The 54,756-nt window shown below is 68.4% G+C and carries 62 protein-coding genes (2 of these 62 cut by a window edge); 26 read left to right on the top strand and 36 right to left on the bottom strand.

What is annotated here, in order from left to right; all coding sequences use genetic code 11:
* Positions 1-276, top strand: partial view of an adenylosuccinate lyase gene (purB, locus tag C5E06_RS15805; protein ID WP_104243901.1) — the final stretch only. The gene continues 1,107 nt to the left of window position 1, outside the view; only the last 276 of its 1,383 coding nucleotides appear in the window; its start codon lies beyond the left edge, outside the window; the stop codon is at positions 274-276.
* A 32-nt stretch (positions 277-308) separates the two neighbouring features.
* On the opposite strand, the gene C5E06_RS19410 is transcribed toward purB, so the two are convergent.
* The 9 genes from C5E06_RS19410 to C5E06_RS15850 all read right to left on the bottom strand — a co-directional run bounded on the left by C5E06_RS19410 (position 309) and on the right by C5E06_RS15850 (position 7,679).
* Positions 309-782, bottom strand: a complete 474-nt coding sequence (locus C5E06_RS19410) for a hypothetical protein (protein WP_181063006.1) — start codon at positions 780-782, stop codon at positions 309-311.
* Between the two features lie 7 nt (positions 783-789).
* Positions 790-1,443: a hypothetical protein gene (locus C5E06_RS15815; RefSeq protein WP_146080612.1), complete on the bottom strand. Its 654-nt coding sequence runs from the start codon at positions 1,441-1,443 to the stop codon at positions 790-792.
* Positions 1,444-1,574: 131 nt separating this feature from the next.
* Positions 1,575-2,234: a response regulator transcription factor gene (locus C5E06_RS15820; protein WP_104243905.1), complete on the bottom strand. Its 660-nt coding sequence runs from the start codon at positions 2,232-2,234 to the stop codon at positions 1,575-1,577.
* On the bottom strand, positions 2,231-3,499 hold the full coding sequence (locus C5E06_RS15825) for a histidine kinase (RefSeq protein WP_104307537.1): 1,269 nt from the start codon (positions 3,497-3,499) through the stop codon (positions 2,231-2,233). Before C5E06_RS15825 ends, C5E06_RS15820 begins: the two co-directional genes overlap by 4 nt.
* Positions 3,500-3,567: 68 nt before the next feature.
* Positions 3,568-4,797 carry a serine hydrolase gene (locus C5E06_RS15830; RefSeq protein ID WP_104307538.1) on the bottom strand — a complete coding sequence of 410 codons (1,230 nt, stop codon included), beginning with the start codon at positions 4,795-4,797 and terminating at the stop codon, positions 3,568-3,570.
* A gap of 107 nt (positions 4,798-4,904) precedes the next feature.
* The gene (locus C5E06_RS15835; protein ID WP_104307539.1) at positions 4,905-5,153 is read right to left on the bottom strand and encodes a hypothetical protein; all 249 of its coding nucleotides are present in this window, start codon (positions 5,151-5,153) and stop codon (positions 4,905-4,907) included.
* Between the two features lie 84 nt (positions 5,154-5,237).
* On the bottom strand, positions 5,238-5,765 hold the full coding sequence (locus C5E06_RS15840; RefSeq protein ID WP_104307540.1) for a GNAT family N-acetyltransferase: 528 nt from the start codon (positions 5,763-5,765) through the stop codon (positions 5,238-5,240).
* 206 nt (positions 5,766-5,971) lie between these two features.
* Positions 5,972-6,286, bottom strand: coding sequence for a hypothetical protein (locus C5E06_RS15845; protein ID WP_146081405.1), 315 nt, complete (start codon positions 6,284-6,286; stop codon positions 5,972-5,974).
* 262 nt (positions 6,287-6,548) lie between these two features.
* A complete protein-coding gene (locus C5E06_RS15850; RefSeq protein ID WP_219820231.1) occupies positions 6,549-7,679 on the bottom strand; it encodes an MFS transporter in 1,131 nt (376 codons plus the stop codon).
* Between the two features lie 240 nt (positions 7,680-7,919).
* On the opposite strand from C5E06_RS15850, the gene C5E06_RS15855 reads away from it, so the two are divergent.
* Positions 7,920-8,858: a LysR family transcriptional regulator gene (locus C5E06_RS15855; RefSeq protein ID WP_104307543.1), complete on the top strand. Its 939-nt coding sequence runs from the start codon at positions 7,920-7,922 to the stop codon at positions 8,856-8,858.
* Here C5E06_RS15855 and C5E06_RS15860 read toward each other — a convergent pair.
* Complete coding sequence (locus C5E06_RS15860) at positions 8,842-9,441, bottom strand: TetR/AcrR family transcriptional regulator (RefSeq protein WP_219819665.1); 600 nt, start codon at positions 9,439-9,441, stop codon at positions 8,842-8,844. The two genes, C5E06_RS15855 and C5E06_RS15860, sit on opposite strands and share 17 nt — an antisense overlap.
* 110 nt (positions 9,442-9,551) lie before the next feature.
* Between C5E06_RS15860 and C5E06_RS15865 the strand changes: the two genes are divergently transcribed.
* The 5 genes from C5E06_RS15865 to C5E06_RS15885 all read left to right on the top strand — a co-directional run bounded on the left by C5E06_RS15865 (position 9,552) and on the right by C5E06_RS15885 (position 14,604).
* Positions 9,552-10,733 (top strand): MFS transporter, encoded by a 1,182-nt coding sequence (locus tag C5E06_RS15865; protein ID WP_104307544.1) that lies wholly within the window; start codon positions 9,552-9,554, stop codon positions 10,731-10,733.
* A 148-nt stretch (positions 10,734-10,881) separates the two neighbouring features.
* A complete protein-coding gene (locus C5E06_RS15870) occupies positions 10,882-11,784 on the top strand; it encodes an ATP-binding cassette domain-containing protein (RefSeq protein WP_104243925.1) in 903 nt (300 codons plus the stop codon).
* Between the two features lie 30 nt (positions 11,785-11,814).
* Positions 11,815-12,636, top strand: coding sequence for a hypothetical protein (locus C5E06_RS15875; RefSeq protein WP_104307545.1), 822 nt, complete (start codon positions 11,815-11,817; stop codon positions 12,634-12,636).
* Positions 12,637-12,697: 61 nt separating this feature from the next.
* On the top strand, positions 12,698-13,915 hold the full coding sequence (locus tag C5E06_RS15880) for a histidine kinase (RefSeq protein WP_104307546.1): 1,218 nt from the start codon (positions 12,698-12,700) through the stop codon (positions 13,913-13,915).
* Complete coding sequence (locus C5E06_RS15885; RefSeq protein WP_104307547.1) at positions 13,912-14,604, top strand: response regulator transcription factor; 693 nt, start codon at positions 13,912-13,914, stop codon at positions 14,602-14,604. Before C5E06_RS15880 ends, C5E06_RS15885 begins: the two co-directional genes overlap by 4 nt.
* 57 nt (positions 14,605-14,661) lie before the next feature.
* Here the strand turns inward: C5E06_RS15885 and C5E06_RS15890 are convergent, their stop codons facing one another.
* Complete coding sequence (locus C5E06_RS15890; protein WP_146081406.1) at positions 14,662-15,804, bottom strand: hypothetical protein; 1,143 nt, start codon at positions 15,802-15,804, stop codon at positions 14,662-14,664.
* Positions 15,805-16,130: 326 nt separating this feature from the next.
* On the opposite strand from C5E06_RS15890, the gene C5E06_RS19415 reads away from it, so the two are divergent.
* Entirely contained in the window at positions 16,131-16,280 is a 150-nt protein-coding gene (locus tag C5E06_RS19415; RefSeq protein ID WP_181063007.1) for a hypothetical protein, read from the top strand.
* A gap of 246 nt (positions 16,281-16,526) precedes the next feature.
* Here the strand turns inward: C5E06_RS19415 and C5E06_RS15895 are convergent, their stop codons facing one another.
* The 4 genes from C5E06_RS15895 to C5E06_RS15910 all read right to left on the bottom strand — a co-directional run bounded on the left by C5E06_RS15895 (position 16,527) and on the right by C5E06_RS15910 (position 20,502).
* Positions 16,527-17,294 carry an ABC transporter ATP-binding protein gene (locus C5E06_RS15895; RefSeq protein ID WP_104307549.1) on the bottom strand — a complete coding sequence of 256 codons (768 nt, stop codon included), beginning with the start codon at positions 17,292-17,294 and terminating at the stop codon, positions 16,527-16,529.
* Positions 17,291-18,298 carry a FecCD family ABC transporter permease gene (locus tag C5E06_RS15900; protein ID WP_374953244.1) on the bottom strand — a complete coding sequence of 336 codons (1,008 nt, stop codon included), beginning with the start codon at positions 18,296-18,298 and terminating at the stop codon, positions 17,291-17,293. The genes C5E06_RS15895 and C5E06_RS15900 overlap by 4 nt, the downstream gene beginning before the upstream one ends.
* Before the next feature lie 74 nt (positions 18,299-18,372).
* Positions 18,373-19,416, bottom strand: coding sequence for an ABC transporter substrate-binding protein (locus tag C5E06_RS15905; RefSeq protein WP_104300274.1), 1,044 nt, complete (start codon positions 19,414-19,416; stop codon positions 18,373-18,375).
* 174 nt (positions 19,417-19,590) lie between these two features.
* The gene (locus C5E06_RS15910) at positions 19,591-20,502 is read right to left on the bottom strand and encodes an SDR family NAD(P)-dependent oxidoreductase (RefSeq protein ID WP_104307550.1); all 912 of its coding nucleotides are present in this window, start codon (positions 20,500-20,502) and stop codon (positions 19,591-19,593) included.
* Between the two features lie 152 nt (positions 20,503-20,654).
* Between C5E06_RS15910 and C5E06_RS15915 the strand changes: the two genes are divergently transcribed.
* On the top strand, positions 20,655-21,086 hold the full coding sequence (locus C5E06_RS15915) for a MarR family winged helix-turn-helix transcriptional regulator (protein WP_104243943.1): 432 nt from the start codon (positions 20,655-20,657) through the stop codon (positions 21,084-21,086).
* Between the two features lie 144 nt (positions 21,087-21,230).
* Here the strand turns inward: C5E06_RS15915 and C5E06_RS15920 are convergent, their stop codons facing one another.
* Positions 21,231-22,019, bottom strand: coding sequence for a hypothetical protein (locus tag C5E06_RS15920; protein WP_146081098.1), 789 nt, complete (start codon positions 22,017-22,019; stop codon positions 21,231-21,233).
* Between the two features lie 193 nt (positions 22,020-22,212).
* Here C5E06_RS15920 and C5E06_RS15925 point away from each other — a divergent pair, with 193 nt between their 5' ends.
* Positions 22,213-22,860 (top strand): GntR family transcriptional regulator, encoded by a 648-nt coding sequence (locus C5E06_RS15925; protein WP_104243946.1) that lies wholly within the window; start codon positions 22,213-22,215, stop codon positions 22,858-22,860.
* A gap of 43 nt (positions 22,861-22,903) precedes the next feature.
* The gene (locus C5E06_RS15930) at positions 22,904-23,926 is read left to right on the top strand and encodes a nitronate monooxygenase (protein ID WP_219820234.1); all 1,023 of its coding nucleotides are present in this window, start codon (positions 22,904-22,906) and stop codon (positions 23,924-23,926) included.
* A 58-nt stretch (positions 23,927-23,984) separates the two neighbouring features.
* Here C5E06_RS15930 and C5E06_RS15935 read toward each other — a convergent pair whose 3' ends face one another.
* Positions 23,985-24,884, bottom strand: a complete 900-nt coding sequence (locus C5E06_RS15935) for an alpha/beta fold hydrolase (RefSeq protein ID WP_104307553.1) — start codon at positions 24,882-24,884, stop codon at positions 23,985-23,987.
* A 73-nt stretch (positions 24,885-24,957) separates the two neighbouring features.
* Here C5E06_RS15935 and C5E06_RS15940 point away from each other — a divergent pair, with 73 nt between their 5' ends.
* Positions 24,958-25,710 (top strand): SUMF1/EgtB/PvdO family nonheme iron enzyme, encoded by a 753-nt coding sequence (locus C5E06_RS15940; protein ID WP_104243952.1) that lies wholly within the window; start codon positions 24,958-24,960, stop codon positions 25,708-25,710.
* A 55-nt stretch (positions 25,711-25,765) separates the two neighbouring features.
* Here C5E06_RS15940 and C5E06_RS15945 read toward each other — a convergent pair whose 3' ends face one another.
* Positions 25,766-26,260, bottom strand: a complete 495-nt coding sequence (locus C5E06_RS15945; RefSeq protein ID WP_104243954.1) for a small multidrug efflux protein — start codon at positions 26,258-26,260, stop codon at positions 25,766-25,768.
* Positions 26,261-26,444: 184 nt separating this feature from the next.
* Between C5E06_RS15945 and C5E06_RS15950 the strand changes: the two genes are divergently transcribed.
* Positions 26,445-27,677: a sensor histidine kinase gene (locus C5E06_RS15950; protein WP_181063008.1), complete on the top strand. Its 1,233-nt coding sequence runs from the start codon at positions 26,445-26,447 to the stop codon at positions 27,675-27,677.
* A complete protein-coding gene (locus C5E06_RS15955) occupies positions 27,674-28,276 on the top strand; it encodes a response regulator transcription factor (RefSeq protein ID WP_104307555.1) in 603 nt (200 codons plus the stop codon). Before C5E06_RS15950 ends, C5E06_RS15955 begins: the two co-directional genes overlap by 4 nt.
* Before the next feature lie 384 nt (positions 28,277-28,660).
* On the opposite strand, the gene C5E06_RS15960 is transcribed toward C5E06_RS15955, so the two are convergent.
* Entirely contained in the window at positions 28,661-29,557 is an 897-nt protein-coding gene (locus C5E06_RS15960) for a LysR substrate-binding domain-containing protein (RefSeq protein WP_104307556.1), read from the bottom strand.
* A 126-nt stretch (positions 29,558-29,683) separates the two neighbouring features.
* Here C5E06_RS15960 and C5E06_RS15965 point away from each other — a divergent pair, with 126 nt between their 5' ends.
* Entirely contained in the window at positions 29,684-30,640 is a 957-nt protein-coding gene (locus C5E06_RS15965) for a DMT family transporter (RefSeq protein ID WP_104307638.1), read from the top strand.
* On the opposite strand, the gene C5E06_RS15970 is transcribed toward C5E06_RS15965, so the two are convergent.
* Together C5E06_RS15970 and C5E06_RS15975 are read right to left on the bottom strand one after the other, a co-directional pair.
* Entirely contained in the window at positions 30,581-31,393 is an 813-nt protein-coding gene (locus C5E06_RS15970) for a tyrosine-protein phosphatase (protein WP_104307557.1), read from the bottom strand. The two genes, C5E06_RS15965 and C5E06_RS15970, sit on opposite strands and share 60 nt — an antisense overlap.
* A complete protein-coding gene (locus C5E06_RS15975) occupies positions 31,390-32,595 on the bottom strand; it encodes an MFS transporter (RefSeq protein ID WP_104307558.1) in 1,206 nt (401 codons plus the stop codon). Before C5E06_RS15975 ends, C5E06_RS15970 begins: the two co-directional genes overlap by 4 nt.
* An 82-nt stretch (positions 32,596-32,677) precedes the next feature.
* Here C5E06_RS15975 and C5E06_RS15980 point away from each other — a divergent pair, with 82 nt between their 5' ends.
* The gene (locus C5E06_RS15980) at positions 32,678-33,145 is read left to right on the top strand and encodes a helix-turn-helix domain-containing protein (RefSeq protein WP_104243966.1); all 468 of its coding nucleotides are present in this window, start codon (positions 32,678-32,680) and stop codon (positions 33,143-33,145) included.
* A gap of 92 nt (positions 33,146-33,237) precedes the next feature.
* On the opposite strand, the gene C5E06_RS15985 is transcribed toward C5E06_RS15980, so the two are convergent.
* On the bottom strand, positions 33,238-34,227 hold the full coding sequence (locus C5E06_RS15985) for a helix-turn-helix domain-containing protein (protein WP_146081407.1): 990 nt from the start codon (positions 34,225-34,227) through the stop codon (positions 33,238-33,240).
* Between the two features lie 626 nt (positions 34,228-34,853).
* On the opposite strand from C5E06_RS15985, the gene C5E06_RS15990 reads away from it, so the two are divergent.
* From C5E06_RS15990 to C5E06_RS16015, 6 genes are all read left to right on the top strand, one after another.
* Positions 34,854-35,306 (top strand): Asp23/Gls24 family envelope stress response protein, encoded by a 453-nt coding sequence (locus C5E06_RS15990; protein WP_104307560.1) that lies wholly within the window; start codon positions 34,854-34,856, stop codon positions 35,304-35,306.
* On the top strand, positions 35,303-35,503 hold the full coding sequence (locus C5E06_RS15995) for a DUF2273 domain-containing protein (RefSeq protein ID WP_104243617.1): 201 nt from the start codon (positions 35,303-35,305) through the stop codon (positions 35,501-35,503). The genes C5E06_RS15990 and C5E06_RS15995 overlap by 4 nt, the downstream gene beginning before the upstream one ends.
* Positions 35,500-35,880: a hypothetical protein gene (locus tag C5E06_RS16000; RefSeq protein ID WP_104307561.1), complete on the top strand. Its 381-nt coding sequence runs from the start codon at positions 35,500-35,502 to the stop codon at positions 35,878-35,880. Before C5E06_RS15995 ends, C5E06_RS16000 begins: the two co-directional genes overlap by 4 nt.
* On the top strand, positions 35,877-36,458 hold the full coding sequence (locus C5E06_RS16005) for a DUF6286 domain-containing protein (RefSeq protein ID WP_104307562.1): 582 nt from the start codon (positions 35,877-35,879) through the stop codon (positions 36,456-36,458). The genes C5E06_RS16000 and C5E06_RS16005 overlap by 4 nt, the downstream gene beginning before the upstream one ends.
* Positions 36,455-37,060, top strand: a complete 606-nt coding sequence (locus C5E06_RS16010) for a hypothetical protein (protein ID WP_104307563.1) — start codon at positions 36,455-36,457, stop codon at positions 37,058-37,060. The genes C5E06_RS16005 and C5E06_RS16010 overlap by 4 nt, the downstream gene beginning before the upstream one ends.
* A 164-nt stretch (positions 37,061-37,224) precedes the next feature.
* Positions 37,225-37,866, top strand: a complete 642-nt coding sequence (locus C5E06_RS16015; RefSeq protein ID WP_104243977.1) for a hypothetical protein — start codon at positions 37,225-37,227, stop codon at positions 37,864-37,866.
* A gap of 20 nt (positions 37,867-37,886) precedes the next feature.
* On the opposite strand, the gene C5E06_RS16020 is transcribed toward C5E06_RS16015, so the two are convergent.
* The gene (locus C5E06_RS16020) at positions 37,887-38,249 is read right to left on the bottom strand and encodes a DUF1048 domain-containing protein (protein ID WP_104243979.1); all 363 of its coding nucleotides are present in this window, start codon (positions 38,247-38,249) and stop codon (positions 37,887-37,889) included.
* 1 nt (position 38,250) lies between these two features.
* Positions 38,251-38,622, bottom strand: a complete 372-nt coding sequence (locus C5E06_RS16025; RefSeq protein ID WP_104307564.1) for a PadR family transcriptional regulator — start codon at positions 38,620-38,622, stop codon at positions 38,251-38,253.
* A 231-nt stretch (positions 38,623-38,853) separates the two neighbouring features.
* On the opposite strand from C5E06_RS16025, the gene C5E06_RS16030 reads away from it, so the two are divergent.
* Together C5E06_RS16030 and C5E06_RS16035 are read left to right on the top strand one after the other, a co-directional pair.
* Positions 38,854-39,390 carry a PadR family transcriptional regulator gene (locus tag C5E06_RS16030; RefSeq protein WP_228496668.1) on the top strand — a complete coding sequence of 179 codons (537 nt, stop codon included), beginning with the start codon at positions 38,854-38,856 and terminating at the stop codon, positions 39,388-39,390.
* A gap of 155 nt (positions 39,391-39,545) precedes the next feature.
* On the top strand, positions 39,546-41,237 hold the full coding sequence (locus C5E06_RS16035) for an AarF/ABC1/UbiB kinase family protein (protein ID WP_258063993.1): 1,692 nt from the start codon (positions 39,546-39,548) through the stop codon (positions 41,235-41,237).
* Here C5E06_RS16035 and C5E06_RS16040 read toward each other — a convergent pair.
* From C5E06_RS16040 to rpsF, 11 genes are all read right to left on the bottom strand, one after another.
* On the bottom strand, positions 41,234-41,836 hold the full coding sequence (locus C5E06_RS16040) for a YdeI/OmpD-associated family protein (protein ID WP_104307565.1): 603 nt from the start codon (positions 41,834-41,836) through the stop codon (positions 41,234-41,236). The two genes, C5E06_RS16035 and C5E06_RS16040, sit on opposite strands and share 4 nt — an antisense overlap.
* Before the next feature lie 66 nt (positions 41,837-41,902).
* Positions 41,903-43,744: a Na+/H+ antiporter NhaA gene (gene nhaA / locus C5E06_RS16045; protein WP_258064844.1), complete on the bottom strand. Its 1,842-nt coding sequence runs from the start codon at positions 43,742-43,744 to the stop codon at positions 41,903-41,905.
* Between the two features lie 131 nt (positions 43,745-43,875).
* Positions 43,876-44,634: a S9 family peptidase gene (locus C5E06_RS16050; protein ID WP_146081408.1), complete on the bottom strand. Its 759-nt coding sequence runs from the start codon at positions 44,632-44,634 to the stop codon at positions 43,876-43,878.
* 10 nt (positions 44,635-44,644) lie between these two features.
* Positions 44,645-45,124, bottom strand: a complete 480-nt coding sequence (locus C5E06_RS16055; RefSeq protein WP_104307568.1) for a cupin domain-containing protein — start codon at positions 45,122-45,124, stop codon at positions 44,645-44,647.
* A 71-nt stretch (positions 45,125-45,195) separates the two neighbouring features.
* Positions 45,196-45,420, bottom strand: coding sequence for a hypothetical protein (locus C5E06_RS16060; RefSeq protein ID WP_104300330.1), 225 nt, complete (start codon positions 45,418-45,420; stop codon positions 45,196-45,198).
* A 251-nt stretch (positions 45,421-45,671) separates the two neighbouring features.
* On the bottom strand, positions 45,672-47,057 hold the full coding sequence (dnaB, locus tag C5E06_RS16070; RefSeq protein ID WP_104243995.1) for a replicative DNA helicase: 1,386 nt from the start codon (positions 47,055-47,057) through the stop codon (positions 45,672-45,674).
* 353 nt (positions 47,058-47,410) lie between these two features.
* A complete protein-coding gene (gene mptB, locus C5E06_RS16075) occupies positions 47,411-48,979 on the bottom strand; it encodes a polyprenol phosphomannose-dependent alpha 1,6 mannosyltransferase MptB (RefSeq protein ID WP_104307569.1) in 1,569 nt (522 codons plus the stop codon).
* Between the two features lie 220 nt (positions 48,980-49,199).
* Positions 49,200-49,652, bottom strand: a complete 453-nt coding sequence (gene rplI, locus C5E06_RS16080) for a 50S ribosomal protein L9 (protein ID WP_104243999.1) — start codon at positions 49,650-49,652, stop codon at positions 49,200-49,202.
* A 12-nt stretch (positions 49,653-49,664) separates the two neighbouring features.
* Positions 49,665-49,925, bottom strand: a complete 261-nt coding sequence (rpsR, locus tag C5E06_RS16085) for a 30S ribosomal protein S18 (RefSeq protein ID WP_068482210.1) — start codon at positions 49,923-49,925, stop codon at positions 49,665-49,667.
* A 38-nt stretch (positions 49,926-49,963) separates the two neighbouring features.
* The gene (locus C5E06_RS16090) at positions 49,964-50,560 is read right to left on the bottom strand and encodes a single-stranded DNA-binding protein (RefSeq protein ID WP_104244001.1); all 597 of its coding nucleotides are present in this window, start codon (positions 50,558-50,560) and stop codon (positions 49,964-49,966) included.
* A 2-nt stretch (positions 50,561-50,562) separates the two neighbouring features.
* Positions 50,563-50,952, bottom strand: a complete 390-nt coding sequence (gene rpsF, locus C5E06_RS16095; RefSeq protein ID WP_104244003.1) for a 30S ribosomal protein S6 — start codon at positions 50,950-50,952, stop codon at positions 50,563-50,565.
* 227 nt (positions 50,953-51,179) lie between these two features.
* On the opposite strand from rpsF, the gene C5E06_RS16100 reads away from it, so the two are divergent.
* Positions 51,180-52,619 carry a DUF308 domain-containing protein gene (locus C5E06_RS16100; protein WP_104341962.1) on the top strand — a complete coding sequence of 480 codons (1,440 nt, stop codon included), beginning with the start codon at positions 51,180-51,182 and terminating at the stop codon, positions 52,617-52,619.
* A gap of 289 nt (positions 52,620-52,908) precedes the next feature.
* On the opposite strand, the gene C5E06_RS16105 is transcribed toward C5E06_RS16100, so the two are convergent.
* Positions 52,909-54,339, bottom strand: coding sequence for a CCA tRNA nucleotidyltransferase (locus tag C5E06_RS16105; RefSeq protein WP_104307570.1), 1,431 nt, complete (start codon positions 54,337-54,339; stop codon positions 52,909-52,911).
* A 92-nt stretch (positions 54,340-54,431) separates the two neighbouring features.
* On the opposite strand from C5E06_RS16105, the gene C5E06_RS16110 reads away from it, so the two are divergent.
* Positions 54,432-54,756 carry the beginning of a DUF6049 family protein gene (locus C5E06_RS16110; RefSeq protein WP_104307571.1) on the top strand. The gene runs 2,090 nt beyond the window's last position, so 325 of the gene's 2,415 nt are visible here — the first part of the coding sequence; its start codon is at positions 54,432-54,434; its stop codon lies off the right edge, out of view.

A 54,756-nucleotide genomic window follows, 5' to 3' on the forward strand; every position in this document is an offset into this window, starting at 1 on the left:
GAGCTGCTGGCGAACGAGCTCGACGGCAACTGGGAGGTGCTCGGCGAAGCGATCCAGACCGTCATCCGAGCCGAGATCGTCGCTGGTCGTTCATCCATCGCCGACCCCTACGCTGTGCTGAAGGACCTGACGCGCGGCCGCCGCATCGGCAAGGCCGATCTCGTGGAGTTCGTGACGGGCCTCGACATCGGCCAGGAGGCGAAGGACTCGCTCCTCGCCCTCACTCCCGGCAGCTACACGGGCGCCTCGTCGCGCCTCGTCGACCACCTGGGCTGAGCGCGCGGGCGGAACGCCCGCTGGTTCTCCAGCTACTTGCTGGTTGGGGCCTCGTTCGACGTCGTCTCGTCGAGCGGGGCCTCTTCTGCATCTGCCGGGAGCGTGGCTGCGGGCTCCTCGGTCGCCGCGGCCTGCTCCGGTTCGCCGATGCGCTCCGAGGGCTCCGCTTCGGCTGCAGCCTCGTCGCCGACGGGTGCCTTCTCGTCTGCGGCCGCCGCCTGCGTGGCCGCGCGGCTCTGCTCGCCTTCGTCGCTGCGGGAGACGCCCTGCTCTGCGTTCTCGAAGCGGTCGAGGTAGATCTCGTTCTCGGGATTCGGCGAGTAGGAGAGCACGAGCATCGCCAGCACGAGGATCGAGACGATGAAGGCGACACCGGCGAAGATGATGCCGAGCAGGAAGTCCTGTGTCGTGAGCAGCAGGATGAGGAGCACGAAGCCCGCCATCACGGCGGAGATGCCGAGCAGCTCGAAGGGCTTCATGAGCGCGCGGCGCTTGGGTTGTGTCACTGGGGAATCAGGCTTTCTTGGTGAGTTCTGGCTCGGCGGCCGGTGCATCCGCGAGGATGCCGCGGAGGGTGATCCCCTCGATGACCAGCAGCACGCCGAGCACTGCGAGGTAGGCGCCGACGTAGCCGACGGTCTGCACGGATGCGGTGAGGGTGCCCTCGACCTGCTCGATTCCGCCGTAGTCGACGCGGAGGTCTGGCGGGATGATCGCGACGAGGAGTCCGAGGAGCACGGTGACGGCGCCGGTGATGAGCACCTCGCGCGAGAAGAACTTGGTGGCGCGGCCCACGCGGGCGCTGATGAGTTCGAGCGCTCCCGTGACGAGGGCCCAGGTGGCGACGGTCGCGATGAACGCGGCGGCGGTCGCGTGCTCGGTCTCTGCGGTGCCCATGAAGAGCGCGAAGCCTCCGGCGAGCGCCGAGACGACGGCTCGCGCGAACGTGAGCGCGCGCGCCGGGTGGTCCTTGAAGCCGACGGCTTCGAAGCCGATGAGCACGCCGGATGCGAGCGCGAACGCACCGAACGTGATGAACCCGAACGCCGCAGAGTGGTCTTGAGAGAAGGTGATGACGGCGGCGATGATGAGCGCGGGCACGGCGCGGGCGATCATCGACATCCACAGGCGTTCCGGGACTGCTGTAGGCCCCACTTGCATCGTCATCGTTCGCTCCTCACGATCTGCCGCCAGTCTACCCAGTCGGTACCGCACGGCTCCCCGGCGCGGGACGACGTCACCGTGTTGCAACCTGGCAGTCGCCAGGGCGCGTCATCCGCGCTCCGCTGCGACTGGGCTCAGCGGACATCGAGAAGGCCCGCGCGGATGCCCCAGAGCACGACCTGCAGGCGGTCCCTCGACGCGGTCTTCTGGAGGAGCCCCGCGAGGTGGTACTTCACCGTGGTGGGTTCGACGAACAGCTCACCGGCGATCTCCGCGTTGGACAGGCCGCGCGCGAGGAGCCCGAGGACGTCGAGCTCCCGCTCCGTCAACTCGACCCCCGTCGTCGGGGCTGGCTGCGACACGGGCCGGCGCCGCTCGGCGAATTCGTGGAGGATGCGCCTGGTGAGGCGCTGGTCGAGCGTCCCGTGCCCTGCGGCGACCGACCGGACCGCGGCGAGCAGCGTCGCCTCATCCGCGCCCTTGAGGAGGAACCCGGCCGCCCCGGCCTCGAGCGCCGCGAACACGTCCGCATCGACGTCGAAGGTGGTGAGGATGAGCACCGCAGCGTCGAGCGACGGTTCTGCAGCGATCATCCGCGTCGCAGCGATGCCGTCGGTTCCCGGCATGCGGATGTCCATGCAGACCACATCGGGGCTCAGCTCGCGAGCGAGCCGGACCGCCTCTGCACCGTCGGCGGCTTCGGCGACGACGTCGAAGTCGGGCTCCGCGCCGAGGATCACCGACAGCCCGGCGCGCACGACCGCCTGGTCGTCGGCGATGAGGATCCGGATCATGAGATCTCCCTGTCACGGTTCGGGCTTTGGCCCGTGCCACGGATCGTGAGCGCATTCCGCCAGCCGCCGTCGCTCGTCGGTCCTGTGCTCAGAGTCGCACCCACGAGCTCGGCTCGTTCGGCCATGCCGGAGAGCCCGTACCCCGGCTGCGCGGGCGCAGGTGGCACGACCGCATCCGCTCCGGGCCTGGTTGGCGCGTTCGCGACGATGATCTCCACGCCGTCGTCACCGAACCGCACGCTGACGTCGCTGCGTGCACCCCGGGCGTGACGTGCCGCGTTCGCCAATGACTCCTGCACCATGCGGTACGCGGTGGCCTCCGTCAGCGGGCCGAGCGGTCGAGGCGCACCGGCTACACGGAAGTCGACGGCCTGACCACGCTCCCGCGCGGCATCCACGAGCGTCGCGATCCCCTCCAGGTTCGGGGTGGGGCTCGGGCGCTCAGGGCCGCCCGTGCGTTCGTCGTCGTCGTCGCTGCGCAGCAGTCCAACGGTGCGCCGGAGATCGACGAGCGTCGTGCGTGCGTCGTCCTGGATGCCCTGCATCATGGCCCTCGCCCGGTCAGGGTCGGAGCGGGTCAGGGTGGTTGCCGCCTGCGCGCTGACGATGATGCCCGACAGGTGGTGGCCGGCGATGTCGTGGAGTTCGCGTGCGAGGGCAGTGCGCTCCGCCCTGAGTTCGCCGCGGGCCCGTTCCGCCTGACGCTGCTCGGCCATGCGCGCCTGCTCTCGGAGCGCATCCGTCAAGCGTTCCCGACCGAGCACGTAGTCCGCGATGCCCGCGGGAAGGACGTAGAGGAGCAGGATGCGCAGGAGAAGCGTGGCGGTCAGGACGAGCGGCGCCTCGCGTGACCCGAGCAGCATTGCAACGCCACCGACCGTGGTCGTCGCGGCCGCCCCGACGCCGAGTGCGATGAGCGCCGCCCTGTGGGGCAGCTGCCGCACGACCCGGTACGACGCGACGCCCACGGCGAGCGCGCCGATGCCGAGCTCCCCGGCCGTCGTGCCGAGGATCGCGAGATCGATGCCGACGATCGCCGCGAACACGGGCAGCGGGCGGAAGCGGCTCGGCCACAGCAGCAGCGCCTGGACAGCGATGAGGCTCGCCAGCACCAGCGGTGACCCGGTTCCGGGGACAGACGCGAAGAGGGCGCGATCCCAGGTGCCGATCGCAAGGAATCCGACGGCACCCGCCAGCACGAGGAGACTGGGCGTCGCCGACCAGAGGGCGACCATCACGGCCGAGTTCCGCGGCGATGGGCGCATGACTCGATTCAACCACGCCGGGTGGTGGCCCCTGACGAGGCCATCACCCGGCGCGAACTCGTCGTCTGCTACTGCCCGCACAGCGTCTCGTCGAGGGCGTCGATGACCATGCGGTACTGCGCGAGAAGCCGCTCGTTGTCGTCGGGCGAGACAACCGCCCAGGGGAGCGCGGTGACGGCGATCGTCACGGCGGTGCCGTCCGGGCCGATGGCGTTGCGGGTCTGCGTTCCGGGGATGTCTCCCCCGTGCCCCCAGGCGACTCCGCCGCAGGACAGCGGGTAGCGCTGCAGGCCGAGGCCGTACGCGGCACCAGGGGTCAGCTCATCCCCGGCGGGGACGGTCGTCTGCATCTCCGCGAGCGCCGCCTCGCTCAGGAGTCGGCCGTCGAGGAGGGCGCGCATGAAGGTGTTGAGCTCGGACGGCGTGGACACGAGCGCGCCGGCGGCCCAGCCGAACGCGGGGTCCAGCTCGGAGATGTCCCGGAGGTCGCCGGCCGTCTCAGCGTGGTACCCGCGGGGGTGCTCGCCGCGCAGCTGCCGTTCGCCTGGCGCGGGCAGGTAGGTGTGCTCGAGGCCGAGCGGCGCGACGATGCGCTCGTCGATCTGGGTGGCGAGTGCCCGTTTCGTGACGGCCTCGATCATGAGTCCGAGCACGAGGTAGTTGGTGTTGCTGTATCCCCACCGCTCCCCTGGGGCGAACGCCGCGGGCCGCTCGAACGCGATATCGAGCATGGCCCGGGGAGAGATGTACGTCTCCTGCGCGCCGAACGCGTCCGCCGCGATCTTGTCCGCGTACTCGGGCAGGCCAGCGGTGTGCTGGAGGAGCTGGCGCACGGAGATCTTCGTGCCGTCGACCCCGTCCCCCGTGATGAGACCGGGCAGGTACGTGTCGATCGGCTCGTCGAGGGCAACCTGCCCCTCATCGGCGAGCTGGAGGACGATCGTCGAGACGAACATCTTCGTGTTGCTGCCGATGCGCACCTCCCCGTCCAGGGGCGGCGCCTCCCCAGTGGCGATGTCCCCTTGTCCGAGAGCGAGGTTCGAGGTCCTGCCCTCGCTGTCGGTGACGGATGCGAGCACGCCGGGGTATCCCGCGTCGACGAGCGCCTGCATGGTCGCCTCGTGCGGATCCGGACTGGCGTCGGCGTTGGCTGCGTTCGACCATGCCCCGACGCCGATCGCGCCGGCGGCGAGCACGCTGGCAGCGGCGATGACTGCGGTCGCCTTCCTGGGCTTGCCGCTTCGAACGTTCGTTGCTGGATCGGTGGGGTGTGCGTCTGCGGTTCGTTGCGTTTCCATGCATCCAGCGTGACGAAACACGCCGCTTGGCACCCCATCCTTGCGAACAGTCGCGCCTGCCCACGCGGCCAGTCAGCGGCCTTCGGGGCTCCGGGTCCGCGCGATCGTCAGGTCGAGGACAGATCAGGTGCCGGGACCGGAGCTGCATGACCGCTTGCGGCCAGAATCTCGTCGACGAAGCCCTGGGCGGTGGTCGCCAGGATCTGGAAGTGGTCGCGCTCCGCGGTGGTGCTCTCCGGGCGCTCGACCTTGTCGAGGGCGGCGTCGGCGTACTCCTGGAGTGCGTTGATGAGGACGGAGTGGCGATCTTCGTCGGTCAGGTCGAGAGTCACGAGATGCGGGGTCTGCTCAGTCATCACGGCAGTGTCTCACTCTCTCCCGACACCAATATGTGCCCGTCGACACCCCCGCGACGCTCGGTCGCGGGGAACATCCGCGGCTCATCGAGTGGAGAAGGCCTCGAGGGGGCGAGCCCATCGCTGCCCGACGACGTCCCGTTCGAATCGCGGGTCGAGCTCCTGGGAGAGCAGGGAGAAACCGGCGCTCTGGAGGAAGCCAGCGGCGGCGGTGAACTCCCGGGCGCTCCAGACCTCGACACGTGAGGCGTTTCGTCTCCGGGCGAAGTCGATGCCGGTGTCGACGAGTGCCCGGCCGATGCCGCGGCGCCGCGCGTCGGGTGTGACGATCAGCAGCCGCAAGAGGGCGGCCTCGCCGTCCTCCCCGGGCATGCAGAAGACGCATCCCACGCGTCTTCCGTCGAGCTCGGCGATCCATGCCCCTTCACGCTCGCGTTCCTCGACGGCGGCATAGCCCTCGATGGCGTGCGCGACAAGACGCTCGTAGGTGCGGCCATCCTCGAAGGAGTCCGAGAAGGCCTTGTGGGCGAGCAGTACCCAGGCGAGGTCCCCGGGCTGGTCGAGCTGGCGGATCGAGTGCGGCGGAGCGGACGGTGCTTCAGGAGAGGTCATGACAGCTTCCTTCGAGCGCGAAGAAGTGGACGGACTCCGGTCAGTGCGTACATTTCCACGTTACCGGCGACGATGCCAGGAACGAAGTGTTCAGCGGCGCAGGCCGGGGCCGCCGTCGAGCTGAGCGGCGTCTGAAGCGGGTCCGAACATGGGACAAGGCTTCTGAGCACAACTGCCAGCGCACCACCCTCATGACGCGCTCGGGGTCACTCGACCTCTGCCAGCTTCGAGACCGATCGAACCGTCGCGGCCAGGATCGTCTGCCGCGCACGCCCCTGCGGAAGACGAGGCGCGCACTGCCAGATCGTCAACCAGGCGTGGGTGGTGGCTTCCTGTGCTCGATCTTCCCGATTGAGGAGTCTGAGCGCCAGCGCGAACATCGTCGGGCTCAGGGCGTCGTAGAGACGAGACAGCGCTGCACGGTCTCCGGATCCCACGAGCACGAGATCTGCATCCAGCCTCTCGTCTCCTGACTCCGATCCCCCGTCGGCACGTGGCCGCTCTGCCACGACCGTGCTCATCGCGCGCCGCCTCGCACCGGGCCACAGCTCGACGTGCACCGACTTGAGTTCGACATGGCGACCCTCTCTCTGTGAGGGGGTCGGAGTTGGCCGCTCTCCCTCGAGCCCTGCAGATATTTATCTAGTTAACCTAGCTAAATGAGAAGCGGGGTGCCCGCGAGTTTGCTGAGACCGCCCCGTGCCGCCGGATGTACGACGCCTCGGCAACAGCGATGCGCTCTGCAGTGGTGTCCCGGCGTGATCGCAGGCCGGAAGCCAACCCTCAAGACACGCGTCGCGCGTCGCTCTCGGGGGTCCGGATGATCGCCACCAGGAAGGCGGTCGCCCCAATGCCTGCGCTGACCAAGAAGACCGGGCTCGGCCCCATACTGTCGAGCATCCTGCCACCGGCGAACGCGCCGAGAGCGATGCTCGCGTTGAACACGCTGACCCAGAGGGCGGCAACGGATTCGCGTTGCTCGGGCGCCGCCCGGGCGATCCAGGCCTGGGTGCTCACGGAGATGCCACCGTAGAAGAATCCCCATGCGGCCATTAGCACCGCGGCAGCAACCGTCGCGGTCGCTAGCGAGGGGAACAGTGCGAGCACGCAGACGAGCCCCAGACTCAGGCCCACGATCACGCCCCTCGGCATCTTGGCCGCAGGCGCACCGGCCGCGAAGTTCCCGACAACCCCGAGGGCCCCGTAGAACACGAGCAGGGTTCCGATGGCAGGTGCCCCGAGCCCGGCGACCACCTCGAGTGCCGGACGGACGTAGGTGTACGCCGAGAAGTGCCCCGTCACCAACAGGGCCGTGATCGCGAGCCCCGCTCGGACCCCCGGGTTCCTGAAGGCCAGGACCAGCACGTTGAGCGGAACCGCCTCCTCCGACGGCATCGCCGGCAGGGTGGTGGCCATCGTGAGCGCGATGAGTGCCGCGGCGATAGCAAGGCCCCAGAACACCGCGTTCCATCCGAGGACAGCGCCGACATAGGTGCCAATGGGGACTCCGAGGACGGAAGCGAGCGCGATCCCGCTGAAGATGACCGTGGTCGCGAGCCCCACGGCACGGGCTCCGACGAGTCTGGGAGCGAGGCTCGCCGCAAGGGCCCAGACGCCTCCCATGCTCAGCCCGAGGAGCACTCGGGCGGCCGCGAGGACGAGGAAAGTCCCGGAGATGGCGGTGAGCGCGTTGGCCGCGGCGACGAGCACCATCAGCGCGATCAGCGTCGCACGACGGTCGACCCGCCCGGTCACGATGGGGATGAACGGGGCTGTGACCGCTGCGACCAGGCCGGTGATCGTGAGAGAGAGACCGATCGTCCCCTCGCGTTCAGCGAGCGACGCGCTCATGGGAGTGAGAAGACCGACGGGCATCATCTCCGCCGCGACGACGATGAACGTGGCCGCAGCCATGAGGGCAACCGCGCCCCAGCGGTTCCTGGTGCCGTGCCCCGGGCGAGAGAAGGTCGAAATTGCCACCGAGGACGAGGACTGGGGCGCTGCTCCTGGGGGCACTGGCGAAGTCATGCATTCAGCGAACCCTCCGCGCGACTCCGGATCAACGGCAGATCCCTGATACTTGCATTAGCCTGACTTATCGATAAAGGGTTCCTGCGTGGTTCCCAGCCACCGCGGAGGGGAGAGCCGTCACACATGCCTGAGGTGCCGATCAGAGAGATCGAGTGCTTCCTCGTCCTCGCAGAGGAGCTGCACTTCGGACGAACCGGCGAGCGCCTCTTCGTGTCTCAAAGTCGCGTAAGCCAGCTCATCAGCACGCTGGAGCAGCGCATCGGTGCGAGCCTGGTCTCTCGGAGCAGCCGTCGAGTGCAACTCACGGAGTTCGGGACAGAGTTCCGCGACGCGCTCTCACCAGCGCACCGCGCGCTCGTCGAGGTGGTCGAGCACGCCCAGATGCGGGCGCGCGACGCGCCGACACCGATCCGGGTCGGATTCCAGGGCGCGATCTACGACTCGATCGCGAAGGCCATAGCGCAGTTCGAGCGAGCGCACCCGCAGACCCCCGTGCACATCAAGGAGCTACCACTCGGTGACCCGTTCAGCGACGTGCTGGCGGGCCGCGTCGACGCAGCAGTCGTGCTCCTGCCCGTTGACGACCCTGAGCTGGTGGTCGGGCCGATCTTCTCGCGACACGGTCAGATGCTGGCGGTCTCCGTCGACCACCCGGTGTCGAAGATGCGCGAGCTCAACGCCGAGCAGCTGTCGGAGATGACCCTGGTGCCGATCGTCGGCCCCGCGCCCGAGTACTGGCAGCGCGTGCACTCACCGAGCACGACTCCCGGCGGAAGACCGGTTCGCTCCCGCGGAGGAGCGAGCACACTGCAGGAAGGCCTCTCGCAGGTGGCGTCGAGCAGCCGCGGCCTGATCCTCTGCACTGCAACAGCCGACTACAGTCGACGCGCAGACATTGCATTCGTGCCGCTGAACGGGCTCCCTGAATCGTCACTTGCCCTGGTCTGGCGAGCCGACCGGGAGACCGCACGCATTCGCGAGTTCTCATCGACGGTCGACGAGGTCGTTGCACGGCACGGCACGACGGCAGACGCCAGCGGCACGACTAGCTTCGGGGGCTGAGGGCCACAACAAGCACATCCGAGGCCGCAAGAGCCTCCTCGAGGCGCCCCTCTCCGTGAGCAGTATCACCTTCGGACGACCAACGTGACAGATCCGAGAGCGCGCCATGGAGCGCGATCGCAAGCGACCGCGGCGAGGCGCCTGCACTGATCTCCCCCGTCGCCTGTCCGCTCTCGATGATCTTGGCGATGGAGTCGACGCAGGAGCGCGACGCGACGTCGCCCCCTTCGCGCAGGACGGCCGGAGCATCGTGGAACAGGATCTGCTGAACTTCAGGAGCGCTTGTGCGAGTGATGTATGCGCGGGACCGCTTGCGCAATGCGTCACCCGCTCGGGGCTCGGCGTCCGAGATCGCGAGCAGCTCGGCATCGATCTCGCCGTCAATGCCTGAGACCACTGCCCGCAGGAGGCCTTCCTTCCCGCCGAAGTGGTGGTACAGCGCCCCGCGCGTGAGCCCTGCAGCAGCCGTGAGCGCATCCATCGACGTGGCTGCGTAGCCGTCCCGCGCAAACGCTGTTCTCGCGGCGGCGATGAGACTCGCGCGCGTCACGTCGATCATCTGCGCTCTCGTTCGACCCGCCATGAGACCTCCTCGATCACGTCCGAGCGTAGTTGACATACGCACCGTATGCCAACATGCTTGCATTCACATACGCGCTGTATGTGAATATGAGGAGAGGGTCCGCCGAGAGCATGGCTGGTCAGTACCGAACGTTGTTCCAGGAGCCGGGGACGAAACCCCTGACGGCCGCCGGCCTGGTTGCCCGCATGCCGCTCTCGATGGTGGGCATCGGGGTGATCACCATGGTCTCGAGCACCACGGGCAGCTATGCGCTGGCCGGAGCCCTGGCCGCCAGCTACGCAGTTTCGGCGGCGATCGCCGGCCCACAGGTCGCTCGATTCGTCGACCGCTTCGGCCAGCGCAGGGTTATCCCTTTCGTCGCCGCGTTCAGCGCAGTCGCCATTGCGCTGCTCGCCCTCACCTCGGCGAGCGGCGGCCCCGAGTGGCTACTGTTCACCACCGCGATACTCGCGGGGATCGCCCCGAGCGCACCAGCGCTCGTTCGCGCCCGCTGGACTCACCTCCTTCGAGGAACGCCGAGGTTGCATGCCGCGTACGCGTGGGAGACAGTGCTCGACGAAGCCAGTTTCATCCTCGGCCCGCCCCTGTCCATCGGCCTCAGCGTCGCGCTCTTCCCACAGGCCGGGCCGCTCGTGGCCGGCGCTTTCCTGCTTGTCGGCGTCCTGTGGCTTGCCGGGCAGCGGCACACCGAACCTCCGGTGAGAGCCGCACTGCAGTCGAGCCGCCGGTCAAGCGCGTTGAGGGAGCCGACCGTCGCACTGGTCGCCGTCGTCATGGTCGCGCTGGGTGCCATCATCGGAACAATCGACGTCGTGAGCGTGGCCTTCGCCGAGCAGGAGGGGGCCCCCGTTGCGGCGAGCATCGTGCTGTCGGTCTACGCCATCAGCTCCTGCGCCGCGGGGTTCCTCTTCGGATCACGTGAGTGGAAGACACCGACGCCCCGACTTCTGAGGCTCGGGCTCCTGGCAACTGCCGTCACAGTGCTGCCGCTGCTGTGGGTGCCCACGATTGCAGCGCTCTGCGTTGCCGTCTTCGTCTCCGGCATCTTCTTCGCCCCGACGATGATCATGGCCGCCAAGCTCATCGAAGAGGTCGTCCCGGAAGACGCCCTCACGGAATCGCTGACCTGGTCGACAGCGGGGCTCGGCTTCGGGACCGCCCTCGGACCGGCGATTGCTGGGTCGATCATCGACGCTCACGGTGCAACTGACGGCTTCTGGGTCGCGATCGTCGCCGCCGCGCTGCTCGCAGGACTGTCGCTCGCTGTCGCGGACGCACGACAGGGAACATAGGCACGCGCTCGATCGAGGTATCGAACGTGGGCCTCGACCGGCCGGTCGCGATCAGCCGCAGTTCAACCCCTGGTTGGCATCCGCCACCACCCCCTCGTCCGTAGCGTCGTGAGCACGAGACAACCGCTATGACGAGGAGCGCGACGAGATGACGATCGAAGTTGAGGCCCTGACCAAGACCTACAAGGGAAAGCACGCAGTGCGGGACGTGAGCTTCACGGTCCAGCCGGGCAAGGTCACCGGGTTCCTTGGCCCGAATGGGGCAGGCAAGTCCACGACGATGCGCTCGATCGTCGGCCTCGACCACCCCACCGCCGGGCGTGCGCTCATCGACGGCACCGAGTACCGGGCGTTCGCGGCGCCGCTGCGCGAGGTCGGGGCTCTGCTCGACGCGAAGGCGGCGCACAAGTCCCGCACGGCACTGAACTACCTGGCCTCGATCGCAGCGACGCACCGGATTCCGCGCTCGCGCGTCGACGAGGTCCTCGAGGCAACCGGCCTCAGCGCAGTCGCCCGGAAGAAGGTCGGCGGGTTCTCCCTCGGCATGGGTCAGCGTCTCGGCATCGCCGCGGCGCTGCTGGGCGACCCGGGCACGCTCATCCTCGACGAGCCGGTCAACGGCCTGGACCCCGAGGGCGTGACCTGGGTCCGCGAGCTCCTGGCGCGGCTGGCGGCCGAGGGGAGAACGGTGTTCCTCTCATCGCACCTGCTGAGCGAGCTGGCGCTCATCGCGGACCACGTCATCATCATCGGCCGCGGCGAGATCATCGCGGACTCACCGCTCAGCGCGCTCACCGAGCAGAACGGCCTCCGCGTCCGCGTGCGCACGCCGGATGCGCTCACGCTCACTCGCCGAATGACGAGCACGGGGGTGAGGATCGTCTCGAGCGAGCCCGAGCTGTTGGAGGTGGAAGGCCTCACCGCCGAGCAGATCGCCCGCGCCGCCCGCGAGACGGGGGTGCTCATCACCGAGCTGACGCCCCTGCGGCAAACCCTCGAAGAGGCCTACAACCACCTCACGCGCGACTCCGTCGAGTACGCCTCAGCCTGATCTCGCTTGCTTCACGAAAGGACCATCCTCATGGGCACCATCACAACCGCCACGCCTCCCCGCATCGTGCGCCAGTTCCCCGTGCGGAACGTCAGCCTGGGCGGCGCAGTCCGCTCCGAATGGATCAAGTTCTGTGGGCTGGCTTCGAACAACGTCCTCGCAGGGTTCACGTTCCTCCTCCTGGTCGCCAACGGCATCGCGATGCCATGGGCGTATGTCTTCCGCGACCGCGGTTCACCCCAGGCGAACTACGACGCGTACCCCGAGATGGTCGTCGACAAGACCGGCTACGTCGGCATCGTGCTCGCCGTGCTCGCGGTACTGATGGTCACGAACGAGTATCGCTCCGGGCAGATCAGCACCACGCTGCTGGCGGTTCCGCGCCGGACGCCGGCACTGATCGCGAAGGCGGCGATCATCGCGAGCGTCGCCTTCGTCATCGGAGTCGTCAGCTCGGCGATCGGGTTCGCGCTCGCACCGCCCATCCTCGCCGGTGGTGGGTACAGCTACGTCCTCGAGACACCCGACCTGCTCCGGCTGGTCGCCGGCTCGGGCTTCTACCTCGCTGCCATCAGCGTCATCGGCATCGCGCTCGGCGCGATCATCCGCAACGTCATCGCCGCGGTACTGGCGACGATCGTCTTCCTCATCATCGTGCCCGTGATCCCGCAGATGTTCTCCGAGTACGGCACTGAGATCATGCGCTTCTTCCCGATCCAAGCCGGCTCGCTGCTCCTGGCGCCCGCCGGCACTGACCCGATGGGACCGTGGGGCGGTTCTGCCGTCCTGCTGCTCTGGGCGCTGGCGCTGTTCGTGAGCGCAGCCATCGTGCTCAAGCGCCGCGACGCCTGAGCACGCTCATGGGCGGGCTGGCAGCGAGAATGGGAGCACAGCTCGGGATGGAGGTCGGGGTATGAGTGCTCGCTCATCACCGCCAGGGGTGGATGCCGCGGAGGTCGACCGCGTCCTCAGCACGCGGCTCCTGCTCTGGGTCGGCGCTCACCCCAGGACGGTCGACGCGGTCGTCGCCCTGCTGTGTCTGGGAGCCCAGATGCTCGTCCTCGTGCTCCCAGGTGCCCAGAATCCCTCCGCAGGCCTGCTCCTCGTGCCACTCTCCTGCGGCCTCCTCCTGTGGCGGCGACGATTTCCCCGCACCATCCTCGTGGCAGTCGCCTCGGTGAGCACGGCGGGCTTGCTCCTCCCCACCCCGGTCGCGCTCCTCGGACTGCCCGCCGCCGTCGCGCTGTACACCCTGGCCTCATTGACTCCCATCAGGACCGCACTCCTGGGGTACGCAGTCGCCGTGGGGTTGCCCGCGGCAGGCATGCTCCTCATGTTCCTGACGACGGGAGTCCCCCGTGCACCGTCGCTCCTCGACCCCGTGGCGCTGATCGCTCTCACTCTCGGTATCGCCGTCCGCAGCGCAGCGCGGCGCCGAGAGGCGCTCGCGGAGTTGGTGAACCAACGGCTCAGCACGGCTCGGGTCGTGGAGCGGCAGCGCATCTCGGCAGAGATGCACGACATCGTCGCTCACTCGCTCTCGACGATGATCGCTCTCGCCGACGGTGCATCGAAGGGCTGGGAAACGCACCCGGAGCGGTCGGCTCTCGCGCTCGGCAGGCTCGGCGACGTCGGGCGAAGCGCACTTGCCGACATGAACAGGGTCCTGCGGGTGCTTCGGGGGGAGGACGCGGTCTTGGACGAGAGTCTCCAACGCTCGGGCCACAACGTGCCGGAGTTGGAGGAGGTGGTCGAGATCTTTCGCGGCACCGGCGTGCCCGTCACACTCGCCCGCTCCGGCGAGACGATGCCCGACAGCCCCACACTGGCGACGACGGTGTACCGGATCGTCCAGGAGTCGCTCACCAACGTGCTGCGGTACGCGACAGGAGCCACACGAGTCGAGGTCAGCATCGACGTCGCAGGTGGCACGGTCACGGTGCAGGTCACCGACGACGGCTGCGCCGGACCGCACTCGGGCAGGGCCCGGAGCCAGGGGACCGGCCGTGGCCTGCTCGGCGTCGCTGAGCGTGCCGCGACGTACGGCGGGACGAGCGCAGCTGGCCCGCGCCCGGGCGGCGGCTGGATGACGCGAGCCACCCTGCAGATCGACGAGGCAACCAGAACATGACCGGCCCCAGTTCGCCGAAGATCAGGGCCCTACTGGTCGACGACCAGGAGCTCGTTCGGATGGGTACGGCTCTCACCCTCGACGCCGCCGACGATATTGAGGTCGTCGGCGAGGCAGACACGGGTGAGTCGGCGATCCGCCGCACGCGGGAACTGAAGCCCGACGTCGTGCTGATGGATGTGCGGATGCCCGGCATGGGGGGCATCGAGGCGACCAGGATCATCACGACCGTGCACCCCAGCACGAGGGTGCTCGTGCTCACCACATTCGACGTCGACGAGTATGCCTTCGGCGGCCTGGACGCGGGGGCAAGCGCCTTCCTCCTCAAGAGCACCCCGCCAGATCGGCTCCGTGAGGCGGTGAGGACCGTCCATTCGGGCGAGGCCGTGGTCGAGCCCAGAATCACGAGACAGCTGATCGATCACTACGCCTCCGGCGGTTCACCGCATGCGCGTTCTCGGAGTGCCGAGAACACCGACCCGCTCAGCCAGCTCAGCCCGCGCGAGCGAGATGTGTTCGGGTGCATGGTCGCCGGGCTCTCCAACAGCGAGATCTGCAAGACGCTCCACCTCTCCCCCGCAACGGTGAAGACCCACGTGAACCGCATTTTCGCCAAGCTGCACCTGCGCGACAGGGTCCACGCGGTGATTCTCGGGCACGAGCTGCGAGGGCAGGGGCGGGCGCGGTAGCGATCGCCCATGCCCCCACCGGTCATGAAGTCGGGGCATGGGCCGAAGGCAGTCAGATCAAGCGCAGACTTCGTAGCGCAGTTCGATCCGGCCGCCGAGACGAGTGTTCTGCGTGGTGTTTCGTTCGGTGCCGCGGGTGATGCTGCTGGTTCCGGCTACGGGAGTCACGCCGCCGACTGACGCCGAGGACACGAAACTGCCGCCGCCACCACCACCCGATGCTCTCGCCGGGAGCCCACTGTAGTTCGCCGTCTCCGGGTTCAGGTACTTCGCGCCGCGGACGCCGCCGCCACCGCCACCCGTGTACCCGCCGCCGCCACCACCACCGGCAGCCCCTCCTGCAAGTACCGTTCCCGCGGGGTTCTGAGTAGCGAACTGGGCATAGGCGATGCTGCCGCCTGTACCACCTGCGCCACCAGCCGCGCGCGTCTGGCCCGACGCACCCGAGCCGTTGAAGACCTCCGTGGAACCGGCGGTCGATGTGCCGGTACCGCCTCCTGTCCCGGCAGCGCTGGCGGATCCACCGGCACCTCCGATCGCGGTAACCGTTCGATTCGGGCCATTCCAGAGCACTGACGTGTTTGCCGCGGCGAACCCGCCGTCTCCACCGGAGGCCGGGACCGTCACCGTCGTTGGGAGGGTGCCGGGCCCGTTGATGCCGGTGCCCGCGCCGCCACCGCCGCCGGCGACGACCAGCGGGGCGCCGCCGACCAGGATGGCAGAACCGCCGCCACCCGAGCCGCCCGCGAACTGGAACTGCCCGCCGGAAGGGCCGGAAGCGCCACCGTTGCCGAACCCCGTGCCCCCGACCGCGGGTGGGGCCTGGCCGGCAACGTACGTTCCACCAGCCCCAACGCGGAGGACGAGCGACTGACCAGGCACAACGGTCAACGTGCCCTCCGCTCGCTCACCGGCACCTCCGTACCCCGCAGCATTCTGTCCTCCGCCGGCGGCACCGACGACGGTATAGGTGATCGAGGTGACGCCGGCGGGCACGACGAACGTGGTGTCCGTGAACGTGGCCCCGGCGGGACGGGCAGCGACAAAAGGCGTTGCGGCGACGCAGCGGCTTGCAGCCCGTGCGGGGGTCGCGACAGCCAGGCTCAGAATGGGGACGGTCCAGGCAGCACCGGTCACCAGTGATCGGCGGGACGTGCCGCCCTGACGCGTCTGTGCGTCTCTCTTGAGATTTTCTTGCATGAAATGGCACCTCTCGGGTGTCGTCTGAGGGGAGAAAGCTGCTCGAGAACGGGACAGCGATTCCTGTTCCGAGGAGGGGAATCTCGGATCACGTTAGGAGAGCCCCCAGCCCCCGCATAGCGCCCCGGTACTAGATGCGTCCCACAGACCGAAATCTGCGTAAATGCGTCAAAACCATCACTACAGTGCGCTCCTCTCGCGCAGCCCAGGGGCAGTTGGAGGAGACTGAGCCACACGTCGCTGGCCGAAGTCATGGCCGACCGCTACGTCCTGGCGTCGTACGACGCGACGTCGCCCACGAACGGCAACCGGATTACCGGTTACGTGTGCGATCACTCGTGCTCGTGCCGGTCGTCCTGCCCCTCGACGCCGCCGCCGGCGTGCTCTGGAGTCGGATGCGAGGCGCGGAGGCCATCGACCATGTCGTGGCGACAGCGCGCCAGCGCGCGGCGGACTCCCGCGCGGGTGGCGCGTGAAGTCAGCGCGGGGACGGCTGCAGCTCGCCTGCCAGGGGTCGCGGTGCGCGCCGAGACCTGGGTGCTTCGCGCAGTCGTGGGTTCCCGTCGCGCTCCGCGCCGCCGTGAGGTGGTGTGCGCAGATCTGCCCGCCGGTGACGTCCGCCGCGATGTGCGGCCCGCACACGCGGTCCAACGAGACCGGCGGTGCGACCTCGGGAGGTGCCAGGATCCGAGAGCACTGCGACTCGCGCGGAACGCTCCCGGTCAGCCCGGTCTCGTGAAGGTGACGACGGTGGTCTGCCGGCGGGCGTCGACGGAGACTTCGGCGGTCACGCCGTAGACGTCTTCGATGAGCTCAGGGGTGAGCACCTCGGTCGGCGTGCCTGCGGCGACCACGGCTCCATCCCGGAGCACGACCAGGACGTCGCAGTACATGGCCGCGAGGTTGAGGTCGTGGATGGCGATGATGGTCGTGACCGGCAGTGCGCGTATGAGCTCCAGCAGCTCCAGCTGGTGTCGGATGTCGAGGTGGTTGGTCGGCTCGTCGAGGAGCAGTTCGTGGGGCTCCTGGGCGAGGGCACGGGCGATCTGGGCGCGCTGGCGCTCGCCGCCCGAGAGGGTGTGCCAGAAGCGGTTGGCCTGCTCGAGCAGACCGACGTGGTCGAGGGCGCGGTCGACCGCGCGATCGTCGGCGGCGGTGTCTCCTCCGAGCCCTGAGCGGTGCGGGATCCGCCCGAGGCGCGCGATGTCGCGCACGGTGATGTCCACGTCGGTGTCCGCATGCTGGGTCACCGACGCGACGGACCGGGCGATGTGACGACGCCCGACGGTGCTGATGTCGACGCCGTCGAGGGTCACGAGGCCAGCGCTCGGTTTCACGAACCCGTGCAGCACTCGGAGCAACGACGATTTGCCGGACCCGTTCGGTCCGAGCAGTCCGACGGTCTGGCCCGGCTGGGGGTGCAGGCTGACGCCGTCCACGACGAGCGCTCCGCCTCGACTCCACGAGACGCCCTCCGCGTTGATCGTCACGTGCGCTTCCTCTTTCGGGCGAGGAGCGCGATGAAGACGGGCACCCCGACGAGGGCCGTGCCGACACCGACGGGGAGCGGGGTGGGCGAGAACGCGACTCGCGATCCGGCGTCGACCCAGACCATGAAGATCGCTCCGATGACTGCCGTCGCCGGGATGAGGCGTGAGTGTCGCGGGCCGACGAGCAGCCGGGCGGCGTGCGGCAGGACGAGGCCGACGAATCCGATGGCTCCCGCGACGCTGACCAGCGTGGCGGTCATGAGGGCGGTCGCGACGAGGAGGACGGCTCGAGTACGCGCAACATGGATACCGAGGGACGCGGCGACGTCTGCCCCGAACGCGAAGGCGTCGAGGGCGTGGGCGTACCTCGCGCAGAGCACGGTCCCGGCGCCCACGACGACGACGCAGAGCACGACGTCATCCCACCTCACCCCTTCCAGGGAGCCCAGCATCCAGAACATGACGCCCCTCGTCTCGTCGGAATCCGCGAAGGCGAAGATGATCAGCGACGTCAAGGCGGAGAACAGCTGCGTGCTCGCGACCCCCGCGAGGACAACTCGGTCGGTCCCGCCGCCGGAGAGCTGAGAGAGCAGGAGCACGAGCCCGAACGCGACGAGTGCGCCGATGAACGCGCCACCGGAGAGCCCGATCGCGGCGCCACCGAGCCCGAGGACACCGATGGCGACGGCACCCGTCGATGCGCCGGATGAGATGCCGAGAATGAAGGGGTCGGCGAGCGGATTGCGCAGGAGCGACTGCATGACCACGCCGCAGAGCCCGAGGCCGATTCCGCACGCGGCGGCCACGAAGGCGCGAGGAAGCCGCTCCTCCCAGACGATCGCGTCCTTCGACACCTTCACCGGGATGTCAGTCAGGCCGAGGTGGTTCGTGACGATGTCACGGACGTTGACGGGCAGGATATCCGCCGGTCCGAGCGTGATCGCAGTCCCGACCGAGACGACGAGCAGAAGCAGACCGGCGAGCACCAGGGCGCACGCGATCAGCACGCGTCGCGGCCGGGGCGCGCGCGAAGATTCGGTGCTCACGCGTTCGACGGAACGCTGGCCCGTGGCGGAGGTCAGAGTTCCTCCCCGTGCTCGTCCCACCACGCCTTGATCTTCTCGAGGCCATCCACGAAGCGTATGGAGGGGTTGAGCTCCGCCCCGTGCAAGTCGATGTAGCGCTTGTTCTGCACGGCGTCCATCGTCTTGGTCAGCGGGTCGGATTCCAGGAACGCGACCTTCTCGTCCAGACGGTCGCCAGGGAATCGGTCTCGCTGCAGGTCGCCCAGGATGAGCACCTGCGGGTTTCGATCGACGATGTCCTCCCACGTCGTCGCGGGCCAGTCGTCGTCGAGGTCCGCGAAGACATTCGTGAGCCCCGTGGATGATCCGAGCATGGCGGCAGAACCCAGGCCACCCGCGACGTAGGGCGTCTTCGTGTCGGCGAACCAGTACGCAGCGCTCGCGCCGTCGAAGTCGACGCCCTCGGTCGCCGCTGCCGCGCGCGTCTGCAGATCGCTCACGAGCTCGGCCGCGCGATCTGCGACGTCGAAGACCTCACCGAGCTCCGTGATCTCCGCGTACAGCGCATCGACCTCGAGCGGCGTCGTCCGCGTCCCTCCGCCGTTGATGCTGGTCCCGTTGTCGCAGTCCGTCGGCGAGAGGTAGCTGTTGACGCCCGTCTCAGCGAATCGTTCGCGCGAGGTGACCCCGCCTTCAGCGAAGTGCCGGCCGAAGGAGGCGGTCACGAAGTCGGGGTCCGCGCCGAGAACAACCTCGTAGGTGGGGGCGTTGTCGGCCAACCTCGGGACGGCGGCGTTGGCGTCGGCCAGCGATTCGAGGACCGGGTCGGTCCAGGATGCCGTGCCGACCATGCGGTCCTGGAGCCCGAGCGACAGGAGGATCTCCGTCGAGTTCTGGTCGAGCGAGACGACCCTCTCCGGGGCCGCGTCGATCGTCACCTGCGTTCCGCAGTTGTCGAGTGTCAGCGGGTACTGCGTCGCCCCGTCCCCCGCGCTCGCAGCCGAGTTGGATTCGACCGCCTCCGACGCTCCGCATCCGGAGAGCCCGAGGACGACTGCGGCGGTGAGAACGAGGCTGAAGGTGGCGCGCTGACGCACATGGGCTCCCTGGATCGAGTCGAGTCTGCCGACTGGCTCGCTAAGGATAGCCTTACCTGCGCGCTCGGGCGTGCGCCGGGCGTGCCGAGGAAGAGCGTGGAGGTCGAACAGAACGCGACGATGCGCTCGAGCCGCCCGGCGACCACTGACAGCAACAGCGAGCACGCGCGCTCATCACTCCGGAATGATCGGAGCTCCGAGACGCTCTTCGACCTGCTGCCAGACACTTCGACCGAGTTCGGGGTTGAGGCTTGTCGGCACCGGGGTCGTGAGGATCGGCGCACCGGTGGCTCCCGTCCGGGGGCCGAAGTAGGCGGCGGCTGGGAGCATGGGTGTCGTCATCGCGGCGATCGCCGGCTGCGCAGCCGCATCCTTGCCCTGCACCACTCTCGAGAACACAGGAGCGACGGCTGTCGCGAGCGTGCGGACGAGCGCGGAGCGCTGCTGCAGTGGGGGCCGGTCCGGCGTCAACGCGTCGATGGCGGAACCGGGGTGGCTGACGACCGATCTCACGCGAGAACCACTCGCGACGAGACGTCGGTCGAGCTCGAATCCGACGATCTCCGCGGCATGCTTCGACATCGCGTAAGCGGCGCGAGGACGATACGCGGACGGAGCGAGCCAGCCGTCCGCATCGAACGGGATCTTCTTCGTGAGGAAACTGCCCGCGCTGATGACCCGCGCCTCAGGCGCGTGCGTGAGCGCAGGAAAGCTCAATCTCAGGAACTCGAGGTGCGCGAGGACGTTGACTCCGACCGTGGACTCGACCCCGAACGGACCTTCGCTGTAGGTGGGGTGAGCGGCGATGACGCCGGCGTTCATCACGAGACCGTGGACCGGCGGACCGGCGCCGATGCGCGACCCGGCCGCGCGAACGGATTCGAGGTCCGCGAGGTCGAGTTCGAGGTGGCGGTGGCGGGCGGATTCCGGGAGGAGCGCGATGGCGCTCTGCGCTTTCTCCGCGGAGCGGGCCGCCACGATGATCTGCGCACCGAGGCGAGCGAGCCCTTCCGCGACGAAGAAGCCGATGCCGCTGGTTGCGCCGGTGACGATGATCGACCGTCCATCGAGTCGTGGTGTGTCCATTGATCAGACTTTCCGTTCAGGCGCGGGGCGCGCGGCTGTTGCGTTCGCGGGGAAGCCAAGCGGCAGTTGCACATCAACCGCCCACTTCCTTCAAGTTCTGAAGTGACTGTAGCAGAAGCTTCAAGTCTTGTAGCAAGTGCTAGGGTGTGCGCATGGGAGACGAACGCGCACAGAAGCTGTCGGAGGCCCTCTTCGCCGCGTACGACGTCGTCGCCCGCACGAACGATGCGCTCGAGCCGGCACTTGCAGAGTTCGGGCTCACCGCAGTCACCGCTCACCTGCTCTGGGTGATCGACCCCGACGGGCCAGCACCGTCGATGCGCACGGCCGCCGAACGGACGCACTGCACCCCGCAGAACGTGACCTTCATGTGCCACCAGCTCGAGGCCAAGGGGCTCGTCACGCGAAAGCCGTCCCCGACCGACCTCCGACAGCGCGTCATCGAGCTCACTCCCGAGGGCCGTGCAGCTCGCGACGCGATCGTCGAGCTCGCCTCGACCAGCTCACCGCTCGCCAACATCGGCGAGTCCGACCTCGCGCGAATCACCGAGCTCCTCGGAAGCGCACCGTCGCGCCTGGCCTGAATACCCTCGGGCACGCGGATCCCCCCTCCTACCGACTCCCGATGAGTCGAGCTGAACCCCGCCTGGCGTACCCACGGCACACGACTCAGCCCCCGACTTGGCAGTCAGGGGCTGAGTTCAGTGCGCGTGGAGTTGGGTGATCGACTACCCGTCGAGCTCCGCCACCGCGAGGCCGTAGGTGACGTTCGCGGCGTTGTTGACGCCCGCGTAGATGAAGCCGAACGGGTTCTCTCCGCCGGTGATGGCGTTGTACACGCCGTCTACGCTGAACGCGCCCGTGGTCGGGTTGATCGGCACGATCAGCCCGGCGTCGCGGCGCAGATCCACGCGCCCTTCGCTGACGTCGGAGAAGCTGAGGATGACCTCGGCCGGGAGCGCACCGCGATTGACGGTGACGACGCCGGTGAGCGTCGGGAAGATCGTGACCCCGTCGACCTCGCTGCCCCGGTACTGGTTGGGGGAGAAGTTGATGGTGCCGGTCGTCTCTCCGGGCGCGGTGCGCGGGGCGACGACGTCCACCGTCACCGAGACCGACGCGCCGTCAGTGATCGAGGCCGAGACGGTGCCCGTGAACTCCTGGCCCGAGCTCGCCCCCGCATAGAAGCCGCTCACGTTGACCGTGACTTCGAACTCGCCCGTCTCGGAATCGACGGCGGCGCTCGATGGGCCCGTGATCGGCGAAGAGTATGCGAGCTGCACGGTCTGCGGACGGGTCCCCGCCTCGGTCGTGGCCGCGAACCCGCGCAGCGAGACCGTGGATTCACCGTCGGAGACGACCGCCCCATCAGGACCCAGCGTGAGGGGTTCTGGAGCCGGCGCGGTCGAGGCGACCGCGAGGGGCGCGGCGAGCGCGGCACTGACGGTCGGCAACGCCCAGGCGGCAGTGGTGACGACGGCCCGACGACTCGGTCCTGGGGAGGGCTGGGAACTCATGAACATCCTTCGAATGGGGGAACCGCGGAAAGGTCGGCGACACACAAGGAGGCCCAACCGCTCTAAGCAGACTACCTGCGGGGCGTGAACGACCGCCGAAAACCGGTGACGGCTTGACCCGGGTGGCCGCCTCGGAGTATTGATCCCAGCTGAACTTCCCGTACAACTGGGATCCCAGTTGTACACTCGGCCCATGAGGACGCCACCGCCACCCACCGCGACCGAGGTGGCCTACCAGCAGATGCTCGCGTGGCTGCGCGACGGAACATTCGCGCAAGGCAGCATGCTGAGCGAGAACGACCTGTCGAAGCGCCTGGCGGTCAGCCGGACTCCGGTGCGCGGCGCCCTCCGTCGCCTGGAAGCAGATGGGCTGGTGACGATCTTCCCGCAGCGCGGGGCGCTGGTCCGCACCCTCACGGCCGAGGAAGCGCGAGCCGTCGCGGACGCGAGGCAGGTACTCGAGTCTGCCGCCCTGGACTCTCTGTCCGTCGAGGCACGGCAGCGGTTGTGCATCCGGCTCGAGAAGTCCATCCAGGATCAGCTGACCGAGCTCGAGCAGGGCAGCTACGAACGCGTCGTGCAGCTCACGATCGACTTCCACCGCATCTTCGTCGAAGCAGGAGGGAACCCGATCCTGTTGGAGTTCTACGACAAGCTCCGACAGCGTCAGGCGGCGATGACGCTCCGAACCTACGACGACGTCGCTGGCCGGTGGTCGGAGTTCATCGCGGAGCACCGACGCCTCGTCGAGCACGTGCGCACCGGGGATCGAGGCGCGTTCCTCGCCGAGCTCCGCGCGCACATCCATCACACGCACGGGTCCCTCATGGGGCCACTGTGACCCACATCACCGAACCAATGCACACCCGCGGAAAGGCATGACCATGACGCTCCCCTCCCCACTGGACACACTCAAGTCCGTTGCCGTCGCACCCATGGCTGGCGGCCCGAGCAGCCCTGGTCTCGTCGTCGCTGCGGCCCGCGCAGGACACTTCGCGCAGCTCGCCGGCGGGTACAAGACGGCGGCGGCGCTGAACGCACAGATCGCCGAGGTGACCGAGGCCGGGGTGTCGGTGTTCGGGGTCAATCTCTTCGTCCCCAACCCCCACCCCATCGACGAGGCGGGATATTCCGCGTACTGGGAGAGCATCCGCGAGCACGCGTCGACGCACGATGATGCCGCGACCATGGCCGCCAGGCTGGAAGACGACGACGAATGGTCGGAGAAGCTGGATGCGGTCATCCTCAGCCGGACGCCGGTGGTGAGCTTCACGTTCGGGCTGCCCTCGGCGGGGACGTTTCGGAGGCTGCAGGCGGCAGGGGTCCTCACGATCCAGACGGTGACGTCCGTCGATGAGGCCCGACAGGCCGCGGCAGCCGGCGCCGACGCCCTCACCGTTCAGGGGCACGACGCCGGCGGACACAGCGGCGTGTGGAACCCGGACACCGTCCCTGAGAACATCGCGCTCGCGACGCTCATCGAGCGCGTCCGGACGGTCACGGACCTGCCCCTGATCGCGTCGGGCGGGATCACGCGTCGCGAGCAGGTGCTCGAGCTCCTCGGCGCAGGCGCTGACATGGTCGCGGTCGGCACCGCGGTGCTTCGGTCAGACGAGAGCGGAGCATCTGCGGTGCACAAGGCTGCGCTCGCAGATGAGCAGTACACCGAGACGGCCTTCACGCGGGCATTCACGGGTCGCCCCGCACGTGCGCTCGTCAACGCCTTCGTCGAGAGCCACGTGGATGCGCCAGTCGGGTACCCAGCACTGCATCACCTGACCCGCCCCATGCGGGCGAAAGCCACGGCTGCGGGCGACAGCACGCTCGTCAATCTCTGGGCAGGACAGGGCTGGCGAGAGGCAGAGGACGGCCCCGTCGTCGCGATCCTCGATGCTCTGGAGCCGTGAGACGGCGCCGCTGATCCTGGCGGGCTCGGGGGCGTTGGCGACCGCGTCCCTTTGGCCCTCAGATCGATGAATCGTCTCCGGATGCACGCGAGTCGACCCCGCGATCGCCGCCGCGCAGCGCCAACTCGAGCACCTGCTGCGCCACCAGTTCTGGCTCGGACGCAGTGACCACGTGGCCCGAATGCTCCGCCCGCACGTGCACGGCCCCAGGATGCGCGGCGACCGTCTCGAGGTGCGCCGCGATCAGCGGGCCACGCGTGCGGTCCCCCGGCGTCTCCTGCATGCCCGAGATCACCCGCATGGGGAGGTCGCCAAGCCGCGGCGGACGCGACCGCAACCCGGCGAGCTCGCTCCGCACCATTCGCTGCTCTGCGGCGGCAGCCCGTGCCGCGGCCGGGTTCGTCGACGCATCCAGCGCCTGCGCCGCCGCGATCGGGTCCATCCCATCGATGAGGCTCCGCAGCTGCACACGCAGCAGGCCGAGTCGGGCGGCGGGCTCCAGCACCGCGGCCGAGAACGCGAACAGCCGCCGCGTCGAGGGCCGGAAATACAGGGCCGCGTGCTCGTCGCTCTGGTCGACCAGCACAACCCCATCCATCGGCGCACCCGCCGCCAGGCGACGTGCTGCCAAGCGCCGCACGATGGGCCCACCCCAACTGTGGCCGACGAGCACCAGCCGAGAGGGCTCCTGCGCGTTCACCACCGCGTCGAGGTCATCCGCGAGCCGCTCTAGCGTGCGCGGGGCGGGATCCGGTGCGCTCTCCCCATACCCGGCACGCTCATAGGCGACGACCCGCACGCGCTCCGCGAGCATCCGGTGCACAAGCCCCCAGTAGAGGCCGCTCGCACCGAGGCCCGCCTCGAGGACGACCACCGTGCCTGCATCGAGCGGCCCGCTCGCGAACGTGCGCAGGCGACGACCGTCGGGGGTGGTCACGAAGGCGGCGGAGTCGATCATCCCGGCATGCTCTCACGCCCCGACAACCACTCGCCAGGCGCCGGTGGCAGCCTCCGGTGCGAGGATGGCCCCAATGGATATCGAATTCTCGGCCATCGAGGGCGGCACCGTCGAGCTGCACGACGCCCGACGGAAGCTGCGCAGGCGCGTCGAGCTGGAGCCGTTCGAGATCGGCGTCTACGCCGTCACCCAGTCGCAGCTCGGCGAGCTCCTCGGCGAAGCCACCGACGATGGGACCAGCCACCCCGAACGGCCAGCGACCGACGTCAGCTGGCTGCGCGCCATCCGCTTCTGCAACGCCGCCTCCGAATGGGAAGGGCTCGACCCCGCCTACTCGTACGACGGCGAGCAGGTCACGTGGCACGTCGACTCCGACGGCATCCGCCTCCCCACCGAATCGGAGTGGGAGTTCGCGTGCCGCGCCGGGTCGACCACCGCCCAGTACGGGCCGCTCGCCGACGTCGCCTGGACGAGCCTCGACGGCGTCACCAGTCCGCAGCCCGTCGGCGGCAAGCACCCCAACCTCAACGGCCTCTTCGACACCCTCGGGAACACGTGGGAATGGTGCTGGGATCACCTCGACCCTGCCCGCTACGACGACTACCGCGTGTTCAGGGGCGGCGGCTACGCCGACGACACGTGGAGCGTCCGCGCCTCCGTTCGCCGCGGCGGTGCGCCCCGCATGCACCACGAGGACGTCGGGTTCCGCGTCGCGCGCGGCGGGTTCGACGCCGTGGATGCGGCCCAGGGCTGGTCAGCGGCAGCCGACCGCGAGCGCGCGACGTTGGAGGGGCCCACCCCGTTCGGGTGGACCCCTCAGAGCTGACCGGCGCCAGCCGCCATCCTCAGCCTGACGAGGCGTCGGCTCGAATAGCGAGCCCTCAGACCGCGAACTGGATGACGCCCGTGATGATGAGCGTCAGCAGGGTCGTCCACAGGACGATCGCGGCCGCCTGCCACACCAGCACACGCCCCTTCGAGATGCCGCTTCCCGCGAGCGCGGCGGCCGTGAAGTGCGTCGGGAGCAGCAGCGGGCCGAGGAGGCTCACACCGGCGACCCCGTAGCGGTTGAACGCGCGCTGGAACTTCTCGCGGCTCGCGGTCTTCGGCTTCGCATCCGCCGGCGACTTCGCGAAGCGGGCCCGGATGGCAGCGCCCAGGTACACGACCAGGGCTACCGCAATGAAGTTCCCGAGGGCGCCCGCCACCGCGGCGATAACCGGGTTGATGCCGCCGATGATGCCGATCGTCGCCGCCCCCTCCCCTTCGATGAAGGGAACCGCGCCGGCGAGTGCCACGATGAGCGGCTGCAGCCACTCGGGCAGCTGCGCCATCAGGTTCTGGAAGCCGAGGATGAGCTCTGCGATGGGATTCATGGTGTGGCCTTTCGAAGCTGCGATCTGGGCTGCCGCGTCGGAGTACCGCGGTGATGACTCCATTCCAGTCGGGATGCTCGCGCAGCAGCAGTGTCACCGCGTCACCACTCCTCGTGAGGATGCGCGTGCCGCTTCGTGACATATGTCACGGGTCGCGCGCCCCCCGCTGGCCTACCGTGGAGGGATGAGCACTCCACGCATCGGCGAGATCGCGCTGGCCCGCGGCGTGACCGCCACCTGGTGGTACACGGCGGTGGGGGTCGTCTCCTTCGTCGCGTTCACGGGCATGTTCTGGGTCTTGTGGGCCTGGGCGTCGCCGGCGCTCGACGCGCCCTGGCGGCTCCCCGTCGCGATCGCCGGCGGGGCCGCCTGGATCGCGTCCAGCGTCTTCCTGCTCCTCGACTACCGACCGAGCGTGCACGCCGCCCGTGACGGCGAACGGCACCCGCGGTCGCCGCTCAACATGACCGGGTTCGCGTTCGCCGCTCTGGGCGCGCTGTTGCTCGGAGTCGGCACGTCGTCGGTACTGGCCGCGGTCGGGGTTCTCGGGTTCGTCCTGGCCGTCCGGCCGTGGACACCCGGCGTGCGGTGGCGGGTCGTCGTCGGGGCGACGGTGCTCGTGACCGCGCTCGTCTTCGTGGAGGCGTCCAGCTTCACGAGGCAGGGCATCCCCTCCAGCGCGTTCTCGGCACCCGCGTTCTTCATCGTGATGCTGCCCACCATGACCGCCTTCTCGCTCTGGTGGTGGGAGATCGTCCTCGAACTCGACCGGGCCCGCGCCGCCGAGAGCCAGCTCGCCGCGACCCGCGAGCGCCTTCGCCTCGCCAACGACGTCCACGACCTGCAGGGCCACCACCTGCAGGTGATCGCGCTGCAGCTCGAGCTCGCCGAGCGGCTCCTCACGAAGGACCCGGCGGCGGCTGCAGAGCAGATCCGCGCCGCCCAGGGCGCCGTCGACGAGGCGCGCGCCGGCACCCGGGCGCTCGCGACGAGCTTCCGAGGCGTGCCCCTGCCCGACGAGCTCGAGAACGCGGCCGACCTGCTGCGCGCCGCCGGCCACGACGTGCGGATGCACGTGGGACCGGGCACCGCATCCGCCCCAGCCGCTGTGCTCGGACCGATCGTGCGCGAGAGCGTCACCAACGTGCTCAAGCACGGCGACGGCGCCCGCGCCCGGATCGAGCTCAGCCGTGACGGCGACGCGTGGCTCTACCGGATGGTGAACGACGCCGCCGACCGCGCTGAGAGCGCCGAGGCCGACATCGCCTGGGGCAGCGGCCTCACGGGCATGGGCGAGCGCCTCGAGTCGAGCGGCGGTGAAGTCGAAGCCTGGAACGACGGCACGAGCTTCACGGTGCAGGTGCGACTGCCCGTCGCCGCCCAGCAGGCTGCGGCGAGCACGGAGGGACACGCATGATCCGGGTCCTGCTCGCCGACGACGAGGACATGATCCGCACGGCGCTCGCCTCGCTGCTGCGCCTCGAGGACGACCTCGAGGTGATCGCCGAGTGCAGCACGGGTACGGCCGCCGTCGAGACGGCCCTGCGCCTCAAGCCCGACATCTGCCTGCTCGACCTCGAGATGCCCGGCCTCGACGGTGTCGAAGTCGCCGAGCGTCTGCACGGGCTGCCCGAGGTGCGGTGCATCGTCGTCACGAGGCACGCGAGGCCCGGGGTGCTGCGTCGGGCGCTCTCCGCGGGGGTGGAGGGGTTCATCCCGAAGTCCCGCCGCGCCGAGGAGGTGGCCGACATCATCCGCCGCGTCGCCGCTGGCCGACGCTACGTCGACCCGGAGATCGCCGCGGATGCGCTCGCCGACGAACGCAGCCCCCTCACCGACCGAGAGCTCGACGTTCTGCGGGCCGGGCAGCGCGGCGAGACGATCGCGGAGATCGCCCGCACCCTGCACCTCTCTCCCGGCACCGTCCGCAACCACGTGTCGTCGGCGCTCGGCAAGCTCGCCGTTTCGACCCGGCAGCAGGCGACCGTCGTGGCCCGCGAGCGCGGCTGGATCTAGCGCGGCGGCTCCAGCGCGGCGGCTCGGCCACCCACCACCGCGTTTCGGGATGGGTTCCACGCCTCGGGATGGCTTGCAACCCATCCCGAAGCGTGGAACCCATCCCGAAACAGCAGCCACACCCACGCGCGAGGGAGATTCGCGGAACCGCGTCCGGTCCGCCGCGCCAATCCGGTCGGCCGTCGGCGACCGCGGACTCAGGTCAGGAGGACACCGACGCTTCGGGATGGCTCCAACGCACGCAGATGGCTTGCAACCCATCCCGAAGCGTGGAACCCATCCCGAGAGCCAGGGGGCCAGGGGGCCAGGGGCCAGGGGCCCGGATGTGGAGCGAACACCGGGCGGACCGCGGACGGAAGGCCAGCAGGAGGGGGCGCAACCAGGTCAGCCGGGGGTGAGCCGGTCGAGCACGTGGCGCAGCAGCGGCCACTCCGCAGTGCCGCGGAGGTACGCGGCGGATGCGCGCAGCATGGGCGGGTCCTGCATCCGCACGATCCGCACGTTGTCGCGCTGCTGCCTCGTGAGGGGCAGCATCCCGACCCCGAACTCGGCGGCGATGAGGTCTTCGACGAGGGCCAGGTCGTCGGACTGGTGGGTGACATTCGGCTCGTAGTCGGCGAGCGATGCGAGCACGCCGATCGCGATCTCATCGGCGTTGTTCCTGGAGTTGCCGATCCACTCCTGGTCGCGCAGCGCGAGCATGAGCTCGCGGTTCGGCAGCGGCACCCGCCCGCGGCCCTGGAGCGCGTCGGCGTGGCGGTCCGCCATGCCGATGCCCCACTCCCCCTGCCAGAGCCGCACGCTCTCGTAGCGGGTGGGGATGCGCAGCGGCGCGAGCGTGTAGTCGTAGACGAGTGCCAGGTCGATTCGGCCGGCATCCACGAGCGCGAGCGCTTCGTCGGGTTCCTGCTCCTCGAGCACGAGGCGCACCCCCGGGTGCGAGGCGGCGAGTTCGCGCATGATCGGGAACAGGGCGCGGGCCGCCGTGGCGAAGCCGGCAACGCGCAGGGTGCCTTGCGGCTCACCCTCGGGGTCGAAGTCGCGCTTCGCATCGTCCAGGCTCGCCAGTATTCCGGATGCGCGCGTCGCGAGCCGAGCACCCGCGGCGGTCAGCCGCACCCCGCGTCCGATTCGCTCGAGCAGTCGCGCACCCAGCTCCTGCTGCAGGAGTGCGAGCTGCTGTGACACGACGGACGTCGTGGTTCGGTGGAGCTCGGCGACCGCGCGCATGGAGCCGAGCCGGTCGAGGTCGACGAGGTACTCGAGGCGTCGTGTCTCCATGGGCCCTCCAGCCGGTGATCCTGGTCGCGGGCGTCACCGTCCACTCCATCATTGTGCGTCTTTCGCGAACGATGTGTTCGCTCATCTCGCGTGGACACGGACACCGCCGAGCGACATCCTGATTCCATGACCACGTCCAAGCTCGCGCCAGCTCCGCGGGGAACTGCGCGTTCCGGCACGCTCATGACCATCTCGGCGATGCTCTTCGTGCAACTCGGGCTCGCGCTCAGCACGGGCCTGTTCGAGCAGCTCGGCCCGCTCGGCACCGGTTGGATCCGCCTCGTGTTCGCGGCAGCGCTCGTGCTGGTCATCGTGCGCCCACGCCGTTCGTGGTTCACGCGCAGCAGCTTCCTGGCGTGCGTTGTGCTCGGCGCGGCGACCTCGGGAATGACGCTGCTCTTCACGCTCGCGATCGACCGCATCCCCCTCGGCACTGCCGCGGCCCTCGAGTTCCTCGGCCCGCTTGCCGTCGCCGTGCTGCGCAGCCGCGGCCGGGCACTGCTTTGGCCGCTGATCGCGGCCGTCGGGGTCGTGCTGCTCACGGAGCCGTGGACGGGGAACATCGACCCGCTCGGCGTGCTATACGCGCTCGCCGCCGCCGCCTGCTGGGCCGTCTATATCCTCTGCACGCAGCGGGTGGGCGACGAGCTGAGCGGGGTGCGCGGCCTGGCCGTGTCGATTCCGGTCGCCGCCGTCATCGCGAGCCTCATCGCGGCGCCGAGCACGATCCCGCTGCTCACCTGGGAGGCAGCCCTCGCGGGCCTGGGCCTGGCCGTTCTCCTGCCGACCGTGCCGTTCATGCTCGAGATCCAGGCGCTGCGCCGCATCACCGCGGCCGCGTACGGAACCCTCACGAGCCTTGAGCCCGCCGTCGCACTGGTCATCGGGCTGCTGCTCCTGCACCAGGTGCCGGGCATCCTGCCGGTTGTGGGTCTCGCGCTGGTCATCGCGGCGGGGATCGGCGTCGAACGCTCGGCGGGACGCGCCGCGCCGCCGAGCGCCCCAACTCCCGGTGATCCCGGTTCAAGCGCCGGTGAGGCGGCCCTTGAGCGCGGCGAGCTCCGCACCGGTGAGCCCGCCTGACTGCAGGTAGGCGACCGAGCCGCCGTGGGCATCCACCCATTCGAGGGCACGCTCGATGGCCGAGGCCGGGGTGGCAGCGACGAGGTCCTTGATCTCGTCGGTGAGCGGCAGGCCGTACTGCGCGACCATGCCGTACATGCGCTCAGCCCACTCGCCCGCGAGGCGCTCACCGGACGACGTGTAGTCGGCGACGATCGCCGATCGCTCGACGCCGACCGCGTCGAGCAGCAGCGCCGAGCCCACTCCGGTGCGGTCCTTGCCTGCGGTGCAATGCACGAGCACCGCTGTCGGCGGGGTGGTCGTCGCGTTGGCGACCAGGCGTGCGAGCTCAGCGAACGACGCGGCCCCGTGCTCGAGCATGCCGACGTAGAGCTCGCCGAGCGACGGGATCTGCGCCAGCACCGCCTCGAGAGCCGTCGCCTGCTCGGCCGGGTCTCCACCGCCCGCCGCCGACTGCAGGCCCTGCTGGACGAGACCGGACACGGCACCCTCGAGCAGGGGCAGCTCCGCGACGCGGAACGGGCGACTCACGGGGAGGCGGTCCGGCGCCATCTGCCGCTCGGAGGGGGTGCGGAAGTCGACGATGACACCGATATCGCTCGCGGCGAGCTCCTCGAGGCCCGTCTGGGTGAGAGAGCTCAGCGCATCTGACCTGTAGAAGACGCCGGGCGTCGTCGTACCGCCAGCCGCCAGCGGCATGCCGCCGGTGTCTCGGAAGTTGAAGGTGCCCTGGAGTGATGTCGCCGTCGTCATGCGACCAGCCTAGGACGGGGCTCCGACATTCCCTCGGTCGCGTGTGAGGCCCGCCGCACGGAAGAGGCGAGCACCCAGGCGACGAGGCCGGCGGCCGCGAACGCGGCTCCGAGCATCGCGGACCCGTGCCAACCCGCCCAGGCGTAGACGGCGGTGGTGGACGCCGCACCGGTGGCCGAGCCAAGGGAGTAGAAGACCATATATGCGCCGATGGTGGTGCTGACCCGGCCCGGGTCGGCGCTGGTGAGGATGTGCTGGTTGCTGACGTGCACGGCCTGGACGGCGAAGTCCAGGACGACGACTCCCAGCAGCAGGAGGATGAGCGACCAGGTGAGCTGGGCGATGAGGAGCCAGGACGCGAGGAGCACGACGAGCGCGATTCCCGCCACGCGATTCGCGTGTCCCGCGTCCGCCCACCGTCCGGCTCGTGCTGCGCCGAGGGCACCTGTGAGTCCCGCGATGCCCACGACACCGATGAGCGTCTCGCTGAGATGCCAGGGAGCACCCGCCAGAGGCACGGTCATCCCGCTCCACAGTGCGCCGAATGAGGCGAAGAGGAAGAAGGCGATCGCACCGCGTCCGAGCAGGGACGGCTGCGCGAGCAGGTGGAAGAACGAGCGCAGCACCCCCAGGTACGACGGCACCAGTACGGTGCGGGAGTCCGCCCGGAGCCTGAACAGGGCGACCGCCGCGAGGCCTACGGCGAGCACCGCTAGGGCGACGAACATGCTGCGCCAGCCCCAGAGGTCGGCAAGGGCGCCAGACAGGATGCGGGAACCGAGGATCCCGATGACCACGCCGGAGGTGACGACACCCAGGGTGCGGCCGCGCTCCGCAGGGTCCGAGAGCGCGGCGGCGTAGGCGACGACCGTCTGCACGACGACGGCGAGCATCCCGGTGCTCGCGAGGCCCGCGAAGGCGACCCAGGCGACGGGCGCAGCCGCGACGAGGGCAAGTGCACCGGCCAGCAGGACGAGGTGCACCACGATGAGCCGTCTGCGGTTGAGCAGGTCCCCCAATGGCACGAGCAGGATCAGGCCGACGAGGTAGCCGAGCTGGGCGGCGGCGACAAGCCACCCGACGGCCTCGACGGGCACCGACAACTCGCGACCCATCTGTCCGAGCACTGGCTGGCTCGCGTAGATGCTCGCCACGGCGACTCCGCAGATGACCGCGAGCAGCGCTCTCGTGCCTCGATTCACAGACCCCTCGCAATCAGTTGCACATTGCAACTGTTTGAACGTAGGGCAAAATGGTTGCAGTACGCAACTCAAGGGAGATCACATGTCGAGCTCCACGGCGAGCCAAGACTGGACAGACCCGAGCTGTCCAGTTGCCCGCACCGTTGACCTGGTCGGCGACCGCTGGAGCCTGCTTGTCGTCCGCGACGCCATGGACGGCGCCCGTTCCTTCACCGACTTCCAGCAGCGGACCGGCATCGCGCGCAACATCCTCACCGATCGACTCCGGAAACTCATCTCGGCCGGGCTCCTGGCCCAGGTGGATGCGCCGACCGGGAAACGCAGAGTGTACGAGCTCACTGAAGCGGGTCGTGACCTCTTTCCCGTCATCGTCGCGCTGCGGCAGTGGGGCGAACACCACGCCTTCTCCAGCGGGGAGGCGCACTCGTCACTGGTCGGCGAGGACGGCATCCGGGTGCCGGAGCTCACCCCGAAGGCCGCCGATGGGAGCTTGCTGACGAGCGAGAACACGCGCGTCGAGCACGTGGCTGCGCAGGACTCGCACCCCTGAACCCCGATCTATCCCTGAGGCAGACTGCCGAGCGGAGGGCTCGACGGAAAGACGAGACTCCGTGCGGGCGAGACGAGCAAGCGAGCGTCAGCTCACTCCGCCGCGGGAAGGATCGCCTTCTGTGGCGACACCGCGGCGTCCGGGGCCGCGGCCAGGGCACTCCGCATGCGCCGCGCCGTGCCGAAACCCGCGCCCCTGGCGGCCGCATCCTGATTCGCTCCCTCGAGCAGCAGACGCTGTGCGAGGCGCACGCGCGCCCTCCTGAGGTAGGCCGACGCGGTGTCACCCGTCGCGGCAAACGCCCGATACAGGTGCGCCCGGGATGCGCCGAGGGCGGCGGCCATCGAGTTCACCGTGGTCGCCTCGTCTGACGCGAATCGGGAGACGTACTTGACGGCCTCGCTGTAGACGTGGGCGAGGTCGGTGCTCGCCGTGCTGAGCGTGCGGAGCTCGGTTTGCGTTGCCAGCGCCCAGACCAGCGCCTCGACGCCCAGCCCGACGCGGGTGAAGGCGGGGTCCTCAGCGCGGAGCCCGCCACTGAGGATGGATGCGGAGGCGTCGACGAGCACCTGCAGGTAGGCATCCGACGCCGAGGTCGTTCCGACGTAGTTCTCCGTGAAGGACTGGGGGCGGGGGAAGATGACCAGGAGGCTGCTGACCGGGCCATTCGACGTCTTGCTGACGAGATCCTCCGGGTTGGCGAACAGCACGCTGCCGGGGGTGAGCGTCTCCAGCGTTCCGGCGATGTCGACCACGACCTCGCCTTCCAGGCAGGCGAGGAGCAGCCTGGCGGCGCCCCCGGCGAAGGCGCTCGGGACTTCGTATCGGAAGGTCGCGGCCGTGTGGCGGTAGCGGCTGAGGGCGAAGGTGTCGTTCTTGAGCACATCGCCGACGACCCTGAAGTCCTGACCGTCCGACTGGAGATGCCATCCCCAGCCCCGCACGGTCTCGACGGCCTCCGACCCCACCTCGTCGACAGTGAGCGAGACCACCCGAGGGAGTTCCGTCCGCGTCGGCCACTGGCCGTCGCTCGACTCCCTCACGGCAACCTCGGTGTCTGCCTGACTCGTGTGCTCCTGCACCTCACCCACTCCAATCGCTCGATGTCATTCGGAGAACGCGCAGACCGCACGTTCCCTGGTGAGACGACACGAGCGCGGTGTTCGTCACACATTCCATTCTGTCGGATGGGTTGGAGAACCGGGTCGGGCATCTCACCGGATGAAAACACCCGGGGAAGTGATCTGGAACGCAGCAAACTGCGAGTCACTCGGCGACTTCTTCCCCGCCAGAATCATTTCCGTCGGCGAGCTGAATCAAAGTCGTCCGCGAGCCGATCCAGTATTCGCATTCACAGGAAAACCCAGATCAGGAGACGTATCAGACCCGAATTGGGCCACAAAGCGGGGAGGAACTCTCGGCTACCGCCGCGTACGCCGTGCATATGCTCACCGGGCAGATACGAGTTCACTTCGCTAGGTGCACGCAATGTGAAATACCACTCGCGCATTACAGCGGACCGCAGCTGCGACCTCCACCCCAACCAAGACCTCTTCTCACCCCTTCGCCCGCACCATCACGACGCGCGATCGGGCCCCAGATTTTTTTTCTCAAGTATTTCGTGACAAATCATGAAAAGCACACGTCTCACCAGCACGACCCCGCAGCAGGTGCACCCGCACCGCCGGGCAACCACAAGGAGAGCATCATGTCGAACACCACCCCGAACGTCAGCACCTCGTCCAGCGACCGCAAGGATCTGCGCCCCGCTCACGCCGCCAACGGCAAGACCACGATCGATGACGGCGTCGTCGCGAAGGTCGCCGGCATCGCCGCCCGCGACGCCCGTGGTGTCTACGACCTCGGTGGCGGCGCGGCCCGCGCGATCGGCGCCATCCGCAACGCCATCAACGCCACCGACCAGAGCCAGGGCATCAGCGTCGAGGTCGGCGAGAAGCAGGTCGCCGTCGACGTCACCATCGTCGCCGAGTACCCCGTCTCCCTCCAAGACGTCGCCGACGGCGTCCGCGCCGACGTGATCCGCGCCGTCGAGACGATCGTCGGCCTCGAGGTCACCGAAGTCAACGTCACCGTCAACGACGTCCACCTCCCCTCCGAAGACAACGACACCAACAAGACGGAAGAAGCGCGAGTCCAGTGAACACCGCATCCCTCACCCGAACCGGCATCCTCATCGGCGCAGTCCTCGCGCTCACCTGGATCATCCTCGGCTTCTGGGCCTTCTTCTTCGTCGCGATCGCGATGATCATCGGCGGCGTCATCGGACGCATCCTCGAAGGAAAGCTCGACGCCAGCGCCCTCGTCGACGTCATCCGAGGACGGAACACCTCCTCATGAGCATCGCCGCGACCACACACCACGGCGCGGCGCAGCGAGGCACAACACGACTCACCGCGAAGGCCCTGACTCGTGTCGCGTCAGCTGTCGCCGGTGACGCCCTCGGGGTCGACGCCGGCAACGTCAACGTCGACCTCGACGACCACAACGGCAACCTCGCGCTGCGGATCAGCACACCGATTCGTGTGCCCTCCCTCTCCCGCATCCGCTCGCAGGACGCCGCCATCGAACGCAGCGGCGGGGCGATCCTCGATCGAGTCGAAGCCGCGAAGGTCGCGATCCGGGACCGCTTCCAGACGTTGACCGACTCGCGCGTCGACCGCGTCATGCTGCGGATCACCGGGCTCGACATCCGAACCGAGGAACGAGTCACATGAGCAACCACGATTCCCTCTACAAACGGGTCGCTCGGCGCGAGACACACTCGCCACGGTCGGCGCTCGCGATCGTCCTGGCCGTGCTGCTCATCATCGTGGCGGCCTGGGTCGGCACGGAGATCGTCCTGGCGCTCCTGGCGCTCCCCGCGCTGCTCGTAGCGCCGGTCGACATGTTCACGTCGACCCTCAGCGTCCTCGAGCAGCCCGCCCAGTACGTCGGGGTCGCGGGCGTCGTCGTGGCCATCCTGGGTCTGGTCCTGCTCATCGCAGGGCTCGCCCCCGGACGGCGAGCACGCCACGCGCTGCGCTCCTCGAGGACCGCGACCGTCGCGGACGACGCGGTCATCGCCTCGGCGCTCGCCCGGCACGCGGCTCGAGCTGGCCACGTCAGCCCGGACAACGTCACCGTCTCGGTCTCGCACCGTCGCGCCGACGTCCACCTCGTGCCCGCCTCCGGTGTGCCGGTCGACGCCGCCTCCATCGAAGCGGCCGTCACTCGGCAGCTCGAGCAGTACGAGCTCACCCCACGCGTCACCGCCAAGGTCCGCGTCGCAGAGAACGGGAAGGTCGGCGCATGAACAGCACGAACCGAGGCCTGAACCGCCTCCTCATCGTCGCCGTCGGCCTGGTCCTGCTCGCGGTCGGAGCAGCTGCGGCACTCGGTGCCTGGCTCCCGGGAGCGAAGGACACCTGGACGCCCATCTCCGAGACCGTCAACACGCAGGTCGGCAGCTGGCTCCAGCAGACGCCCTTCCCCGGCACGGACTTCAGCTGGCTGATGATCGCCGTCGTCGCCGTCCTCCTGATCGGCATCATCCTGTTCCTCGCCTTCACGCTTCGGCAGGGCCAGGGGCGCACCGGCACCATCGTCCACGACCGAGCGTCGAAGGCGGGACCGACTGTCGTGGACGTCAGTGTCGCCAGAGACGCGCTCTCGGACTCGCTCGGCGAACGCGATGAGTTCATCGCGACAACCGTCTCCGCCTACGAGGTGCGCGGAACCCCGGCGCTGAAAGTCTCGGCGAGCTGTCGGCGAGGGGTCTCCCCGAGGGACGCCGCAGACCTCGTCGAACGTGACCTCCAAACCCTCGACGCACTGCTCGGCAGGGAACTGCCGGTGCTCCTCCAGCTGACCGGCGGGTTCAGAGCACAGACCCAGAAGCCGACTCGCCTGCAGTAGCCAGACCCACACCCAACAAGCACGAACCAGCTCCAATCCGAAAGCTCCACCACCATGTTCCTCCGCATCATCACCTTTGCCCTCGGCATCATCACCAAACGACGCAGCGCGAAAAAGCGACAGCAGAAGCGCGACGGGAACCGACACTGACCGCCACCCTGCAGATGACCGCGCGACGGATTCTGAGGGGCCCGGCCTGGAGCGCACCTGTCGTTGCGGCCGCGGTCGCCCCTACTGCTCCCCCCGAGTACCCCTGCCTCGGAAACTCCACCTCACGCTCGGCGTGGAAGATCGACGCCGGCCCGCTCACGGGTGCGTTCGTCGAGGGCTCGGGCACGAACGGCTTCGAGAGCCCGACGGGTGTCACCCTGGTCTCCGGGATGGACGCCGCTGGCACGGCTGCTCCCGCCACCTGGAGTGCGAGCTACGCCTTCCCGGTGACCCCTGGCCGCACGTACACCTTCACCACCCGGGCGCGCGCGACCCGCCGCTCGTCTGCAGCGGGGTCGAGCCGCCCCGCGGCGGTCGCCGTGGAGGTCGTCGACGGGAGGGGGACGATGATCGAATCCCTCGCAGTGCTCTCCACGGCATCCGCCGATCCGGCGCCGACACAGACGCTTCCGGTCACGCAGAGCGCAGACCCGAAGATGACCCCGATCACGTTCGCCCACCACTCCGGAGGCGCGGCTGGAATGGTCACGCTGCGACTGCTCTTCTCGAAGGCGATCGCTCCAAGCGACCTGATGGCGAACGACGACCTCAGAATCGAGCTCCCCACCGTCACCTGCACGTTCCCGCCCGCCTGAGACCGTCGGTGGGGGGCTGACTACTGCCCTCGCTCCGCTTCTTCGACGGCCGTGACCAGGCGGGCGCGCTCCTTGTCGATCCACTGCTTCCCTGAGTACGACTGCCCGAACGTCTCGGCGAAGTCGACCGGGTCGCTGCCCACGATGTCGCGGACAGGCGCGTCATCGGCCACGGCCCGCTCCCAGAGGTCGGCGAGATCAGCGTTCATGCGCACCATCGACTCGCCATCGACGACGCCACTGGAGTACATGAGGTAGCGCTGGACGGCCTTCGCAACCCTGCCGTAGGGCTCCGGCAGCGCATCCAGCCGAGCCTGTGCCTCCTTGTACTGCTTCTTCTCCTCGAATGAGCCCGTGAGCGATTCGATCCACTTGGCGGCCATGTCAGTTGCCTCTCTCGATGTCTGTGCTGGTTGCAGCGGATGGTGCGGTGATGGTGCCTCGGAGCTGCTCGAGGCGTTCGACGAGGAAGCCCCACGTGCGCCAGAACTCCGCGAGGTACTCGGTGCCCGCAGCGTTGATCGTGTAGACCTTCCGCGGCGGGCCCTTCTCGGACGGGACTTTCTCGACGTCGACGAGGCCTTTCTGCTCGATGCGCACGAGGAGCGCGTAGACCGTTCCCTCGGCGATGTCGACGAAGCCCTGCTCGCGGAGCCAGCTCGTGATCTCGTACCCGTGGGCGGAGCGCTTCGCGAGGATCGCGAGCACGATGCCTTCGAGCGTGCCCTTGAGCATCTCGGATGCCTGCCTGCCCATCGGCCACCTTCTCTACTCAGTATCAATGAATACCGGTACAAAGTAACACCGAGTACTGGTACTTAGCAACAAAGACAAGTGACCGTCTGGCAACACTCAGAGCCACCCGGAATGCACAGCTTCGCCGACATTCACCGATGTATCGTCGGGTGTCGTCAGGTATCGCCAATCCGCGCATCCACCCGATCGACACGATCGCCACCGGATGCTCGGACCTCGAAAGGAATGCACATGGTCGCTCAGCACACCCCAGGCGGACTCGGCTTCGGCCTCCGCGAAGCCGTCGATGAGATCCGCGAGACCTTCGCATCGCGACCGACCACTGCTCGAGCCGGCCGCGGAGATGTCAGGACCGCCCTCCTCGTCGCGCTCCTCGAGGGCCCACAGCACGGCTACCAGCTGATCCAGGCCATCGAAGCCCGCACGAGTGGCGCTTGGAAGCCCAGCCCCGGCTCGGTCTACCCCACACTCCAGCTGCTCTCCGACGAGGGCCTCGTCGTGCCCGAGGTCACCGGCGAGCGCAAGGTCTACGCGCTCACCGAAGAAGGCCGCGCCGTCGCGGTGGATGCCTCAGCCGGAGAGCTCCCCTGGGAGTCGCCTGCCGCCCGCCGCGCCGAGCGCGCAGCGACCCTCCCGAAGGCCGGCGCTCGCCTCGCCCAGGCCGTCGTCCAGGTGCAGAGCAGCGCCACCCCCGACCAGGCCGAACGGGCCGCAGCACTGCTCGACGAGACACGGCGCAAGCTGTACTCGATCCTCGCCGAGGACTGAACGTGACCGATGGCCCCGGCCTCACGGAGGAGCTGGCCGCCGAGAGCAGACTGACCGCAGCCGCGGCGCAGGCGCGAGCCGTCACCCGGCCCGGTGCCGTCCGCAGCAGCGATACGAAGCTCTCGGCGGAAGGCCGTGCCAGGTACCGCAGGATCGTGCGGTTCGCGCAGCGTGCGATGGTGCAGATCTGGTGGTTCGAGATCTTCCTGCCCCGCATCCGTCTCGGGAAGCTCGCGGAACGCGGACGCACGGCGCGCATGCAGCGCCTCGCCCGCCGCTTCCACGCCCTCGCGGTCGAGCTCGGCGGGCTCATGATCAAGGTGGGCCAGTTCCTGTCTTCGCGCCTCGATGTGCTGCCACCGGAGATCACCGCGGAGCTCGAGGGGCTGCAGGATGAGGTGCCCGCGGTCGCGTTCCCGGCCATCCGCGCACAGGCCGAGGCTGAGCTCGGCATGCCGCTCGGACAGGCCTACGCAAGCTTCGACGAGACTCCGATCGCCGCCGCCTCCTTCGGGCAGGCGCACCGCGCTGTGCTCACCCCCGCGCTCGCCGAGGAGACCGGCTACTCCAACGTCGTCGTGAAGGTGCAGCGGCCCGGCATCGAGGACCTCGTGGAGACCGACCTCCGCGCACTGCGCCGCGTCGGCCAGCTCCTCAAGCGAGTCGAGCTCGTCTCGAAGCGTGCTGACGCCCCCGCCCTCGTCGAGGAGTTCGCCGCGACGAGCCTCGAAGAGATCGACTACATCCACGAGGGCACGAGCGCCGAGCGATTCGCCGCCGACTTCGAGACCGACCCGCGCGTGGGGGCCGCCCAGGTCGTGTGGGAGCGCACCGCGTCGCGCATCCTCACCCTCTCCGACGTCACCGCGATCAAGATCACCGACGTGGATGCCCTGCGCGCGGCGGGCATCGACCCCGTCGAGGTCGCCAACGAACTGGCGAGGGCCACGTTCCAGCAGCTGTTCGTCGCCGGGTTCTTCCACGCCGACCCGCACCCCGGCAACATCTTCGTCACGCCCTTGGCCACACCGAGACAGCCCGCCCCGACGGACGCCGATGCCGAGGGCGGCCCCGAGACGCTCGCGCCCGTCACGTGGGAGCTGACCTACATCGACTTCGGCATGATGGGCGTCATCTCCGACACCCTCCGCGCGAGCCTCCGCCAGCTGATCTTCGCGATCGTCTCTCGCGACGGGCCAGGGCTCGTGCGGTCGATGCGCAGCGTCGGCGTGCTCCTCCCTGCCGGTGACACCATCGAGCTCGAGCAGGCGATGACCGAGCTCTTCGGCCGCTTCGGAGGAATGGGCGTCGCCGAGCTGCAACGCGTCGACCCCGCCGAGCTCGGCGACTTCGCCGACCGCTTCCGCGACACCATCCGCGAGATGCCGTTCCAGCTGCCCGAGAACTTCCTGCTCATCATCCGAGCGATCTCGCTCGTCTCCGGCGTGACCTCGGCGCTCGACAAGGACTTCAACATGTGGGAGGCGGTCGACCCGTTCGCCCGCACCCTCACCCGCGACGAGGGCGGCAACACGGTGCAGGCCGTCGCCAAGCAGGCGATCTCCGCGCTGGCGACCGCAGTCACCCTCCCCGGTCGACTCGATGCGCTCACCACTCGCCTCGAGGCCGGCCAGCTCAAGGTGCAGACGCCCAGCGTCGACCGGCATATGCGCTCACTCGAGCGGATGCTGCGCGGGGTCGTCTCGGCGATCGTGTTCGCCGCCCTGCTCATCGCCGGTGTGCTCCTGCTGCCGCAGCTCGCCCCGCTCGGGATCGTGCTCATGAGCGTCTCGGTCGTGCCGCTGCTGCTCGCCGCAGGAGCGGTCTTCGGTCGGCGTCGGGGCTAGACCGCGAGCTTGCCGCTCTTCGAGAGCTCAGGGTCGGTGCACGAGGAGAGGTCGAAGCAGCACGGGCGGCGCTTGCCCGCCTCGAGCTTCGAGAGGCCGACCTCGACGCGACGCAGACGCGTCTGCGGGTTGCGGGTCGCGTTGATCCATCGCACCCACTCCCACCTCGCCATCGGCGTGATGTCGTTCCAGGTGGCGACGGATTCGGGTGCCTCCGCGAGCGCGGCGGCGAAGTCCTCGGGAACGACCGGCTCTGGCCAGTCGCCTCGAGGTCGCAGCTCGACGGCCACGACATCGCCGGCCCCGATACCCGCACCGAGCGCGGCCGCGACGTCCAGCCAGTGACCCCGGAGCCCGTCGGGTTCGATGACGGAGTCGAAGGGTCTAGCCGTCTCCGCGCCATCCGGCCGGATCGAACCGGTCACGGCAACCTGGCCGCGGGACGGCAGCATCCTGCTCGCGTCGTCCGGGAACCGGACGATGAACCGCTCGCCCGAATCGCCGACGACCGGGGCGGCGATGACGCGTGCCTCGAATCGCACAGCGTCGGTGTCCGGTGCCGCACTCTCCTCGACGAGAGCGCTCTTCGTGTCAGCCATGAGGAGATCGTACGACCCGGCGCCTCGTGCCGGGGATGCCAAGGCCCATCTGCCTCGAGCTTCGCGCTAGGAACGACGGCGGATGGCAGCTTCCTTGCGCTGCGCCTCGATCGTCGCGATGAGCGTGCGCGCGTCATGCGCACCGCTGTGGCGCGTCTCGCCGAGGAAGAACGTGGGAGTGCCGCGCGCACCGCTATCGATGGCGCTCTGCATGTCGTCGCGGATGCGCCTCGGCAGCTCGTCGTCGAGCATGTCGAGGTCGAACCGGTCGAGGTCGAGCCCGATCTCCTCCGCGTAGCCGCGCAAGAACTGCACGTCGAGACGCTCCTGGTTCGCGAAGAGCAGGTTGTGCATCTCCCAGAACTTCCCCTGGTTCGCGGCGGCCTCGGCGGCGATCGCGGCCTGGAAGGCGTGCGGGTGGTAGTCCTCGAGCGGCAGGTGGCGCACCACGTAGCGCGCCCCTCCGTCGGTGAAGTACTCGCCGAGGTCCTGCCACATGCCGGTCGCTCGCGCGCAGAACGGGCATTCGAAGTCGAGGTACTCGACGATCGTGACCGGCGCGTCCGGGTCGCCGAGGAGGTGGTCGCGCTCGGGGTCGACGGGGCGCGACAGCTTCGTCGGCAGGTCGGCCGTCGTCTCGTTCATCTTGACGCGCGCGAACGTGAAGGTGAGCCAGCCGAGGACCCAGGAGAGCACCATGGCGATGAACACGCCCACGATGGCCTGCCCGGCGACTTCGCCCTCGAGCGCCAGCGAGATGATGAGCAGCGACATCGTGAAGCCGATGCCGCTGAGCGCGGCGCCGCCGAAGACGCTGCCCATGCCGACGCCCTGCGGGAGTGTGCCGAGGCCAGCACGCACGGCGATCCAGCTGCCGAGGGCGATGCCGCCGAACTTGCCGAGGACAAGACCTGCGACGACACCCCACGTGACCGGGGAGGTGAGCGCATCGCCGAGCATCCCGCCCCGCAGGTCGACCCCCGCGTTCGCGAGCGCGAAGACCGGCACGATGAAGAGCGCGACGGGGCTGAGCAGCACCTCGTGGAGCCGTTCGTTGACGGAGATCGACTTGGCGAGGCCGAGCCGCACGTTGCGGGCAGCATCGGCGCGAGGTGACTGCCAGAAGTCGCGGAAGAGCCGCTTCGCCCGCACCACGTCCTCCCGGTCTGGGTCAGAGGCCGGGATGAGAAGCCCAGCGGCCATTCCGGCGAGTGACGGATGCACACCGGAGAGCAGCGTCGCGGCCCACAGCACGACGATGACGACGATGTAGGGACTGCTGCGCCACTCGTTCGCGCGGGCCAGGAGGAACAGGAAGACGAGGCAGACGACGGCGATGCCGAGGGGCATCCACTGCACGGACTCCGTGTAGACGATGCCGATGATGGCGACGGCGAGGAAGTCGTCGACGACGGTGAGGGTCAGCAGGAAGACGCGCAGCTGACTCGACATCTTCGGACCGACCAGCGCAAGCGCGCCCAGGAGGAACGCCGTGTCCGTGCCGATGACGGCTCCCCACGCTTCCGGGGCGTCCCGCCCGGCGATGGCGAGGTAGATGAGCGCTGGGAGAGCGACTCCGGCGAGGCCCGCGACGATAGGCACAAGAGCCTGGCGCCGGTCACGCAGCGAGCCGACCGCGAGCTCTTGTCGCACCTCCAGACCGATGAGGAAGAAGAAGATGACCATGAAGCCGTCGTTCACCCAGTGGTGCAGGCTCATGTCGATGCGGAAATCGCCGATGCCGATGGCGGCGTGGGTCTCCCACAGCTGCACGTACGACTCAGACCAGGGCGAGTTCGCCCAGAGCAGCGCGAACACCGCGACGCCGACGAGCAGGAGGGCGCTTCCCGACTCGGTGCGCAGACGGTCCGCGACGAGACGGACCCAATCCTGTTTCTGCTGGCCCAATGGCTTCCCCTCCACGACGGCGGGGTCTGTGCTCAGACTTCTCGCCGGATGGAAGCATACGTCCCAGCGGAGACGCGCGGGGTCGTCAGGCAGGTCCTGTCAATCCCTCCTTGGCGTCAAGGTCGACTGCCTCAGGTGTGGCGCGCGAATGCGAACGCGTCGAGCCAGGCATGCACGTCTGGCCAGTGCGGCGCATCCGGCGCGATCGCGGCGCGATGCTCAAGGGTCGCCGGCTCGATGAGCTCGACGTCGGCGCCAGCCTGCCTGGCGGCGGCAACGTAGGCGCGGGTGTGCTCGACCGGCACACGCTCGTCATCGACTCCGTGCACAAGCAGCGCCCGTGCCTGCAGAGGCAAATGCTCGATCGGTGACGCCGACGCGTAGACCTCCGGGGCTTGGGAGGGCGCCACGCGGAAGAACTCCGAGACGGCTCCGTCGCCGTTGCCCTCTTCGTAGCCGCGCGCGAGGTCAGTGACGGGAGCGAGCGCCACGACCGCGTCGCCTGGTTCTCCGCCGAGCAGCGCGAGCTGACCGCCAACCGAGTGCCCGACGATCACGAGCCGCGCATCCGGCGTCAACCGGGACGCCTCGCTGCGCGCCGCCGAGAGGCCACGCGAGAGGTCCCCGCGCGTCGCAGACCATCCATCGTCGCCCCGCCGGTACTCGAGATTCGCCACGGACCAGCCGCGTCGGGTGAATTCCGGCACCAGCGGGAGCATGAGCTCGTCGGTGAACTGCGATCGCCAATACCCACCGTGGATGAGCACGGCGAGCCCGCGCACAGGCCCGGAAGCCGCCCAGAACGTCAGATGCTGATCTGCGTCCGACCCGTATGTCTCGCGCCTCGCCTCAGGGTCGCCCGGCATGCCCCGGACGTTCGCATCCGTCACGTGCGCCGCCTCACGCGCCTTCCACGGCACCCTCTGGCAGGAAGTCGACGCCGTTCAGGGCTGAGAGACGCACGACCTCGGCCGGGTCGGTCACGTTGTGCAGCAGGCTGAAGAGGTTCGCCAGCTGGCCCCCTGGGCTCACCCAGAAGAGCGACTTCGCTGCCTCGTCCTGCTTGTTGTAGTAAGCGTGCGGGATACCCTTCGGCATCTGCACGAGGTCGCCCGGGCCGGCCGAGGTCCACTGGCCGTCGAGGTAGAGGGTGTAGACCCCGTCGAACACGTAGATGAACTCGTCCTGGGTGGGGTGCACGTGCGGCGGCACCCCGGTTCCGGCCGGGTCGAGCGAGAGCCATGAGTAGGTCGAGGCGCTCTCTGCCTTCGTGATGTAGGTGTGGCCGAGCACATTCCAGACACGGCCGGCCACGGCCTCGTCGGCTCGGACGATACCTGCGGGCAGGTCGCCCAGAACGATCTCTTCAGAACTCACCATTGGGTTCCTCCAGTTGGGGTCGGTGCGCTCAGTCTGGCAGATGCCTCGCCGCCTCGGCGATCGCGTTCGGGCTACTTTCTGGCCTGCTGGCGGATCGCGAGGACGCCGGTCGTCCAGGCCGTGGCGATCGCGGCGCATCCGCTGCTGCCGGCGATGATCATGGGCGCAGAGCTGGCCATGACCCCTGCAACCAGCATGACGAGCACTGCGAGCAGCAGAACGCTCATCGCGATCGTGAGGATGCGTATCGATCGGCGCTGCTTCATGCTGGCCGGCTGCGTCGCGTCAGCGTTCATGATCTCTCCCTTGTCCTTGTCACCGCGAGTGGGTGCTGCATTCAAGGTACGAAGCACAGGAGCCTCGGCGCTTCGGCCGCGGGGCTGAACTCGATAGCCGGAGGGATGAGACCGACGAGCTCGTGGTGCGGATACGAGCTTCGCGCTCCATCCGCTTCTCATGCCGCTCGCGTCCCTTGACCGCCTCCGCCTCGCGATTCTCCGGCGGCGCGTTGGTGACGACGTCGTCGAGGAGGCGCGGCCGGATTCGCCTACTGCCCCGTCGCGTAGCCGGGTGCCATGTCCATGAAGCGAGAGAAGTGCCCCTGGAAGGTGACGGTGATCGTGTCGGTCGGGCCGTTGCGGTGCTTGGCGAGGATGAAGTCGGCCTCACCGCCGCGTGGGCTCTCCCGGTCGTACGCGCCTTCGCGGTGGAGCAGGATGATCATGTCGGCGTCCTGCTCGAGCGATCCGGACTCACGGAGGTCGCTCGCCGCCGGACGCTTGTCTGCACGCTGCTCGGGACCACGGTTCAGCTGCGACAGCGCGATGACGGGAACGTCGAGCTCCTTCGCGAGCAGCTTCAGCGCACGCGAGAACTCCGACACTTCCTGCTGGCGGCTCTCGACGCGCTTGCCGCTTGTCATGAGCTGCAGGTAGTCGATGACGACGAGCGACAGCCCGACCTTCTGCTTGAGCCTGCGGCACTTCGCGCGGATCTCGACGAGCGTCATGTTCGGGCTGTCGTCGATGTAGAGCGGGGCGTCGGAGATGTCCCCCTGCGTGCGGGCGATCTGCGTCAGATCTTCCTGCGTGAGGCCGCCAGCACGCATGTGCTGCAGTCGCACGCTCGCCTCTGCCGAGATCAGGCGCATGGCGATCTCGCTCTTGCCCATCTCGAGGCTGAAGAAGATCGAGGCCTTGCCGTGCGTGATGGAAGCGGAGCGTGCGAAGTCGAGCGCCACCGTCGACTTTCCGAGACCAGGGCGGGCTGCGACGATGATGAGCTGGCCACCGTGGAAGCCGTTCGTGATGCGGTCGAGGTCGCTGAACCCGGTCGGCACTCCGGTCATGCCGCCGGATTTGTTCTGCGCGGCGTCGATGTCGTTCTGGGCCTCGAGGATTGCCTCCGCGAGGACGACGTAGTCCTCCTTCTCGACAGCCCCGGTGACGCCGTAGATCTCTGCCTGGGCCTGGTTGACGAGGTCGACGACCTCACCTTCCGCGAGGTAGCCCATCTGCACGATGCGGGTGCCGGCCTCGACCAGGCGCCGCAGGACGGCGCGCTCCGAGACGATCGCCGCGTAGTAGCCGGCGTTCGCTGCTGTCGGCACGATGCCGGCCAGCGTGTGCAGGTACTCGGCACCGCCGGCACGCGAGAGCTCACCCGACTTCGTGAGGTGGTCGGTGACGGTGATGACATCCGTGGGCTCACCGGCGGCGTAGAGCGCATGGATGGAGTCGAAGATGATCTCGTGCTTCGGCACGTAGAAGTCGATGCCGCGCACGGCCTCGACGACGTCGGCGACCGCGTCCTTCGAGAGGAGCATGCCGCCGATGGCGGACTGCTCGGCGAGCAGGTCGTGGGGAGGCGTGCGAACCCCGTCGTGCGTCTCCCGCTCACCCTGAGATGAGGAACCGAGATGCGCGATCGACACGGATGCTCCTGACTTCGCTCGAATGCCGGTGAGAGATTTGACCACAGTAGTCCCCAGCTCCCCAGCCGAGCGAACCATCACCGGCGTGCCTGTGGATAACTCTGTGTGTAACTGTGGAGACGCGCCGGGCGATGTGTGGAAACTCTGTGGATAATATCGGGGATTATCCGAGAGACTCAGGCATGAAAGGTGCCTTCACCTGGGTTTTTGTGTTCTTATCTCGCTGTGGACAACCGGTGTGAAGCATCCATTGAAGGTTGAAACCTGCAAGCGGGACTGTGCATAACATCCGCCCGCTTCCCCACGCAAACCGGGGATATCCGGGCGTTTTCCACAACCTCGCGAGCGTGTGCTCAGCGCTGCGTGTCGGCGCGCTCCCGCAGCTTTCGCTGCCGTCTCGCGCTCCAGCGATCGACGAGCACCTGCCCGTATGGAACGGCGATGACCACCGCCCGCCCCGACACGTTGCTCGACCGCCACCACCAGACGAGCACCGACAGCGCGAACAGCACCGTGATGCTGGCCACCGCGAGGCGCGTGTATGGCCCCTCGAAGAACGAGTCGGTCGGCTCAGCGAGCGTCACCGTCGTGAAGAAGATGGTCACCAGCATCGCGAGGTGCTCCTGTCCCTTCCTCCACGGACCCGCGACGGCCGCGAACGGAAGGATCCACATGACGTACCAGGGGTGGATGGCAGTGGATGCGGCGACGATGACCGCCGTGCACAGCACGAGGCGCAGCAGCGGGTCGATGGGCCGCTTCGTGAGGACGACCCACGCGGCGACGAGACCGGCGATCGAGAAGGCGATGACCTTGAGGATGACCTCGAAGACGAACGGGTCGAGGGTCACGAGCTCCGCGAGGCCGCGCACGGTGCCGACCATGAGCGTCAACGGGGAGTACCAGTGCTGGATCGCCCCCGGCACGGTGAGGGCCGTCACCCAGCCGAATCCCAACCCCAGCACGAGGCCGATGGCACCAACAAGTCCGATGGCGATGGCGCCGTGCAGTGTCCAGCTCTTCACCCTGTCCCACACGGGGAGTGAACTGGGCCTGCCGATGAGCGCCACGATGGGGAGGGCGATGAGCGCGATCGGCTTGATCGCCACAGCGAGCGCGATCCAGACCACTCCGAGGACACGATGCCCCTTGAGCGCCGCGAGCAGGCCGAACCCCATACCGGCGAGCATGAGGCCGTCGTTGTGCCCTGAGGCGATGAACAGGAGGAGCGTGAGGGGGTTCGCTGCGATCATCCAGGCGACGAAAGCGCGGTTGCGCCCGCGAAGTGCGGCGATCTTCAAGAAGGCCACCACCATGAGCACGGCGCCCGCGGTTGCGGCGACGCGATTCAGGAACAGGGCGTACTCGGGGATCTCTGCCCCGAGCCAGGAGAAGACAGCCGCGACGCCGAGGAACAGCGGACCGTAGGGCGACTCCGTGCTGGACCAGAAGGGATCGACGCCGAGCGAGTACCAGCCGGCGATCTCGTTGACGCCATGCTGGTACGGGTCGATCCCCGCCGCCATGAGGCGTCCGACCGCGACGTACGAGAACATGTCCCGACTGAAGACGGGGATGCAGATCAGCAGCGGCAGGGCCCAGATGACGGCCGTCCTGATCACGCGTCGCAGCGAGGCGTCGTCGTCGCGAATGCTCGGCCGGAAGCGGATCCAGGCGATGAGGAGCAGGAAGCCGCCGACGATGAGCAGCATCGTGCAGAGACGAGTCAGGTCCGGCGAGCTGCGGAAGAACGCGATGGGGAACCACTCGCGGATACCGAGGCCGTCGCCGATCCAGCCAGCGCCGAACGATCCGACGAGGATGAACAGCGACCCGATAAAACCGAGGACCGTCGGGCTCACCGTCACCGGAAACCGGCGCGGCTCGTGCTCTGCTGCCGGTCGGTGCGTGTGGTTCGACATGTTCGTGTGTCAATCAGGAAAGGGAACGAGCTGGATGCTGGACTCCGCTGACCTTATAGCGTCCGCTCGCGCATCCACCCCAGACTGGTGCGAGCAGGCCGTGCGGTGCGACCTTGGGGCCCGACGCGGGACAGGAACGGCCCCGGACATCGAGATGTCCGGGGCCGTGCTCTGTCGATCAGCTACCGAGGTGCTGCTCGAGCGCCGAGGCGGCTACTGGCTATCGCTGGGCGATGACCTGGAGCTTGACGGTCGCAACGAGGTCGTCACGGAGGCGAACAGTCGCCTCGTGGTTGCCCGTGTACTTGATCGGGTTCGGGAACTCGACCTTGCGCTTGTCGATCTGGCCGAGGCCAGCTTCTTCGACGGCGGTCGCGACGTCGGCACCGCGAACGGAACCGAAGAGGCGGCCTTCGGCGCCCGACTTCACGTGAAGCTTGACGATGGCGGACTCGATCTTGTCCTTGAGCGCCTTCGCCTCTTCGAGGGTTGCGAGTTCGCGTGCGGCACGAGCGGAACGAATCTGCTCGACCTGCTTCTCGCTGCCACGGGACCAGCTGACTGCGTAGCCCTTGGGGACGAGGTAGTTGCGGGCGTACCCGCTCTTGACCTCGATGACGTCACCGGCTGCACCGAGGCCGGAGACCTCGTGCGTAAGAATTACCTTTGCCATGTCGACTACTCCTTAGCGGCCAGAGCCGGCGTAGGGCAGGAGCGCCATTTCACGTGCGTTCTTGACTGCACGTGCGATGAGGCGCTGCTCCTGGACGGAGACGCCGGTGATGCGACGAGCGCGAATCTTTCCGCGCTCCGAGATGAACTTGCGGAGGGTGTTGACATCCTTGTAGTCGATGACTCCGACCCGGATCTGCTTCGCGGGAGCAGCGGGCTTGCCGCCCTTCCCGCGTACACCCTTGCGGCGGTCGCCGCTTGACTTTCCAGCCATTGGGATCTTCTTTCGTTGAGTGTGTTTGCGAGCGCCCTTTAGAAGGGGGGCTCGTCAAAATCGTTCGATGCGCCGGGCGTCGCCCAGCCGGATGCGCCGTTGTCGCGGGGCTGGCCAGCAGGCTGGCCCCATGGCTCGTCCGCCGGGGCGGACTGACGTCCACCTGACGCGTTGCCGTTGCTGTTGCCGCCGCCGTTGCCACCGAAGGAACGCTGCTGGCCACCGCCGAAGCCACCCTGGCCGCCACCCTGCTGTCCGCCGGCGCCGCCGGAGGACGTGCGGGTGAGCTGCGCAGTGGCGTAGCGGAGGCTAGGACCGATCTCCTCGATCTCGAGCTCGATGGAAGTGCGCTTCTCGCCTTCCTTCGTCTCGTAGGAGCGCTGCTTGAGGCGACCCTGCGCGATGACTCGCGAGCCCTTTGAGAGGCTCGAGGCGACATGCTCCGCAAACTCACGCCAGACGCTCGCCCGAAGGAAGAGTGCCTCGCCGTCCTTCCACTCGTTCGCCTGACGGTCGAACACGCGGGGGGTGGATGCGATGGTGAAGTTCGCGACTGCGAGCCCGTTCTGCGTGTACCGCAGTTCGGGGTCAGCCGTGAGGTTGCCCACCACGGTGATGATCGTGTCGCCAGCCATGACTAGGCCTCGGTGGTCGCCGCGGGCTTCGCTGCAATAGCAGCGGCCTTGGCAGCCTTGCGAGCCTCGTCGCGCTTCGCCTCGGAGGCGACGCGAGCGATGGCCTCTTCTGCGCGGAGCACCTTGGTGCGCATGACAGCTTCGGACAGGTTCAGCTGGCGGTCGAGCTCGTTCGCCGTTGCCGAGGTCGACGTGAAGTCAACGACGGCGTAGATGCCCTCGCTCTTCTTGTTGATCTCGTAGGCGAGGCGACGACGGCCCCAGATGTCGGTCTTCTCGATGGTTCCACCGTCATTGCGAATGACGTTGAGGAACTTATCGAGGCTCGGAGCTACGGTGCGCTCGTCGATCTCTGGATCGAGGATCACCATCAACTCATACTGATGCACGATAAACCCACCTCCTTCGGTCTAGAACGGCTGCAGACGATCTGCAGCAGGAGGGTTATTGCGCGTGCCTGGGCAGTTGATCGCTCAGACAACCTGGCAAGCATAGTCGCTTCCGGCTCCTAAATGCCAGTCAATTGGAAGAACTCCCCGACTCGCGAACGAATATGCTCTTTCCAGCACAACCGGCGGCCCCCGTGGTCCGCTGAAACGCACCACTACCTAGGGGAATCATGAGCGATCCAACAGGCGGCGCGGGCGAACGCGACCCGAACGCCCCAGTGCCACAGAACTCAGCACCGCAGGAAGGCGACGCTGCGGCGTCGCAAGCTCCTCAGGCGGCGTTCGGCGACCAGCCCGGCGCGGCCGAGCAGGGCTCGAGCAACGGCTACGGCGTCGGCAGCAGCTACGGCTCGAGCGGCGACAACTACCAGGCCCCGGGCAACTACACGGCGCCTGGCGGCTCCTACGAGGCCCCGGGCTCCGCATCCGGCTACCAGGGCGGGCAGTCGTCCTACTCCGGTTCGACCGGTTCGAGCGTGCCGAGCGCATCGTCGAACTCGGGATACTCGACCCCCAACTACGGTTCGTCGAGCGACAACTCCAGCTACGGGGCGTCGAGCGACAACTCCTACTCGTCGCCGAGCGCTGGCTCGTACACGGGGGACACCTCGTACACGGCACCCTCCGCATCCGGAAGCGACTACTCGGCTCCGAGCTACGGCAGCACTCCCGACTACTCGGCCGGAAACGGCTACGGGAACGACAGCGCACCCGGGTCCTACGGGTCAGCACCCGCACCCGACGCGTACGGGGCATCAGCGCAGAACAACGCGTACGGCTCGGCTCCGGCACCCGACGCGTACGGCACGTCCGGACAGGGCAACGCCTACGGCGCCCAGTCCCAGGACCCGAACGCAGCTCCCGGCGCCTACGGAGCGGCTCCTGCCTACGGAGCAGCCGGCGGTGCTGGCGGAGGCCAGCAGCAGCAGTATGGCAACTACGCCCCGCAGGGCAAGGGCGGCTTCAACGTTCTCGGCCTGATCGCAACGATCGCGGGTGCCTTGGCTCTCTTGATCTGCCTCATTCCCTTCGCCGGGTACTTCTTGGCGATCGTGTTCGCGCTCGCCGCTATCGGCCTGGGCATCGCCGGCCTCGTCGTCAAGCGCTTCAACGCGAAGAAGCTCTTCGCAATCATCGGCGTAGCGCTTGGCGGCATCGCGCTGCTCGGCGGCTGGGCGATCACCCTGGCCACGAGCGCAGGGGTTGCGCAGGACATCTCCGACGAGGCCACGACACAGATCGATGAGCTCTCGGACGAGTCATCCGGTGAGCTGGAGATCGAACTGACCATCACCAGCACGGGCACCTCCCCGGTCGACATCACGTACAGCTACGAGAACGGCCTGGCTGGCTCGGACCGTGTCCAGGTCGACACGGAGGCGCTTGCGACAGCAGTGCCGTGGTCGGAGACCACCACGATGAAGTACGAGGCTTCGTACGGATACGACAGCACCCTCGCGTCTGTTTCCGCGAGCCACAGCGACTACAACGACCAGTCAGAGCTCTCCTGCACCCTGACGGTCAATGGAACCGTGATCGTGGAGGCGAGTAGCTCAAGCTACGTCTCCTGCTACGACTCGAACCTCTCGCAGTACGCGCTCGCCGAGTAGCTCCAGTCGCATCGACACGAACGGCCCCCTCTTCGGAGGGGGCCGTTCTGCGTTGCTTCGACAGACCAGAGTTCGCTTGGCAGACCAGCCGCGCTGAATCCCCTGCCCGTGCATCCAAACGTGCACCGTCCGTGATGGGTTTTCACGACCGGTGATGGGAAAAAACCCATCACCGTCACCGAAAGTCATCACGCGCCTCAACGGCGCCACGACGGACCGGCGCCACGACGGACCGGTGCCGCTTCGGACCGGTGCCGCCTCGGACTGGTGCCGCTTCGGAGCGGTGCCGCTACGGCCGGTTCTGCTCCCACCAGTCGAGCAGTCGCTGCTTCGCGTCGTCGTGCTCGAGCGGACCCTCGTCGAGGCGCACCTCGAGCAGGTGCTTGTATGCCTTGCCGACGAGCGGGCCGGGGGCGATGTCGAGGATCGCCATGATCTGCTCCCCATCGAGACTGGGGCGCACGGAGTCGAGCTCCTCCTTCTCCTGCAGTTCCAGGATGCGCCGCTCGAGGTCGTCGATCGCGAAGAGGAGCCGATCGGACTTCCGCTGGTTGCGCGTCGTGATGTCGGCGCGGATGAGGATGAGGAGCCGCTGCAGCTCTGGTCCGGCGTCTCGCGCGAATCGTCGCACTGCCGAGTCGGTCCAGCCCGCGCCCTCGTAGTTGAAGACCCGCATGTGGAGTTCGACGAGACGCGCCACCGACTTGATGGTGTCGTTGTCGAACCGCAGTGACGTGAGGCGCTTGCGCGCGAGCTTCGCGCCGACGACGTCGTGGTTGTAGAAGGTGACCTTCCGCCCCTCGCCGAAGCGTCTCGTCTTGGGCTTGCCGATGTCGTGCAGCAGCGCGGCGAGGCGCAGGACGAGGTCCGAGTCCGCTCCGGGGTTGCGCTCGCGCTCGAGGCTGATGGCCTGTTCGAGCACCGTGATGGAGTGCTCGTAGACGTCCTTGTGCCGGTGCGCGTCGTCGCGTTCGAGCTGCAGCGCGGGCAGCTCCGGCAGCACGAGCTCGGCGAGCCCCGTCTCGACGAACAGCTCGAGGCCTGGCCGAGGCGTGTCCGTCTTGAGCAGCTTCACGAGCTCGTCGCGCACTCGTTCCGCGGAGATATCGAGGATGCGCCGCCGCAGCTCGACGATCGCGTCGAAGGAGTCGCGGTCGAGCTGGAAGCCGAGCTGCGAGGTGAACCGCACCGCCCGCAGCATCCGCAACGGGTCGTCGCCGAACGATACTGCAGCCTCGATGGGCGTGCGCAGGGTCGTCTCGATGAGGTCTTTCGTGCCGTCGGAGGGGTCGACGAGCGTGAGCGCCGGGAGCTGCAGGGCAAGCGCGTTGACGGTGAAGTCGCGCCGATGCAGGTCGCCGTCGATGGTGTCGCCGAACGCCACGACGGGCTTCCGGGAGGTCCCGTCGTAGCTGTCGGCGCGGTAGGTCGTGATCTCGACGGTCTCACCGGAGAACCGTGCCCCGATCGTGCCGAACTCGCGACCGATGTCCCAGTGCGCATCCGCGATCGGGGCGACGATGCGGAGGATCTCATCTGGCCGAGCGTTCGTCGTGAAGTCGAGGTCGGTGACGTCCCTCCCGAGGAAGGCATCTCGCACCGGACCGCCGACCAGGGCGAGCTCGAAGCCCGCGGCCTCGAAGGCGGAGGCGAGCTCGGCGACGGGAGACGCGGTCGCGAGTCCGCGAAGGCGTTCCATGGCGGACTGCACGTTTTGCATCCGCTCATTCTACGAGGCGAGGCGGACGGTCCGCTCGCCTCTGAGGGCGCGTTCAGCTCGCCACCTCGCCGTCCGTCCTTACTATGGAGGTCATGGACCACGCACCGCGCGCCGCTGTGCCACGGTTCCTGCGTGCCTGTGCACGCCGGGTTGTCCCTGCGACGCTCCTGGCGTCGGTGCTGGCGCTCGGGGTCACCGGTGGCGCGTCAGCTGCACCCACGAACCAGACGAGCCCGGCCACGGTCAGCGCCTCGACAGCCGCGCCGCGAGCCATCGCCGACGCGCCGGACGGGCAGGTCTCGATCTTCGCCGCGCCGGCCGACGGCGGTCTCGTGCAGCCAGGCGGACCGCTCGTCGTGGAGCTCGTCGTCGTGAACAAGACGGATGCCGAGATCGCGCCCGGCCAGCTCGAGCTCG

The organism is Pseudoclavibacter sp. RFBI5 (assembly GCF_002931395.1).
Classification (GTDB): Bacteria; Actinomycetota; Actinomycetes; order Actinomycetales; family Microbacteriaceae; genus Pseudoclavibacter.

Coding starts and splice junctions, on each gene's coding strand:
- C5E06_RS15815 (WP_146080612.1), bottom strand. CDS start 1,443: ATGACGATGCAAGTGGGGCCTACAGCAGTCCCGGAACGCCTGTGGATG.
- C5E06_RS15820 (WP_104243905.1), bottom strand. CDS start 2,234: ATGATCCGGATCCTCATCGCCGACGACCAGGCGGTCGTGCGCGCCGGG.
- C5E06_RS15825 (WP_104307537.1), bottom strand. CDS start 3,499: ATGCGCCCATCGCCGCGGAACTCGGCCGTGATGGTCGCCCTCTGGTCG.
- C5E06_RS15830 (WP_104307538.1), bottom strand. CDS start 4,797: ATGGAAACGCAACGAACCGCAGACGCACACCCCACCGATCCAGCAACG.
- C5E06_RS15835 (WP_104307539.1), bottom strand. CDS start 5,153: ATGACTGAGCAGACCCCGCATCTCGTGACTCTCGACCTGACCGACGAA.
- C5E06_RS15840 (WP_104307540.1), bottom strand. CDS start 5,765: ATGACCTCTCCTGAAGCACCGTCCGCTCCGCCGCACTCGATCCGCCAG.
- C5E06_RS15845 (WP_146081405.1), bottom strand. CDS start 6,286: ATGAGCACGGTCGTGGCAGAGCGGCCACGTGCCGACGGGGGATCGGAG.
- C5E06_RS15850 (WP_219820231.1), bottom strand. CDS start 7,679: ATGGCTGCGGCCACGTTCATCGTCGTCGCGGCGGAGATGATGCCCGTC.
- C5E06_RS15855 (WP_104307543.1), top strand. CDS start 7,920: ATGCCTGAGGTGCCGATCAGAGAGATCGAGTGCTTCCTCGTCCTCGCA.
- C5E06_RS15860 (WP_219819665.1), bottom strand. CDS start 9,441: ATGGCGGGTCGAACGAGAGCGCAGATGATCGACGTGACGCGCGCGAGT.
- C5E06_RS15865 (WP_104307544.1), top strand. CDS start 9,552: ATGGCTGGTCAGTACCGAACGTTGTTCCAGGAGCCGGGGACGAAACCC.
- C5E06_RS15870 (WP_104243925.1), top strand. CDS start 10,882: ATGACGATCGAAGTTGAGGCCCTGACCAAGACCTACAAGGGAAAGCAC.
- C5E06_RS15875 (WP_104307545.1), top strand. CDS start 11,815: ATGGGCACCATCACAACCGCCACGCCTCCCCGCATCGTGCGCCAGTTC.
- C5E06_RS15880 (WP_104307546.1), top strand. CDS start 12,698: ATGAGTGCTCGCTCATCACCGCCAGGGGTGGATGCCGCGGAGGTCGAC.
- C5E06_RS15885 (WP_104307547.1), top strand. CDS start 13,912: ATGACCGGCCCCAGTTCGCCGAAGATCAGGGCCCTACTGGTCGACGAC.
- C5E06_RS15890 (WP_146081406.1), bottom strand. CDS start 15,804: ATGCAAGAAAATCTCAAGAGAGACGCACAGACGCGTCAGGGCGGCACG.
- C5E06_RS15910 (WP_104307550.1), bottom strand. CDS start 20,502: ATGGACACACCACGACTCGATGGACGGTCGATCATCGTCACCGGCGCA.
- C5E06_RS15915 (WP_104243943.1), top strand. CDS start 20,655: ATGGGAGACGAACGCGCACAGAAGCTGTCGGAGGCCCTCTTCGCCGCG.
- C5E06_RS15920 (WP_146081098.1), bottom strand. CDS start 22,019: ATGAGTTCCCAGCCCTCCCCAGGACCGAGTCGTCGGGCCGTCGTCACC.
- C5E06_RS15925 (WP_104243946.1), top strand. CDS start 22,213: ATGAGGACGCCACCGCCACCCACCGCGACCGAGGTGGCCTACCAGCAG.
- C5E06_RS15930 (WP_219820234.1), top strand. CDS start 22,904: ATGACGCTCCCCTCCCCACTGGACACACTCAAGTCCGTTGCCGTCGCA.
- C5E06_RS15935 (WP_104307553.1), bottom strand. CDS start 24,884: ATGATCGACTCCGCCGCCTTCGTGACCACCCCCGACGGTCGTCGCCTG.
- C5E06_RS15940 (WP_104243952.1), top strand. CDS start 24,958: ATGGATATCGAATTCTCGGCCATCGAGGGCGGCACCGTCGAGCTGCAC.
- C5E06_RS15945 (WP_104243954.1), bottom strand. CDS start 26,260: ATGAATCCCATCGCAGAGCTCATCCTCGGCTTCCAGAACCTGATGGCG.
- C5E06_RS15950 (WP_181063008.1), top strand. CDS start 26,445: ATGAGCACTCCACGCATCGGCGAGATCGCGCTGGCCCGCGGCGTGACC.
- C5E06_RS15955 (WP_104307555.1), top strand. CDS start 27,674: ATGATCCGGGTCCTGCTCGCCGACGACGAGGACATGATCCGCACGGCG.
- C5E06_RS15960 (WP_104307556.1), bottom strand. CDS start 29,557: ATGGAGACACGACGCCTCGAGTACCTCGTCGACCTCGACCGGCTCGGC.
- C5E06_RS15965 (WP_104307638.1), top strand. CDS start 29,684: ATGACCACGTCCAAGCTCGCGCCAGCTCCGCGGGGAACTGCGCGTTCC.
- C5E06_RS15970 (WP_104307557.1), bottom strand. CDS start 31,393: ATGACGACGGCGACATCACTCCAGGGCACCTTCAACTTCCGAGACACC.
- C5E06_RS15980 (WP_104243966.1), top strand. CDS start 32,678: ATGTCGAGCTCCACGGCGAGCCAAGACTGGACAGACCCGAGCTGTCCA.
- C5E06_RS15990 (WP_104307560.1), top strand. CDS start 34,854: ATGTCGAACACCACCCCGAACGTCAGCACCTCGTCCAGCGACCGCAAG.
- C5E06_RS16000 (WP_104307561.1), top strand. CDS start 35,500: ATGAGCATCGCCGCGACCACACACCACGGCGCGGCGCAGCGAGGCACA.
- C5E06_RS16005 (WP_104307562.1), top strand. CDS start 35,877: ATGAGCAACCACGATTCCCTCTACAAACGGGTCGCTCGGCGCGAGACA.
- C5E06_RS16010 (WP_104307563.1), top strand. CDS start 36,455: ATGAACAGCACGAACCGAGGCCTGAACCGCCTCCTCATCGTCGCCGTC.
- C5E06_RS16015 (WP_104243977.1), top strand. CDS start 37,225: ATGACCGCGCGACGGATTCTGAGGGGCCCGGCCTGGAGCGCACCTGTC.
- C5E06_RS16020 (WP_104243979.1), bottom strand. CDS start 38,249: ATGGCCGCCAAGTGGATCGAATCGCTCACGGGCTCATTCGAGGAGAAG.
- C5E06_RS16025 (WP_104307564.1), bottom strand. CDS start 38,622: ATGGGCAGGCAGGCATCCGAGATGCTCAAGGGCACGCTCGAAGGCATC.
- C5E06_RS16030 (WP_228496668.1), top strand. CDS start 38,854: ATGGTCGCTCAGCACACCCCAGGCGGACTCGGCTTCGGCCTCCGCGAA.
- C5E06_RS16040 (WP_104307565.1), bottom strand. CDS start 41,836: ATGGCTGACACGAAGAGCGCTCTCGTCGAGGAGAGTGCGGCACCGGAC.
- C5E06_RS16055 (WP_104307568.1), bottom strand. CDS start 45,124: ATGGTGAGTTCTGAAGAGATCGTTCTGGGCGACCTGCCCGCAGGTATC.
- C5E06_RS16060 (WP_104300330.1), bottom strand. CDS start 45,420: ATGAACGCTGACGCGACGCAGCCGGCCAGCATGAAGCAGCGCCGATCG.
- mptB (WP_104307569.1), bottom strand. CDS start 48,979: ATGTCGAACCACACGCACCGACCGGCAGCAGAGCACGAGCCGCGCCGG.
- rplI (WP_104243999.1), bottom strand. CDS start 49,652: ATGGCAAAGGTAATTCTTACGCACGAGGTCTCCGGCCTCGGTGCAGCC.
- rpsR (WP_068482210.1), bottom strand. CDS start 49,925: ATGGCTGGAAAGTCAAGCGGCGACCGCCGCAAGGGTGTACGCGGGAAG.
- C5E06_RS16090 (WP_104244001.1), bottom strand. CDS start 50,560: ATGGCTGGCGACACGATCATCACCGTGGTGGGCAACCTCACGGCTGAC.
- C5E06_RS16100 (WP_104341962.1), top strand. CDS start 51,180: ATGAGCGATCCAACAGGCGGCGCGGGCGAACGCGACCCGAACGCCCCA.
- C5E06_RS16105 (WP_104307570.1), bottom strand. CDS start 54,339: ATGCAAAACGTGCAGTCCGCCATGGAACGCCTTCGCGGACTCGCGACC.